Below are 57,671 nucleotides of genomic sequence, written 5' to 3'. Positions count from 1 at the left end.
CTTTAGACTTATCGGAAATAGACGGAATTTTATCAGTAGCCCCGTATTATAGCAAACCAACTCAAGAAGGGTTCTATCAACATTACAAAGCAATTTCTTTAGCGAGCCCTAAGCCAATTATTATGTATAATGTTCCTGGTAGAACAGCAAAAAATATGGAGCCAGCAACAACTTTACGATTAGCAAGAGATTTTGAAAACATTGTTGCAGTTAAAGAAGCAGGAAACAATCAACAACAATACTATGAGTTGTTAAAAGATAAGCCTGAAGACTTTTTAGTAATTTCAGGTGATGATGATTTGGCTGTTGGAGTAACTTTAGCAGGTGGAGCAGGAGTTATTTCTGTAATAGGGCAAGCATTACCAAAAGAGTTTTCAAAAATGATTCAGTTAGGGTTAGAAGGAAAAGCAAAAGAAGCTTACGAACTTCATTATAAATTAATGGATATAGTAAGCCTAATTTTTGAAGAAAACAATCCAGCAGGAATTAAAGCGGTGTTACAAAAATTAGGAATTTGTTTAGATGAAGTACGTTTACCACTAGTAACAGCTTCAGAAGAACTACAAACAAAAATATCAGACTTTATAGATAATCTATAAACTGTCTAAACAAAAATAAAGAATGCAAAAGGCTACAATTTCGTTATTGTAGTCTTTTTTTAGCATCTTTGTATAAAGAGTAATTTTTAAAGTAGAAAATATGTTATCAAAAGTAATAGAACAAGCATTAAATGATCAAATAAGAGTAGAAGCAGAGTCTTCTCAAATATATTTAGCTATGGCATGTTGGGCAGAAGTTCAAGGTTTTGAAGGTGTATCACAATTTATGTACGCACATTCAGATGAAGAGCGTATGCACATGTTAAAGTTAGTAAAATTCGTAAACGAACGAGGTGGACATGCTCATGTTTCTGATTTAAAAGAACCACCAGCAAAATTTGGGTCTTTTAAAGATATGTTTCAAACATTGTTTGATCATGAGGTAATGGTATCTAAATCGATAAATGATTTAGTACATATCACATTACAAGAAAAAGACTATGCAACACATAACTTTTTACAGTGGTATGTATCTGAGCAAATTGAGGAAGAAGCATTGGCACGTAACATTTTAGATAAAATTAATTTAATTGGAGACGATAAAGGAGGATTGTATTTATTTGATAATGATGTAAAGCAAATAGTAGCTCAATCTGCATCAGGAGCACAGGAATAAGATTAACAAACATTTAGGAGTTCTTTGGAAAAATTATAACAGATTTTGTAGTTTCTTGTAAATCTCATTTATGAGATAAAAAATCGTTTTAATAATCCATAATTAATCACTAATTTTGCCAGATGCAAAAAATGAAAAATCTAGCGTATATTGCTGTAATGCTTTTAGTACTTTCTTCATGTGGAGAGTATCAAAAAGTATTGAATAAAGGAACTGTAGAAGAACAATACAAAATGGCTGTAAAAATGTACGAAGCTCAAAAGTACAGTAAAGCTTTACGTTTGTTTGAAAAGATAACACCTTCATACAGAGGTAAACCTCAAATGGAGCGTATTCAATTTATGGTTTCTCAATCTAACTTTAATGAGAAAAACTACGGGTTAGCAGGATATTACTTTAATAGATTTACAGGAAATTATCCGAAAAGTTCAAAAAGAGAAGAGGCCGCTTTTTTATCAGCGTTAAGCTATTACAAAGCAGCGCCAAGTTTTAGTTTAGATCCAACTGATACAAACAAAGCTTTAGAGGCTTTTCAGAAGTTTATAGATAATTATCCAGACTCAGATAAATTAGAGGAGGCTAACAAGTATCATGCTGAATTAAGAGCAAAACTAGAAAAGAAATCTTTTGAGATAGCAAAAACATATTATAGAACTGCTGAATATGACTCTAGAAATTACAAAGCGGCAATTGTAGCTTTTGATAATTTATTAGAAGATTATTTAGGAACAAAGTATAAAGAAGAAGCTTTATATTATCGTTTAAAAGCAGCACACGATTTAGCTATAAGAAGTAGACAAAGGAGAAAAGCAGAAAGGATAAAAAATGCTATCAAGGCATACGAAAAATTAAAAAGAAATTTTCCTGAATCAAAATTCATGGAAGAATCAAACGAAATGTTAGCAACATTAAACAAAGAACAAGAACAATTAGCTAAAAGTTAAAAAATGGATTATAAAGAAACGAAAGCGCCGTTAAGTACCGTAACTTATAATAAAGAAGCTATCGAGGCTCCAACACATAATATTTATGAAGCTATTTCTATTATAGCAAAGAGAGCTACACAAATTAATTCTGATTTAAAGAAGGAATTAGTTGACAAGTTAGATGAGTTTGCTACCTATAACGATAGTTTAGAAGAAGTTTTTGAAAATAAAGAACAAATCGAAGTTTCTAAATTCTATGAGCGTTTACCTAAACCACATGCTATTGCAGTAGAAGAGTGGTTAAATGAGAAGGTATATTATAGAACTCCAGAGACAAAATAATATGTCTGTACTAAGCGGTAAAAAAGTTTTACTTGGTGTTACCGCCGGTATAGCGGCATATAAAACAGCGAACTTAGTTCGCTTATTTATAAAATCAGGCGCAGAAGTCAAAGTAGTTATGACTCCTGCGTCTAAAGATTTTATAACACCTCTTACACTTTCCACCTTATCAAAAAATACAGTTCATTCTACCTTTTATGATAAAGAAGATGAAAATGAATTGTGGAATAATCATGTAGATTTAGGTTTGTGGGCAGATTTAATGTTAATAGCCCCAGCTACAGCAAATACCTTGTCTAAAATGACAAATGGTACTTGCGATAATTTATTATTGGCAACCTATTTATCAGCAAAATGTCCAGTATATTTTGCACCTGCGATGGACTTAGATATGTACCAACATCCATCAACAAAAACTAGTTTAGAAAGTTTACAAAGTTTTGGAAATATATTAATTCCTGCTACTTCGGGTGAATTAGCAAGCGGATTGGTTGGAGAAGGTCGTATGGCTGAACCAGAAGACATTGTTGACTTTATAGAGAAAGATATTGTATCTAAACTACCGCTTCGAGGAAAAAAAATGCTAATTACTGCAGGTCCAACCTATGAAGCAATAGATCCTGTTCGTTTTATTGGAAATCATTCTTCAGGTAAAATGGGGTTTGAAATTGCAAAAACAGCGGCTAATTTAGGAGCTGAGGTGTTTTTAGTAGCAGGTCCTTCTCATCAACAAGTACATCATTCTTTTATTCATAGAATAGATGTGAAATCAGCTCAAGATATGTATGAAGCATGTCATAAGTACTTTGCTGAGGTTGATATAGCTGTGTTATCGGCGGCAGTTTCAGACTATCGACCAAAAAATGTAGCTACTCAAAAAATAAAAAAGAAAGAAGCAGCGTTAAGTATTGAGTTAGAACCAACTAAAGATATCTTAAAATCTCTAGGAGAAATTAAGAAAAAACAGTTGTTAGTTGGTTTTGCATTAGAAACGAACGATGAGATACAAAACGCAAAAAGTAAGCTTACACGCAAAAATTTAGATTTTATTGTATTAAATTCGTTACGTGATAAAGGTGCTGGTTTTGCAACCGACACCAATAAAATTACAATTATTGATGCTGATTTTAATGAAAAATCATTTGATTTAAAATCAAAAAAAGCAGTATCAAAAGATATCGTTAACGAAATAATACAAAAATTAAATGCGTAAGTTTTTCTTTATTTTTTTTCTTCTTTCTGTTACTTTTTCTTCTTATTCACAAGAGTTGAATGCTACTGTAATTATCAATTCAGATAAAGTACAAAGTAGTAACAAGCAAGTTTATCAAACGTTACAAAAAGCATTAACAGAGTTTATTAATGATAAACAATGGACAAATAAAAATTTTAAGCAACAAGAACGAATTAACTGCGCATTCAATATTATCATAAACGAGCAAAACGGGAATAATTTTTCAGGAAGTTTACAAGTGCAGTCAACACGACCTGTATATAACTCAACTTACGCTACACCTGTTTTAAATATTAATGATACAAATTTTAACTTTCGTTATAATGAGTTCGATCCGTTAATTTACAATCCAACTATTTACGAATCTAATTTAATCTCTACAATTGCTTTTTATGTGTATACAATATTAGGAGTTGATACAGATACCTTTGCTTTGAAGGGAGGAGAGACTTATTTAAAACAAGCGGAAAACATTATGTTGCTGGCGCAATCTAATGGAGAGTCTGGTTGGCAAAATCAAGTAGGAAAACAAAATCGTTTTGCTTTAATAGATAATTTATTGTCTTCTAAATTTAGTGCCTTACGAAGTATCTACTACAATTATCACCGTAACGGTTTCGATAATTTTGCTGATAATAAAAATTCAGCTAAAGAAGCAATTGAAAAAAGTGTTTTAGATTTAGACAAACTACACAATATTACTATTGGTAATTATATGATTCGCGTTTTCTTAGATGCTAAAGGAGATGAAATAGTAAATGTTTTTTCTGATGGTAGTGCATCGAGAAATCAATCACAAATGATAACAGTTTTAAATAAGATTGCACCTACTTATAAAGATAAGTGGAAGAAATTACAGTAGTATTAGACTTGTTATAGGCTTAAATGTAACGTTTATAAGCTGTTGAAAAATCAATAGACTTCCTTTGTTTTAGTTTGACTTAATTCATTCAAAATTCTTACTTTTATTTTTTACAAAAGAATAGAATTTGCTTACACATTTATCTATACATAATTATGCGTTAATCAATCAGTTAACGATTGATTTTACGAACGGTTTATCTATCATAACAGGTGAAACTGGAGCAGGGAAATCCATTTTATTAGGAGCTTTAGGGCTTGTAATGGGTAATCGTGCCGACTTAGCTGCTTTAAAAGACACAGAAAAAAAATGTGTTATTGAGGCTCAATTTTCTGTTGAAGGATATGCTTTACAAGAATTATTTGAAGAGTTAGATCTCGACTATGAACAAGAAACCATAATTCGAAGAGAAATTTTGCCTTCGGGCAAGTCGAGAGCTTTTGTTAATGATACACCAGTTACTTTATCGATATTAAATGCTTTAAAAACAAAGCTAATTGATATTCATTCGCAACATCAAACCATGCAGTTGTCAGATGTATCTTTTCAATTCTCTGTTATTGATGCCTTAGCAAAAAATCAAGCTAAAATAGCATCGTATAAAAGAGGCTTGCGTACGTATAACAAATTACGAAAAGAGCTGAAAGTACTTCAAGAAGAAACTGAGAAATCGAAAGAGCAGTACGAGTACAATTTACATTTGTTTAATGAGTTTGAAGAGGCTAATTTAAAAGAAGGAGAACAAGAAGTTTTAGAAGAAAAGTTAGATAAATTAAACAATATTGAAGAAATAAAGTTGAACTTATCTGAAGCTTTAGGTGTTTCGATTAATGAAGAAATAGGAATTCAAACATTGCTAAACTCTTTAGAGAGTAAACTGCAAAAAATTAGTTCTTTTTCTAAGCAATATGAAGAGTTAGCGAATCGAGTAACAAGCGTGAAAATTGAGTTAGATGATGTAGTTACTGAGTTAGAAAGTGCGAATGAAGAAGTTGAATTTAATCCGAATGAAATTGAAGAACTAAATGATAGGTTACAACTTATTTACAACCTTCAAAAGAAACATTCAGTATCAACTATAAGTGAATTACAAGAAATTCATACATCATTATCTGAAAAAGTAGCACAGGTTGAAGATGCAGGAGGAATAGTGGCTCAAAAAGAGGCAGAAATTAAAGAGGTAGCTAAGAAGTTAGATGACGTAGCAAAAATGATTACGACATCTAGAAATAAAGTAATTCCGAAGTTGAAAAAAGAGTTAGAATATCTTTTGTCGGAATTAGGAATGCCAAATGCTCGTTTTGCAATTGAATTACTAGCTTCTGAAGAATATTTATCTAACGGAAAAGACAATTTACAATTTTTATTCTCAGCAAACAAAGGAGGTAATTTTGGAGAATTGAAAAAGGTAGCATCAGGTGGAGAATTATCTCGCATCATGTTATCGATTAAAAAAATACTATCAGAAAACATACAACTACCAACCATTATTTTTGATGAGATTGATACCGGAGTTTCAGGGGAAGTATCTAATAAAATTGCAAAAATAATGCAAGATATGAGTGCTCATATGCAGGTAATAACTATAACACATTTACCTCAAATAGCTTCAAAAGGAGTGCAGCACTATAAAGTGTTTAAAGGAGAGGAAAAAGGAGTAACAACTTCTAATTTAAAGTTATTGTCAGAAGACGAGCGTATTAGAGAAATAGCAGAAATGTTAAGTGGAAAAGATGTTTCTGAAAGTGCTCTAATTCATGCAAAAGAATTATTAAATTAAGAAACTATGAGTGAAGAAAAAGCTGAAAATATTTTTTATGAAGCCGATGAGTTAATAAACCAAGGAAAAATGGTTGAAGCAAAAGAACTGTTTTTAGAGTTATTGAGTGAGTTTCCTGATTATGGAAGAGCACACAATCATTTAGGATGGTTATATAATATGAAATTTAACAATTATCCTAAAGCAAAAAAACACCTTGAACTAGCTTTAAAATATGCTCCAGATTACCATGCTGCCTATAGTAACTATTCATATTTGTTAATAGATATGAACCTTTATGATGAAATGATTACTTTTGGCAACGAAGTAATTAATTATTCTGTTGTAGATAAATCAACCATATACACTAATATGGCTAAAGCTTATGAGTTTAAAGGAGATAACATGAGAGCTTATGAGTATTATAAAAAAGCAACAACAGCTACCTTAAATAATAAGACATTAGATAGTTTGTATGCTTCGTTAAACAGAGTAAAAGGAAAAATGAGCTTTTTCCAAAAATTAAAATTAATAAACAACTAGAAAGATAAAACACTTTAATATGTATAATTTACTAAAAGGAAAAAAAGGAATTATTTTTGGAGCATTAGATGAAAATTCTATAGCGTGGAAAGTTGCTGAACGTGCTCACGAAGAAGGAGCAGAGTTTGTATTAACCAACGCACCAATTGCAATGCGTATGGGTGGTATTAAAGATTTAGCTGCGAAGACAGGATCAGAAATTATTCCAGCTGACGCGACTTCTATGGAAGATTTAAACAACTTGGTTGAAAAATCTATGGAAATTTTAGGAGGAAAAATCGATTTCGTTTTACACTCTATCGGTATGTCAGTTAATGTACGTAAAGGTCGTCATTATACAGATTCTAAATACGATTTTACAACGAAAGGATGGGATGTTTCAGCAGTATCTTTTCATAAAGTAATGAACGTTTTATATAATAAACAAGCCATGAACGAGTGGGGTAGTATTGTTGCATTAACGTATATGGCAGCACAACGTGTATTCCCAGATTATAACGATATGGCTGATAATAAAGCGTATTTAGAAAGTATTGCTCGTAGTTTTGGATATTTCTTTGGAAGAGATCATAAAGTACGTGTAAACACAATTTCTCAATCGCCAACGCCAACAACAGCAGGTCAAGGAGTAAAAGGATTTGACGGATTTATTTCGTATGCTGAAAAAATGTCTCCGTTAGGAAATGCTACAGCTTTAGAATGTGCTGATTATACAATCTCATTATTCTCAGATTTAACTAAGAAAGTAACGTTACAAAACTTATTCCACGATGGAGGTTTCTCTAATATGGGAGTAAGTGATGCGGTAATGGAAAGGTTTACTGAAGAGTAAATTAACTTGTGCCTTAAGCGTAGTCGGAAAGGTTCCGAAAGAATATATAATTAAATGCAAATCGTTAGATTTGCATTTTTTATTGATAGTTACAAATGAGCAATATTTTACACATAGAAAAGGAGTTAAAATCCTTAAGACAACAGCTTAAAGAACATGAGTTATATAATTCGTTAAATGATATAAATGATGTAAAATTATTTATGGAATCACATGTGTTCGCTGTGTGGGATTTTATGTCGTTATTAAAAGCATTACAACGAGAACTTACTTGTGTGAATTTACCTTGGTTACCTGCTGTAAATACTAAAACAGCTCGTTTTATTAATGAAATTGTGTTAGGTGAAGAAACTGATATTAATGAGTTAGGAGAGCCTAAAAGTCACTTTGAAATGTATATTGATGCGATGCGTCAAGCAGGAGGAAGTACTTCTCAAATTTCAAGTTTTATTTCAGATATTCTTGACAGTAAATCTGTTGAGCAAGCTCTGGAAAACTGTTCAATTATTGAAGAAGTGAAAGATTTTGTAAATTTTTCTTTTGAAGTTATTAAAACAAGACAACCACATATTATTGCATCTAGTTTTACCTATGGAAGAGAAGATGTGATTCCTGATATGTTTTTAGAAATTGTAAAAAATACGGAAGAGAAAGAAGGAAGTTCATACAGTAAACTTACGTATTATTTGAATAGACACATTGAGTTAGACGGTGATGAACATGGACCATTATCATTACAAATGATTGAAGAATTATGCGGTAATGATCAACAAAAATGGGATGATGTTTTGTTTTATGCTAAAGAATCTTTACAGAAAAGAATACAGCTTTGGGATGGTATAACTAAACAAATTAACAAAGCAGTTTTAGCATAGTGACTATAAGTTTTTCAATAATAATACCTGTTTATAATCGACCTCAAGAAATAGATGAGTTGTTAGGAAGCTTGACTAAACAAGAGTTGAAAGACGACTTTGAGGTACTTGTTATTGAAGATGGTTCAGAAAACTCATCAGAAGAAGTTGTAAATAAATACACTTCTCAGCTTAATCTAAAGTATTTTTCCAAGGGGAATAGTGGAGCAGGAGCAAGTCGTAATTATGGAATAAAAAGAGCATCGGGAAGTTATTTTATTATTTTGGATTCTGATGTTATTGTTCCACCACAATATCTTTCCGAAGTAAAAAAAGCATTAGAAGAAAGTTATACAGATGCTTTTGGAGGTCCAGATGCTGCGCATCCTAATTTTACTGCTTTACAAAAAGCAATTAATTATTCAATGACTTCGGTATTAACTACAGGAGGAATTCGTGGAAAAAAGAAATCGGTTGGTAAATTTCAACCCAGAAGCTTCAATCTAGGCTTGTCAAAAGTTGCTTTTGAAAAAACAAATGGTTTTTCAAAAATGAAAGCAGGAGAAGATATCGATTTAACTTTCCGCCTTTGGGAAAATGGCTTTGAAACACAATTAATAGAAAAGGCTTTTGTATATCATAAGCGTAGAAGTACTATTAAACAGTTTTTTAAACAAACATTTGCTTTTGGTACTGCAAGACCTATATTGAATAAAAAATATCCAGAAACGGCAAAATTAACGTATTGGTTTCCGAGTTTATTCATCATAGGGATTGATATTGCCATTATAGCAGCTTTTTTTGGTTACTGGCAATTATTAACTTTTTATGGATTTTATTTTACCTGTACCTTTTTAGATTCTCTATTTCAAAATAAAAATCTACAAGTAGCTTTGTTAAGTATTGTAACAACCATCACTCAGTTTTATGGTTATGGATTAGGTTTTCTCGAGTTCAGATTTCTGAAAAAATAAAAAGCTCCCAATTTCTTGAGAGCTTTTGCTAGTTATAATTTATTTAAAATTATTTTTCAGGGTTTAAAACACCTAAGATATATCCGTTAGTTAAATATTTCTTAGCAACCTTTTGAATATCTTTTATAGTTAAAGAGTTTACTCTATCTTCAAAAGAAGCTATATCTGAAACATCATTGTTTTGATAATCTACATTTTTAATAGTGTTTAACCAAAAACGATTCTTTTTAAGGTCTTCTTTGTAGTCAGCAATCATTCCTTTTTGAGCTTTCATTAAGTCTTCTTTAGTAGGTCCATTTTTAACAACAGAAGCAACTTCAGCAACAGAAATGTTTTTTAGTTTTTCAACATTTTCAGGAGCACAAGGGTATGAAATGGTAAAGTTATACCATCCGTAAGGCATTTTAGATATATTACCACGAGTTCTTGAAGAGTATACGCCACCTTCTTGTTCACGTAATTTTTCAGTTAATTTAATTCCAACAACTTCACCTAATATTTTAAAAGCTAAAGCATCTTTTTTGTTGTATTTAGCTTTTCCTTGATAGGTAATACGAACATTACTTTTAGGGTCTTTACCTTTAGTAACTGTTTTAGAATGAGAACCAGATAAAGGTCTGAAATCTGGAACCTTATATGTTTCATTAGAATTTTTCCCTGGTAAACCCGCAATGTATTTAGTTGCGTACTCAGCAAGTTTTTTTTCGTCAACATTACCAACAAAATAGAAGTTGAAATCACCAGCATCGGCAAAACGCTCTTGATACTTTTTATATGCTAAGTTGTAATCAGCTTTTTCATATTTTTCTGGAGAAGGGAAGCCTGTATAACGAGGATCTTTTCCGTAAACAAATTCACTCATTTCTTTTTGGAAAAAGAAATTAGGACTAGCTAAAAGGTTTCCTAAGAAACTTTTTTGCTTATTTACATAAGAGTTAAATGCTTTTTCATCTTTATTTAAAGAGGTAAAGTATAAATGCACCATTTGGAATAATTCTTCTAAGTCTTTAGGAGTTGCAGAACCTCTAAAACCTTCACTTAATCCAGAAATATAAGGAGAAACACGAACAATTTTACCTGACATCATTTTAGATAAATCTGTTTTAGAAAAACCATTAATTCCAGCTTCAGAAAGTCCTCTGTTAGCAAAAGAAGTAGCTTTTAATTCTTCATCAGAGTATAAAGAAGTTCCTCCAAAGCTAAAAGCTTCAAATAATACTTCATCGTTTTTAAAATCGGTTTTTTTGTAGGTAATTTTTGCTCCGTTACTTAAGGTCATAGTTTTTGTACCTAAATTTTTATTTTCAGTAACGTTTACTATAGATCCAGGTGTTGGTTGTTTTGTTATTAATGAAGCAGCAACAGCTTTGTCTTCATAAGGTTTTAACTTTTTTGTTTTAACATTATTTAAAGCATCAATAACTTGTTGTTCAGTAACAACTTTTTTAGGACCCGTAATAACAACTACACGATTATCATCATGTAAATAACTTTCAATAAGTTTGTTTACTTCTTCTAGTTTTACTGAAGGTAATAGTGTTTGATGAGCTTTGTACTCCCATTTAATACCAGGAATTGGCTCTTGTTCTAAGTAGTTGTTTACATATTCACCAACTATTCTTCTAGATTCTCTTTTATCTTTGTCTTTAAATGCTTTTTCCATTCGAGCAGATATGTTCATTTTTGCTCGATCTAATTCACCTTGTTGAAAACCGTATCTTTTAACACGTTCACTTTCATCCAATAAAGCTTGTAAACCTTTTAATTGTCCATCTGCACTTACACCTGCTCTTGATTGGTAAGCTTCTTTACCACGAGCCCAAGTTCCTCCGTGATAACTAAATCCGTAGACAAAAGGTGGGTTTTCGCTATTACGTAACTCATCTAAACGATTGTTAATCATCTGAGCAAATAAAGACTTTACAATTGAATTTCTGTAATCAGTAACGGTAACATCTGGTGTAGCTTCACCATAATCTTTATACATTAATTGCACACTAGAAAAAGGCGCTTCCTTATCTGCTTCAATAGCAATAAACGTTTCTTTGTGATTTTTTAATGGAGCAACTTCTCTTTTACGAGGGTTTTTAACAGTAGGAATCTTATTAAAGTGTGATTTTATTTTTTCTTCTAACACATCAACACTAACGTCACCCACAGCTACTACAGCCATTAAATCTGGACGATACCAGTCTTTATGAAAACGACGAATACTTTCGTGTTTAAAGTTTTCTAAATTTTCTTTAGTACCAATAGGTAATCTTTCAGCATATTTAGAACCATGCATTACTTTTGGTAAGTATTTTTCTAACATGCGGCTATCAGCTCCTCTACGAGAACGATATTCTTCTAAAACAACACCACGCTCTTCATCAATGTCTTTTCCTTCTAACAAAGCACCATGTGCCCAGTCTTCAAGAATTTGAAACCCTTTTTCAAGTTTTTCTTTATTATCACTAGGAATAGGTAAGATGTATACAGTTTCATCAAAACCAGTATAAGCATTCAAGTGGGCACCAAATTTAACTCCGATAGATTGTAGATAATCTACTAGTTCGTTCTTTTTAAAATTTTTGGTACCATTAAAGTTCATGTGTTCCATGAAGTGAGCTAAACCTAATTGATCATCATCTTCTAAAATTGAACCTGCATTTACAACTAATCTTAATTCTACTTTGTTAGCTGGTTTTGGGTTTTGTTTGATGTAGTAGGTCATCCCATTTGATAGTTTCCCTATCTTAACCGAAGGATCGGTTGGGATTTTCATAGCACTTACTTTTCCTTTTTTTGGTAGCTTTTGTTGTGTTTCTTTTAAAGCTTGGCTATACCCTGTAGATATAAAGAAGGCCAGAGATAGTCCTAATAATGTTTTTTTCATAGTATATGAATTTTAATTTGTAGGCAATTTACGGTGAATTATTAATAAACTAAAGAATTAGTTTTAAAAACTATTGATTATATTGCTATATTGATAATGAATACTAAAAATCTTATTTTTAAAGTTTGTTAATAGATTTATGTGATCAAAAACAAATAAGCTATTTTTTATTATTATAATGTGACTTAAATTGTTAATTTTACGTCTAATGTTTTAGTGAGAGTAAAAAAAAGTTTACTTTTGCGTATTCAAAAATTTGAAGCCCCCCACGAGAAATAAGTTGTATAAGAGCAACTTAATGTTTTTGTGTGGGGCTTTTTTGTATCCCACTGTATTGTTTATTAAGAATAAAAGTCTTGAAGAATTTCAAGGAATAAAATTGTATATATAAAATAAAATGTATTAATATGGGGGAGAGTTACATTTCAAATAACTTTATAACAAGAAAAGATATTAAATTCTTTTTAACCTTAATTTTTCTAAGTGTAATAGTGCACGTAAGGGCTCAAGTAGCAGTTACGCCTAATCCTACAGCTTTAGAAATAGCAACAGAGTTACAGTCTGCAGGAGTAGTAATAACAAACCCTGTTATCACTAGAGGCGCAACAAATCAAATAGCTCTTTTTACAAATGGAGATGGAGGAGCTAACTTAGAACTTGATAGAGGTATAGCTTTTACAACATCTAATGTTAATCAGGTTTTTGTTACAAATAATGAAACAGGGTTGTCTGTAAATGCTTCTGGAACAGATCATATAGATGCTGATTTAACAGCTATAGATTCTCAAGCAACTAGAGATGTAGTTGTTTTTGAATTTGATTTTAGAGCATTGCCAAATTATACAGGAGTTCTTTTAGAGTATCAATTTGGTTCAGAAGAATACCCAGATTATGTAGGGTCTCCTTTTAATGATGTTTTTGGTTTTTTCGTGACAGATCCATTTGGATTAGATCCAACAATACCAAATATGGCACCAGGTGCAAACTTAGCACAGGTACCCGGTACTACAAACCCAGTAGCAATTAATAACATAAATGCAGGTTTTAGAGGGTATTCAGGAGGTGGAGCAAACTATCCAGGTATTACTCCTGATTTGTCGCAAGGTGCATTATATATTAATAATGGACATGTTTTAGATAATGATGCTGACCCAAATAATGCTGGTCCTTTAAACAACAATCCTGGAGCCACTCCTATTGGTGTAGAGTTTAATGGTATTACTAGAAAACTAACAGCAAATATAAATTTGACACCAGGTATAACATACCATATGAAAATAGCTATTGCAGATGTGACCGATTCAAGTTTTGACTCAGGAGTATTTATTACCAGAGTTGGAGGTGTACCTATTATAGTTGCAGAAGATGATTTTGGAGAAATAGTAAGTACAAATGGGGGAGTAGCTGTAGCAAATGTGTTAACAAATGATACCGTAGCAGGTATAACTAATCCATCAGCATCAGGAGTAGAACTATCAGAAGTTAGTTCTGAAAACCCAGGAATAACATTAAACACAAATACAGGAGAAGTTTCTGTAGCACCTGGTGTGCCAGCTGGTGTATATGAATTAGTATATAGTTTATGTCAACCTTCAACAAATTGTGATACAGCTATAGTAACAGTAACAGTTTTAGCAGATAGTGATGGAGATAATGTTGCAGATAGAGATGATTTGGATGATGATAATGATGGTATTTTAGATACGGAGGAAAATAATTGTACAGGAACTATCAGTTATGAGTTTTATAATTCCTATCCATTATCAAATACAGTAGACGATATACCAACTACAGGGGCTTTAGCAACAGGAACAAGTACTAATTTTAATGTAGATCAACTGTGGGCGCTACATACCCCAGGGGATCATGAAACATTTAGTGTTAGATACAAAGGGTTGTTAAGAATAGATACAGATGGGGCTTATACGTTCTATACAACATCTGATGATGGGTCTAAACTGTTTATAAATGGTATAGAAGTCGTTGACAACGACGGACCACATGCAAGTCAAACACGAAGTGGTCAAATAACTCTTAAATCAGGAGTCCATGAACTCGAAGTGTTATTTTATGAAAGAACAGGAGCAGAAAATTTATCTGTAGAATATGAAGGCCCATCCATATCAAGAAGAAACTTACCATTCTCTAGATTAAGCTGTCTGTTAGATTCCGACAATGATGGAATTCCGAATCATTTAGATTTAGATAGTGATAATGATGGGTGCTTTGATGCAGTAGAAGCAAGTGAAAATGTTTCTTCTGGTCAGTTAGACGGAAATGGAAGAATAGATATAGCAGCTCAAGGAAGTATCGATAGCAATGGAGTTCCTAACCTTGTAAATGCTTCTGGAGCATCAGATATAGGAGGTGATCAAGGACAAGAGACCACAGGTAATGAAATTGTTGCTACTCAAATACAAATGGACACACAACCAAGTGATAGTACTATATGTTTAGGGAGCAATGTTACTTTTACAGCCGCAGCAAGCTCTTTAAGTACAACTACTTATACAGGAACCGCCCCAGGAACAAATCCGGATTACAGTGGTAGTACAAGTACTACAACTGGATTGGTATATCAATGGCTAGAGCAAGTAGGAGGTGTCGGAGCTTGGAATAGTATATCTAATGGAGGAATATATAGCAATGCAACTACCCCTGCATTAACCTTAACCAATCCACCAATAACAGCTTCCAATAATAAATATAGGTTGATAGTAACAAGTACACTTAACACCTGTCAGACTTTAGCTTCAGATGAAGCATCCCTTACAATTATCCCTACTTCGGTGGGAGGAAGCATTGCGGGAAGTACCAATGTGTGTACCGGAACCAATTCAACAACACTGACCCTAAGTGGACAAACAGGAAATATCATCCGTTGGGAAAGTTCTACCGATAACTTTACCACTGATACCGATATTGCCAATACCACCACGACCTTAACAGCAACCAACCTTACCACCACCACGCAATACCGTGCTATCGTACAAAGTGGTGCCTGTACTGAAGCAACTTCTGCTACAGCAACCATTACTGTAGGAGGAGTAGTTAACTTAACTATAAATGATATTACGGCAGACAACATTGTGAATGCCTCAGAAGCAGGAAGCACTATTCCAGTAACCGGAACCGTAGGCGGTGACTTCAATACAGGAGATACGGTAACTTTAACAGTCAACGGAAACACCTATACAGGTACAGTAGATGGTAGTGGAAACTACAGCATCAATGTACCAGGGTCAGACTTAGCCGCTGACACAGACACGACAGTAGAGGCTAGTTTCCTGTCATATGCAACTTGTTCCACCAACACGAATCATGTTTATAATGTAGACACGACCGCTCCAGTTCCTACCATAAGTGTAGACAACATCACGGCAGACAACATTGTCAATGCAACAGAAGCAGGAACAACCATTGCAGTCACCGGAACAGTAGGCGGAGATTTCAATACCGGCGACACGGTAACCTTAGTAATCAATGGAAACAACTATACCGGTACCGTAGATGCCAGTGGAAACTACAGCATCAATGTACCAGGGTCAGACTTAGCAGCTGACACAGACACGACAGTAGAAGCAAGTGTAGCGACAACAGACGGATCGGGGAATGCAGGAAGTGCAAACACGAATCATGTTTATAATGTAGACACGACTGCTCCAGTTCCTACCATAAGTGTAGACAACATCACGGCAGACAACATAGTCAATGCAACAGAAGCAGGAACAACCATTGCAGTCACCGGAACAGTAGGCGGAGATTTCAATACCGGCGACACGGTAACCTTAGTAATCAATGGAAACAACTATACCGGTACCGTAGATGCCAGTGGAAACTACAGCATCAATGTACCAGGGTCAGACTTAGCTGCTGACACAGACACGACAGTAGAAGCAAGTGTAGCGACAACAGACGGATCGGGGAATGCAGGAAGTGCAAACACGAATCATGTTTATAATGTAGACACGACCGCTCCAGTTCCTACCATAAGTGTAGACAACATCACGGCAGACAACATTGTCAATGCAACAGAAGCAGGAACAACCATTGCAGTCACCGGAACAGTAGGCGGAGATTTCAATACCGGCGACACGGTAACCTTAGTAATCAATGGAAACAACTATACCGGTACCGTAGATGCCAGTGGAAACTACAGCATCAATGTACCAGGGTCAGACTTAGCTGCTGACACAGATACGACTGTAGAAGCAAGTGTAGCGACAACAGACGGATCGGGGAATGCAGGAAGTGCAAACACGAATCATGTTTATAATGTAGACACGACCGCTCCAGTTCCTACCATAAGTGTAGACAACATCACGGCAGACAACATAGTCAATGCAACAGAAGCAGGAACAACCATTGCAGTCACCGGAACAGTAGGCGGAGATTTCAATACCGGCGACACGGTAACCTTAGTAATCAATGGAAACAACTATACCGGTACCGTAGATGCCAGTGGAAACTACAGCATCAATGTACCAGGGTCAGACTTAGCTGCTGACACAGACACGACAGTAGAAGCAAGTGTAGCGACAACAGACGGATCGGGGAATGCAGGAAGTGCAAACACGAATCATGTTTATAATGTAGACACGACCGCTCCAGTTCCTACCATAAGTGTAGACAACATCACGGCAGACAACATTGTCAATGCAACAGAAGCAGGAACAACCATTGCAGTCACCGGAACAGTAGGCGGAGATTTCAATACCGGCGACACGGTAACCTTAGTAATCAATGGAAACAACTATACCGGTACCGTAGATGCCAGTGGAAACTACAGCATCAATGTACCAGGGTCAGACTTAGCTGCTGACACAGACACGACAGTAGAAGCAAGTGTAGCGACAACAGACGGATCGGGGAATGCAGGAAGTGCAAACACGAATCATGTTTATAATGTAGACACGACCGCTCCAGTTCCTACCATAAGTGTAGACAACATCACGGCAGACAACATAGTCAATGCAACAGAAGCAGGAACAACCATTGCAGTCACCGGAACAGTAGGCGGAGATTTCAATACCGGCGACACGGTAACCTTAGTAATCAATGGAAACAACTATACCGGTACCGTAGATGCCAGTGGAAACTACAGCATCAATGTACCAGGGTCAGACTTAGCTGCTGACACAGACACGACAGTAGAAGCAAGTGTAGCGACAACAGACGGATCGGGGAATGCAGGAAGTGCAAACACGAATCATGTTTATAATGTAGACACGACCGCTCCAGTTCCTACCATAAGTGTAGACAACATCACGGCAGACAACATAGTCAATGCAACAGAAGCAGGAACAACCATTGCAGTCACCGGAACAGTAGGCGGAGATTTCAATACCGGCGACACGGTAACCTTAGTAATCAATGGAAACAACTATACCGGTACCGTAGATGCCAGTGGAAACTACAGCATCAATGTACCAGGGTCAGACTTAGCAGCTGACACAGACACGACAGTAGAAGCAAGTGTAGCGACAACAGACGGATCGGGGAATGCAGGAAGTGCAAACACGAATCATGTTTATAATGTAGACACGACCGCTCCAGTTCCTACCATAAGTGTAGACAACATCACGGCAGACAACATAGTCAATGCAACAGAAGCAGGAACAACCATTGCAGTCACCGGAACAGTAGGCGGAGATTTCAATACCGGCGACACGGTAACCTTAGTAATCAATGGAAACAACTATACCGGTACCGTAGATGCCAGTGGAAACTACAGCATCAATGTACCAGGGTCAGACTTAGCAGCTGACACAGACACGACAGTAGAAGCAAGTGTAGCGACAACAGACGGATCGGGGAATGCAGGAAGTGCAAACACGAATCATGTTTATAATGTAGACACGACTGCTCCAGTTCCTACCATAAGTGTAGACAACATCACGGCAGACAACATAGTCAATGCAACAGAAGCAGGAACAACCATTGCAGTCACCGGAACAGTAGGCGGAGATTTCAATACCGGCGACACGGTAACCTTAGTAATCAATGGAAACAACTATACCGGTACCGTAGATGCCAGTGGAAACTACAGCATCAATGTACCAGGGTCAGACTTAGCTGCTGACACAGACACGACAGTAGAAGCAAGTGTAGCGACAACAGACGGATCGGGGAATGCAGGAAGTGCAAACACGAATCATGTTTATAATGTAGACACGACCGCTCCAGTTCCTACCATAAGTGTAGACAACATCACGGCAGACAACATAGTCAATGCAACAGAAGCAGGAACAACCATTGCAGTCACCGGAACAGTAGGCGGAGATTTCAATACCGGCGACACGGTAACCTTAGTAATCAATGGAAACAACTATACCGGTACCGTAGATGCCAGTGGAAACTACAGCATCAATGTACCAGGGTCAGACTTAGCAGCTGACACAGACACGACAGTAGAAGCAAGTGTAGCGACAACAGACGGATCGGGGAATGCAGGAAGTGCAAACACGAATCATGTTTATAATGTAGACACGACCGCTCCAGTTCCTACCATAAGTGTAGACAACATCACGGCAGACAACATTGTCAATGCAACAGAAGCAGGAACAACCATTGCAGTCACCGGAACAGTAGGCGGAGATTTCAATACCGGCGACACGGTAACCTTAGTAATCAATGGAAACAACTATACCGGTACCGTAGATGCCAGTGGAAACTACAGCATCAATGTACCAGGGTCAGACTTAGCAGCTGACACAGACACGACAGTAGAAGCAAGTGTAGCGACAACAGACGGATCGGGGAATGCAGGAAGTGCAAACACGAATCATGTTTATAATGTAGACACGACCGCTCCAGTTCCTACCATAAGTGTAGACAACATCACGGCAGACAACATTGTCAATGCAACAGAAGCAGGAACAACCATTGCAGTCACCGGAACAGTAGGCGGAGATTTCAATACCGGCGACACGGTAACCTTAGTAATCAATGGAAACAACTATACCGGTACCGTAGATGCCAGTGGAAACTACAGCATCAATGTACCAGGGTCAGACTTAGCTGCTGACACAGATACGACTGTAGAAGCAAGTGTAGCGACAACAGACGGATCAGGGAATGCAGGAAGTGCAAACACGAATCATGTTTATAATGTAGACACGACCGCTCCAGTTCCTACCATAAGTGTAGACAACATCACGGCAGACAACATAGTCAATGCAACAGAAGCAGGAACAACCATTGCAGTCACCGGAACAGTAGGCGGAGATTTCAATACCGGCGACACGGTAACCTTAGTAATCAATGGAAACAACTATACCGGTACCGTAGATGCCAGTGGAAACTACAGCATCAATGTACCAGGGTCAGACTTAGCTGCTGACACAGATACGACTGTAGAAGCAAGTGTAGCGACAACAGACGGATCGGGGAATGCAGGAAGTGCAAACACGAATCATGTTTATAATGTAGACACGACCGCTCCAGTTCCTACCATAAGTGTAGACAACATCACGGCAGACAACATAGTCAATGCAACAGAAGCAGGAACAACCATTGCAGTCACCGGAACAGTAGGCGGAGATTTCAATACCGGCGACACGGTAACCTTAGTAATCAATGGAAACAACTATACCGGTACCGTAGATGCCAGTGGAAACTACAGCATCAATGTACCAGGGTCAGACTTAGCTGCTGACACAGACACGACAGTAGAAGCAAGTGTAGCGACAACAGACGGATCGGGGAATGCAGGAAGTGCAAACACGAATCATGTTTATAATGTAGACACGACCGCTCCAGTTCCTACCATAAGTGTAGACAACATCACGGCAGACAACATAGTCAATGCAACAGAAGCAGGAACAACCATTGCAGTCACCGGAACAGTAGGCGGAGATTTCAATACCGGCGACACGGTAACCTTAGTAATCAATGGAAACAACTATACCGGTACCGTAGATGCCAGTGGAAACTACAGCATCAATGTACCAGGGTCAGACTTAGCTGCTGACACAGACACGACAGTAGAAGCAAGTGTAGCGACAACAGACGGATCGGGGAATGCAGGAAGTGCAAACACGAATCATGTTTATAATGTAGACACGACCGCTCCAGTTCCTACCATAAGTGTAGACAACATCACGGCAGACAACATAGTCAATGCAACAGAAGCAGGAACAACCATTGCAGTCACCGGAACAGTAGGCGGAGATTTCAATACCGGCGACACGGTAACCTTAGTAATCAATGGAAACAACTATACCGGTACCGTAGATGCCAGTGGAAACTACAGCATCAATGTACCAGGGTCAGACTTAGCAGCTGACACAGACACGACAGTAGAAGCAAGTGTAGCGACAACAGACGGATCGGGGAATGCAGGAAGTGCAAACACGAATCATGTTTATAATGTAGACACGACCGCTCCAGTTCCTACCATAAGTGTAGACAACATCACGGCAGACAACATTGTCAATGCAACAGAAGCAGGAACAACCATTGCAGTCACCGGAACAGTAGGCGGAGATTTCAATACCGGCGACACGGTAACCTTAGTAATCAATGGAAACAACTATACCGGTACCGTAGATGCCAGTGGAAACTACAGCATCAATGTACCAGGGTCAGACTTAGCTGCTGACACAGACACGACAGTAGAAGCAAGTGTAGCGACAACAGACGGATCGGGGAATGCAGGAAGTGCAAACACGAATCATGTTTATAATGTAGACACGACTGCTCCAGTTCCTACCATAAGTGTAGACAACATCACGGCAGACAACATAGTCAATGCAACAGAAGCAGGAACAACCATTGCAGTCACCGGAACAGTAGGCGGAGATTTCAATACCGGCGACACGGTAACCTTAGTAATCAATGGAAACAACTATACCGGTACCGTAGATGCCAGTGGAAACTACAGCATCAATGTACCAGGGTCAGACTTAGCTGCTGACACAGACACGACAGTAGAAGCAAGTGTAGCGACAACAGACGGATCGGGGAATGCAGGAAGTGCAAACACGAATCATGTTTATAATGTAGACACGACCGCTCCAGTTCCTACCATAAGTGTAGACAACATCACGGCAGACAACATAGTCAATGCAACAGAAGCAGGAACAACCATTGCAGTCACCGGAACAGTAGGCGGAGATTTCAATACCGGCGACACGGTAACCTTAGTAATCAATGGAAACAACTATACCGGTACCGTAGATGCCAGTGGAAACTACAGCATCAATGTACCAGGGTCAGACTTAGCTGCTGACACAGACACGACAGTAGAAGCAAGTGTAGCGACAACAGACGGATCGGGGAATGCAGGAAGTGCAAACACGAATCATGTTTATAATGTAGACACGACCGCTCCAGTTCCTACCATAAGTGTAGACAACATCACGGCAGACAACATTGTCAATGCAACAGAAGCAGGAACAACCATTGCAGTCACCGGAACAGTAGGCGGAGATTTCAATACCGGCGACACGGTAACCTTAGTAATCAATGGAAACAACTATACCGGTACCGTAGATGCCAGTGGAAACTACAGCATCAATGTACCAGGGTCAGACTTAGCAGCTGACACAGACACGACAGTAGAAGCAAGTGTAGCGACAACAGACGGATCGGGGAATGCAGGAAGTGCAAACACGAATCATGTTTATAATGTAGACACGACTGCTCCAGTTCCTACCATAAGTGTAGACAACATCACGGCAGACAACATAGTCAATGCAACAGAAGCAGGAACAACCATTGCAGTCACCGGAACAGTAGGCGGAGATTTCAATACCGGCGACACGGTAACCTTAGTAATCAATGGAAACAACTATACCGGTACCGTAGATGCCAGTGGAAACTACAGCATCAATGTACCAGGGTCAGACTTAGCAGCTGACACAGACACGACAGTAGAAGCAAGTGTAGCGACAACAGACGGATCGGGGAATGCAGGAAGTGCAAACACGAATCATGTTTATAATGTAGACACGACCGCTCCAGTTCCTACCATAAGTGTAGACAACATCACGGCAGACAACATAGTCAATGCAACAGAAGCAGGAACAACCATTGCAGTCACCGGAACAGTAGGCGGAGATTTCAATACCGGCGACACGGTAACCTTAGTAATCAATGGAAACAACTATACCGGTACCGTAGATGCCAGTGGAAACTACAGCATCAATGTACCAGGGTCAGACTTAGCAGCTGACACAGACACGACAGTAGAAGCAAGTGTAGCGACAACAGACGGATCGGGGAATGCAGGAAGTGCAAACACGAATCATGTTTATAATGTAGACACGACTGCTCCAGTTCCTACCATAAGTGTAGACAACATCACGGCAGACAACATAGTCAATGCAACAGAAGCAGGAACAACCATTGCAGTCACCGGAACAGTAGGCGGAGATTTCAATACCGGCGACACGGTAACCTTAGTAATCAATGGAAACAACTATACCGGTACCGTAGATGCCAGTGGAAACTACAGCATCAATGTACCAGGGTCAGACTTAGCTGCTGACACAGACACGACAGTAGAAGCAAGTGTAGCGACAACAGACGGATCGGGGAATGCAGGAAGTGCAAACACGAATCATGTTTATAATGTAGACACGACCGCTCCAGTTCCTACCATAAGTGTAGACAACATCACGGCAGACAACATTGTCAATGCAACAGAAGCAGGAACAACCATTGCAGTCACCGGAACAGTAGGCGGAGATTTCAATACCGGCGACACGGTAACCTTAGTAATCAATGGAAACAACTATACCGGTACCGTAGATGCCAGTGGAAACTACAGCATCAATGTACCAGGGTCAGACTTAGCTGCTGACACAGATACGACTGTAGAAGCAAGTGTAGCGACAACAGACGGATCGGGGAATGCAGGAAGTGCAAACACGAATCATGTTTATAATGTAGACACGACCGCTCCAGTTCCTACCATAAGTGTAGACAACATCACGGCAGACAACATAGTCAATGCAACAGAAGCAGGAACAACCATTGCAGTCACCGGAACAGTAGGCGGAGATTTCAATACCGGCGACACGGTAACCTTAGTAATCAATGGAAACAACTATACCGGTACCGTAGATGCCAGTGGAAACTACAGCATCAATGTACCAGGGTCAGACTTAGCTGCTGACACAGACACGACAGTAGAAGCAAGTGTAGCGACAACAGACGGATCGGGGAATGCAGGAAGTGCAAACACGAATCATGTTTATAATGTAGACACGACCGCTCCAGTTCCTACCATAAGTGTAGACAACATCACGGCAGACAACATAGTCAATGCAACAGAAGCAGGAACAACCATTGCAGTCACCGGAACAGTAGGCGGAGATTTCAATACCGGCGACACGGTAACCTTAGTAATCAATGGAAACAACTATACCGGTACCGTAGATGCCAGTGGAAACTACAGCATCAATGTACCAGGGTCAGACTTAGCTGCTGACACAGACACGACAGTAGAAGCAAGTGTAGCGACAACAGACGGATCGGGGAATGCAGGAAGTGCAAACACGAATCATGTTTATAATGTAGACACGACCGCTCCAGTTCCTACCATAAGTGTAGACAACATCACGGCAGACAACATAGTCAATGCAACAGAAGCAGGAACAACCATTGCAGTCACCGGAACAGTAGGCGGAGATTTCAATACCGGCGACACGGTAACCTTAGTAATCAATGGAAACAACTATACCGGTACCGTAGATGCCAGTGGAAACTACAGCATCAATGTACCAGGGTCAGACTTAGCAGCTGACACAGACACGACAGTAGAAGCAAGTGTAGCGACAACAGACGGATCGGGGAATGCAGGAAGTGCAAACACGAATCATGTTTATAATGTAGACACGACTGCTCCAGTTCCTACCATAAGTGTAGACAACATCACGGCAGACAACATAGTCAATGCAACAGAAGCAGGAACAACCATTGCAGTCACCGGAACAGTAGGCGGAGATTTCAATACCGGCGACACGGTAACCTTAGTAATCAATGGAAACAACTATACCGGTACCGTAGATGCCAGTGGAAACTACAGCATCAATGTACCAGGGTCAGACTTAGCTGCTGACACAGACACGACAGTAGAAGCAAGTGTAGCGATAACAGACGGATCGGGGAATGCAGGAAGTGCAAACACGAATCATGTTTATAATGTAGACACGACCGCTCCAGTTCCTACCATAAGTGTAGACAACATCACGGCAGACAACATAGTCAATGCAACAGAAGCAGGAACAACCATTGCAGTCACCGGAACAGTAGGCGGAGATTTCAATACCGGCGACACGGTAACCTTAGTAATCAATGGAAACAACTATACCGGTACCGTAGATGCCAGTGGAAACTACAGCATCAATGTACCAGGGTCAGACTTAGCAGCTGACACAGACACGACAGTAGAAGCAAGTGTAGCGACAACAGACGGATCGGGGAATGCAGGAAGTGCAAACACGAATCATGTTTATAATGTAGACACGACCGCTCCAGTTCCTACCATAAGTGTAGACAACATCACGGCAGACAACATTGTCAATGCAACAGAAGCAGGAACAACCATTGCAGTCACCGGAACAGTAGGCGGAGATTTCAATACCGGCGACACGGTAACCTTAGTAATCAATGGAAACAACTATACCGGTACCGTAGATGCCAGTGGAAACTACAGCATCAATGTACCAGGGTCAGACTTAGCAGCTGACACAGACACGACAGTAGAAGCAAGTGTAGCGACAACAGACGGATCGGGGAATGCAGGAAGTGCAAACACGAATCATGTTTATAATGTAGACACGACCGCTCCAGTTCCTACCATAAGTGTAGACAACATCACGGCAGACAACATTGTCAATGCAACAGAAGCAGGAACAACCATTGCAGTCACCGGAACAGTAGGCGGAGATTTCAATACCGGCGACACGGTAACCTTAGTAATCAATGGAAACAACTATACCGGTACCGTAGATGCCAGTGGAAACTACAGCATCAATGTACCAGGGTCAGACTTAGCTGCTGACACAGATACGACTGTAGAAGCAAGTGTAGCGACAACAGACGGATCAGGGAATGCAGGAAGTGCAAACACGAATCATGTTTATAATGTAGACACGACCGCTCCAGTTCCTACCATAAGTGTAGACAACATCACGGCAGACAACATTGTCAATGCAACAGAAGCAGGAACAACCATTGCAGTCACCGGAACAGTAGGCGGAGATTTCAATACCGGCGACACGGTAACCTTAGTAATCAATGGAAACAACTATACCGGTACCGTAGATGCCAGTGGAAACTACAGCATCAATGTACCAGGGTCAGACTTAGCTGCTGACACAGATACGACTGTAGAAGCAAGTGTAGCGACAACAGACGGATCGGGGAATGCAGGAAGTGCAAACACGAATCATGTTTATAATGTAGACACGACCGCTCCAGTTCCTACCATAAGTGTAGACAACATCACGGCAGACAACATAGTCAATGCAACAGAAGCAGGAACAACCATTGCAGTCACCGGAACAGTAGGCGGAGATTTCAATACCGGCGACACGGTAACCTTAGTAATCAATGGAAACAACTATACCGGTACCGTAGATGCCAGTGGAAACTACAGCATCAATGTACCAGGGTCAGACTTAGCTGCTGACACAGACACGACAGTAGAAGCAAGTGTAGCGACAACAGACGGATCGGGGAATGCAGGAAGTGCAAACACGAATCATGTTTATAATGTAGACACGACCGCTCCAGTTCCTACCATAAGTGTAGACAACATCACGGCAGACAACATAGTCAATGCAACAGAAGCAGGAACAACCATTGCAGTCACCGGAACAGTAGGCGGAGATTTCAATACCGGCGACACGGTAACCTTAGTAATCAATGGAAACAACTATACCGGTACCGTAGATGCCAGTGGAAACTACAGCATCAATGTACCAGGGTCAGACTTAGCTGCTGACACAGACACGACAGTAGAAGCAAGTGTAGCGACAACAGACGGATCGGGGAATGCAGGAAGTGCAAACACGAATCATGTTTATAATGTAGACACGACCGCTCCAGTTCCTACCATAAGTGTAGACAACATCACGGCAGACAACATTGTCAATGCAACAGAAGCAGGAACAACCATTGCAGTCACCGGAACAGTAGGCGGAGATTTCAATACCGGCGACACGGTAACCTTAGTAATCAATGGAAACAACTATACCGGTACCGTAGATGCCAGTGGAAACTACAGCATCAATGTACCAGGGTCAGACTTAGCTGCTGACACAGATACGACTGTAGAAGCAAGTGTAAGTTCAATTGATAGTGATGGGAATAGAGGATCTGCTTTGAATACTCATAAATACTATTTACAAGACACGGATAATGATGGCATATCAGATGTTGTAGATGTAGATGATGATAATGATGGGATTCCAGATGTTGAAGAGGGAGATGGTTTAGTAGATACTGATGGTGATGGAATTCCAGATTCATTAGATCTAGATTCTGATAATGATGGTATTAATGATGTAATAGAAGGAGGAAATGGAGATTTAGATACCAACGAAGACGGTGTTATAGACTCTGGCGATTCAGGGTATACAGATGCTAATGGAGATGGACAAGCTGATGATTCTGTAGATAATGATGAAGAGCCAGATACGGATGGCGACGGTACTCCAGATTATCAAGATTTAGATAGTGATAATGACGGTATTAATGATGTTATTGAGGGAGGAAATGAAAGTTCCGATACTAATGGTGATGGAGTTATAGATTCTAATGATATGGGAGGTTCAGATTCTGATGAAGATGGAATTTCTGATAGTGTTGATGGAGATATAAATAATTTTGGTGAGGGAGGTAATGGAGATGATACTCCATTAGATACAGATGGAGATGGTGTTCCTAACTATCAAGATTTAGATAGCGATAATGATGGAGTAAATGATGTTGTAGAAGGAGGGAATTTAGATGAAGATGGAGATGGACAAGTAGAAAACCCTTTAGATGATTCAGACGGAGATGGAATTTCTGATAGTGTTGATGGTTTAGATGGTTTTGGAGATGCTAATAATCCAGATAATAACTCTAGCCCTACAGATCCAAACGATGGAGGTAACGGAGTGATAGATGGAGAAGATACAGATGGAGATGGAATACCTGACATTATAGATGGTTTTGATGGGTTTGGGGATGCAATCAATGATGACACTTGTGTGAAAGTAAACAACTTAATGAGTCCTAATGGAGATGAAGCAAACAGTTACTTACACATTGATTGTATTGAAAATTTCCCAAATAATACTCTTGAAATTTTTAATAGATGGGGTAATACAGTATATAAAACTGAAGGATATAACAATAGCAGTGTTGTGTTTAGAGGAATCTCTGAAGGTAGAGCTAATATAAATGTAGGCGATAAATTGCCAGTTGGAACATACTTCTATATTTTAGACCTTGGAAATGGAAGTAAAGTTAAAAAAGGCTGGATTTACATTAATAGATAATCTAGATTTATAAAAAAGACTGATGAATAAAAGTATTAATCAAATGAAATTATATTTAAGTTTAATCATAATATGTACAATGAGTATTTGTATAACCACAAATATTCATGCGCAACAAGATCCTCAGTACACACAGTATATGTACAATACAATGAATGTAAACCCTGCTTATGCAGGGTCTAGAGGGCATACAGTAATTACTGCATTAGGCAGAATGCAGTGGGTAGGTTTTGAAGGAGCTCCCAATACTCAAAACTTATCATACGATACTCCTTTAGGATATTCTGGGTTAGGATTAGGGGTTAACTTAATGAATGACCAAGTAGGACCATCTAGTGAAATATATTTAGACGCTAATGTATCTTACAATATACAAACAGGTGCAGAAGGTAATTTAGCCTTTGGTTTACGTTTAGGAGGAAGGTTATTAAATATAGATTGGTCAAAAGGAACTTATAAAGATGATGAAGTTGTTTTTCAAGATAATATTAATAAGTTCTTACCAACTGTTGGAGCAGGTATTTATTATCATCAACCACAATGGTATGTTGGATTATCGGTACCTAATATTTTAAGAATGGAACATTACGATGCTGAAACTCCAGGAGAAGTAGCAGTAGAAAGAATGCACTTTTTCTTAATCGCAGGATATGTTTTCGATATAAATGAAGACTTAAAGTTTAAACCAGCAGCTTTGTTAAAAGGAGTTTCAGGGGCACCTCTATCATTAGATATTTCAGCTAATTTACTATTTAATGAGAAGTTTAGAGTTGGAGCTTCTTGGAGATGGGATGATTCTGTAAGTGCACTTTTAGGTTTTCAAGCAACAGACTCTTTACTTATAGGGTATTCATATGATTTAACAACATCAAACTATAATGTAACAAATTCTGGGACACACGAAATTATGCTACAGTATGAAATCTTTAAGGATATTAGATATAGGTCACCGAGATTCTTTTAAAAAGAGAGAAATGAAATTAAAAAAGATACTAACATTAACAATATTGTTAATGCTTACTGCAGTTGGATTTAGCCAAAGTAGAAAAGTAGCAGATCGTTATTTTGAAGAATTCTCTTATGTCCAATCGGCCAAATTATATAAAGATTTAGTATTAATTAAAGGAGATAGCTCTCAACATGTGTTAACTAGGTTAGCTGAGTCTTACTATAATAATTCAAATACAGAAGAAGCAGAAATATGGTATCAAAAACTTATTTCAAATTTTAATGAAAAAGTAGAAGAAAAACATTTGTTTAAATATGCTCAAGCTTTGAGGAGTAATGGAAAGTATAAAAAATCAGATTCTATATTTTTAAGATTAACTCAAGCACAAAAAAATAGTTTAAATGAGGAACTTAAAAAAGAAAACTATTTATTAGACTACACTAATAAAGAAAAGAGAATAGGAGTAAGAAACTTGGCTATAAATACGCCTTATTCAGAATTTGGAGGGTTTTTATTGAATGGAAAAGCATATTTCTCATCATCTGTAGCTAACGACTCAAAAAAACAAAAAATATATAAGTGGAATAATCAACCATTTTTAAATATTTATAAAGCAGAAGAAAGTATACAAACATTAGAAGGTAGTAAGCAAGACACTATCTTAGTTTTAGGTAATGTTCAAAAGCTTGGAGAGCCAATAGCTTCTGAACTTCATGAGTCTACGCCTATCTTTACAAAAGATGGAAAAACTATTTATTTTACAAGAAATAATTCTGAAGGAAAGAAAGTAAAGAGAAGTAAGAACAACATATCTAATTTAAAAATTTATAAAGCCAGTTATATTAATGGTTATTGGGTTAACGTTAAAGAGCTACCATTTAATAAAGATGAATATTCAACAGGTCATCCAGCTTTAAGTCCAGATGAAAAAACATTATACTTTGTTTCTAATATGCCTGGAGGATATGGTCAGTCTGACATTTATAAAGTAGAAATAAAAGGAAATGATGAGTATGGAGAACCAGTAAATTTAGGAAGTGATATAAATACATCAGAGAAAGAAGTCTTTCCGTATGTAGGAAATGATAATGTATTATATTTTTCATCTAACGGGCATTTAGGTTTAGGACTGCTTGATATTTTTCAAGCAAAGATTAAAGAGGATGGTACATTTTTATCACCTGAAAACTTAGGGTATCCATTCAATAGTAAAAAAGACGACTTTTCATTTTTTATAAGTGAAAATGGAAAAAGAGGTTTCTTTTCGTCAAATAGAGAAAAAGGAAAAGGAGATGATGATATTTATAGCTTCTTTATCTATACGGACCCACCAGTATGTACACAAATTGTTAAAGGAGTAATAGAAAACAATAAAACAAATACTCCGGTAGATGCGGTTGTAGTAAAACTAATTAATAAAGAAAAAGAAGTTATAGCAGAAACAATTTCTGATAGTTCAGGTAACTATACTTTTAAAGATGTGCCATGTAATAATACCTATACAGTTACAGCAACTAAATTAGATCATAGATCAAATAGAAGTATAGTTCGAACTAATAATAAGAGAAATAAAGAAATTATAGCAAACTTAAAGTTAACACCATTAATAATAGGAAACCAAATAGTTATAAAACCTATTTATTTTGATTATGATAAGTATGATATTAGGGAGGATGCAGAGTATGAGTTAGAAAATATTGTAACAGTAATGACTAATCATCCTGAGTTAGTGATAAAAATAGAGTCACATACAGATAGTCGAGGTAGAAGAGATTACAATAGGTTTTTGTCAGATAAAAGAGCAAAATCTACGAGAGATTACATATTATCAAGAGGAATTGCAAGTAATAGGATTGAAAGTGCTATAGGTTATGGTGAAGACAACCCTTTAAATGATTGTGTAGACGGAAAAAAGTGTACTGAAGAAGAATATCAATTAAACAGACGTTCATATTTTTATATAGTAGAAGGGAGTGAATCTATAGAAATAAGACAGGAACAAGAAAAGAAAAGGATCAATAGAAGATTTACGACAAGAAAAAGTAATTTTTTAGAGTTTTTAAGCAAAAACTTAAAAAAAACTGATAGAAGCTTAAGACCAGAGGATAATAAATGTTTTAAAGAAAAAGATAGTGATTGTCAAAAGTTAAACAAAAACGTAAAATTAAACTATAAAAAATAAAATTTTATTTAAATAGTTGTAAAATCAATAAATAAAAAACTCCTTTATTTAAAGGAGTTTTTTATTTATACTGACATAATAATATATCGAAAATTAAGTTATAGAGTTACATTAACTTATTATCATTTATTATTAATTATGAAAAAATTATTTATTCCTTTAGCGGTATTGGCTTTAACAATGTCGTCTTGTGTATCAAAAAAGAAGTATGTAGAACTTGAACAAAAGTATAATGATACTAGAGGAAATTTACAAAAGACAACTCTAGAAAAAGAGCAATTAGAAGCTAAGTTTGCTAAAATAGAAAAGAGAGTTGATGATTACAATGAAAAAATTAACTCATTAAAGAGTGTAAACGAAACACTTCATGAAGAAAATAACATTAAGCTAGATATGGTTGGAAAATCAGCTGTAATCTCAAACTCTGTAAAAGAAAAAATGAGAGAAACGCTTAAAAATGTTGATCCAGCTGAGTTAGCTAATGTTAAAACGTTAAAAGACTCCATGAATGTAGCTATTGCTCACAACTTAAAAAAATCTATCAATACTTCAGAGTTAGAAAATGATGAAGATGTAAATATTGACATTGATCAAACAGTTGTGATGATTTCTGTTTCAGACAAAATGTTATTTAATACAGCTAGTTATAGAGTTAAAAAAAATGCACATAAATTAATAAAAAAATTAGCTGATGTGATTAACTCTGAACCAAGCATGGATGTTATGATAGAAGGTCATACAGACTCAAGACCTATTAGTAATGCAGTTGTACAAGATAACTGGGATTTAAGTGTTAAAAGAGCAACATCTATCGTTAGGCTTTTAGAGAAAAAATACAACGTTGATCCAAGTAGATTAATAGCTTCTGGTAGAGGTAGTTCTGTGCCACTTGTTGAAAATAACTCGGCTAGCAATAGAGCTAGAAATAGAAGAACTAGAATTGTAATTTTACCAAACTTAGATAAGTTTTTTGGTTTGTTAGCAACAGAAGAAAACATTAAGCTTTAATAAGAAAAAAAGACAAAAAAGTAAGCCAGCATTATTGCTGGCTTTTTTTATGCTCATTACTTTAATAACTTACCTAATTTAAGTTCTATTTTGATATTGTTTAGATAATCAGAGAAAGTATGAAAACCTTCATTTATGCTTTAAAACAGGTAAAAGAAAAAAGGTGTATATAAAGTAATTTTCTAATAAAGGATTAAAAGAGGAAAACTCTACCTTAATATGAGTAAAGGTATATAGGTGTTATAGTGAGATAAAAAATTAAAAGAGGAGAAGTATTCTAGTAAATTTAAAAATTTTAAAAGAAATAAAACTAAAAAAAGCTTCTAATTATATAATTAGAAGCTTTTTTAAACACTTTTAAGAGTTATTTTATACCTTATTCATGAAGTTTAAAGTTAACAGGAATGTAATATTCAACATTAGCTGTTTTCCCATTATGTTCTCCAGGAACGAATTTAGGTAACTTAGAAACCATTCTCTTAGCTTCTTGTTCTAATAAGTGACCATCTTTAGGTCCTTTCATTTTTATGTTAGTTACCTCTCCTTTTTTATCTATGATAAAGCGAACCCATACTCTACCTTCAATATTTTGTTCTGCAGCTGCTGCAGGGTAGTTAAAGTTTCTTTGAATATGACTAACCATTCTTTCATTGAAACAGGTTAATTTTTGCATATCAGGAACTTTTGTACAAGCTTTGAATTGAGGAATACTTTGTACCTCTACAAATTTTACAAAATCAGTAATAGTTTTTTCTTTTACTACATTAGAACTTTTTTTAGCTACGACTTTACTTGTTGTACTAGATGAAGAATTATTTGATGCTCCTGGAGCCTTGAAAGTGATAGGAACTCCGTACTTTACTTTAACAGTCCTACCATTATGTTTACCAGGAATAAAGTTTGGAAGGTTATTAATTATTCTTTCAGCTTCTTTTTCTAAAGACTCTCCACCTTTTGGCCCACGTAATAAGATATCTTCAACATTTCCTTGCTCATTGATTGTAAATTGAACTAAAACTCTTCCTTGTATACCAGCTTCAATGGCGTCTTGAGGGTAGTTGAAATTTTTAATAATATGTTTAGTCATGTTTGTTTCAAAACACTTTGCTTGCTTTATTAAAGGAACATTGTTACACTTACTAAACAATGGAATTTCTTCAACTAAATTAAAAGGTACTTTTTCAATAGTTGAAGAATTATCTTCTAACTCAAGTTTACCAATTAACAAAGACTTCTTTTTAATATCAGCTACTTTTTGTGAAGAATTAATACCTCCACCTATAGCAGAAACAGCCTCTTTGTTCTTACGAACAACACGTCTTCTGGTTGAGACTTCAATAGAAAGTTGTTTTTTTGCACCACTCTCGGTGTCTTCAATTGCACATTTTGTGATACTGTTTGGATCAGCGATTTGTTCATCTGGAGTAGTACATACTTCTTGTCCTACAGCCGCTAAAGAAAGTAGCATAGCAGCTACTACTAAGGGGAATTTTTTAATCATGTGTGCTCTATTTTTAAGTGTTTGGTTTAGTTATTAACACGTTAACTAACGCTGTAAATATAAGTAAAAAATAGAATATAGCAAATTATTTTATAATCTTGACCAAAAGATAGTTCCTTTAAAAAGAAAATATAAAGTTATGGAACTTTAAAAATTATAGGTAAAGCATATTTTACATTAACCGAGCTACCTTTATGACTTCCAGGAATAAATTTAGGGAGCAGTGAAATTAATCTTTCTGCTTCTTTTTTTAGAAGTGCACTGTTTTTAGGTCCTTTCTTTTTTATGTCAATTACTTTTCCTTGCTTATCAATAGTAAATTGAACTAAAATTTTACCTTCAATTTTTTTTCGCAAGGCCTCTTTTGGATAATCAAAATTTCTAACAATATGTTTAATCATTTCTTTTTCAAAACACTTAGATTGTTGTAGAATTGGAGTCTTTTTACACTCATTAAACAAAGGAATTTGTTCAACTAGATGAAAAGGAATTTTATCTAAAGAAGTTAAAATATCTTCTTTTAAGTTTAGTTTTTCTACAAGAGAATTTTTACTTTTTATTTCTTCTACTTTATTTGATTTTGCTGAAATAGTATTTGTTTTTCTAAGTTTACGATGTCTTTTTCTTGTCGAAATTTCTTTAGTTTTTTCAGTTTCTAGAGCTTCTTTTACATCTTCTATAGAGCACTTAGTAATACTAATGGTATTTAAATCTTGGATATTTTCATTTGGGGTTTCACATTTTTCTTGAGCATAAGAAAATGATATTGAAAATAAAAAAAAGGTAAAGATATGTTTCATTTGTGTGTGTTAAAGAGGAATTTTTAAGGAGCACGAAAATAAAATTATCTGAAAATCTAGATAAATGTTTTATATTAATTTAAGATTAAATTTATAGGAAAAGAGTATGTAACATCAACAGGAATTCCTTTTTCCTTACCTGATTCTAACTGAGGTAACTTGTTAATAATTCGGTTGATTTCGTTGGTAATAATATCACTTGGTTTAGAGCTTACTACTTGAATGTTTTTTGGTAATCCATATATATCTATTGTGAATTGAATCAAAATTCTGCCACGTATACCTTCTTCTGAAAAGACTTCAGGATAATAATTTTTAGAAAAATGTTTTTGCATATTGTCTTTAAAACATTTTTTTGCATTTTCGTTAGAACTATTTTTACACTTAGGAAATAAAGGAACTTGATCAACAACAGAAAATAAAATTTCTTTAGTTTGAGATTTTAAAGAATTTTGTATTGATAAGTCATTGTTTGTAGTAATAATAGAAACTTTTGAAGAAGCATTTAAGCTTGATTGATTTTTTTGAGTAATCTTTCTTACTTTTTTTATTCTGTTTCTAGCAGTTAGTGTTTGAGTTGTTTTTTTTCTAGGAATTTGATTTTCTTTACCAATTTTACATTTATCCATACTAATAATATTTAAATCAATAGTATTATCTTCAGGCGTAGTACATACTTCTTGAGCTTCGAGTGTAATTGAGATGAAAAGAAAAAATGTTAAAAAAAGGAAAGTTGTTTTCATAAGGCTTAAGAGCTTGTTTGATGACGTAAAAATCATTCTTTTTTACTCTTTTGTTCTTAAGTAATTATGATATATCTATTAAGTAATATGTTCTTTAATGTTATGAATATTAAGTAAATATTAAGTGAAATGAGATAATAAAAAAAGCCTTCATAATTTATGAAGGCTTTACTTACTTGTATAATAAATTGTAAGCTATTACTTTACATTCATTAACTCAACATCAAAAATTAAAGTAGCGTTTGGAGGAATTACACCACCAGCACCTTGTGCACCATATGCTAAGTCAGATGGAATTACTAAACGAGCTTTGTCGCCCACTTTTAACAACTGAATACCTTCATCCCAACCAGGAATTACCTGACCAACACCAATAGCAAAATCGATAGGTTGTTTGCGCTTATATGATGAATCAAATACAGTTCCATCTAATAACTGACCTTTATAGTGTACAGAAACCATAGCTCCTTTAGTAGCTTGTTTTCCGTCTCCATTTTGTAAGATCTTATAACGTAAACCGCTTGGAGTTTCGTCATATCCTGCTGCTACTTGATCTAATAACTCTTTTTGTTTAGCTTTTGCTTCAGCTTCACGTTTTTCACGAGCTCCTTCAAAAGTTCTAAAAGCTTCTACAGCATTAAAAGCTTCAGCATCACTACCAACACGAATAATTTCTACATCCATAGTATCGTCTTGAGCAATTGCATCAACAACGTCTTGTCCTTCAATAACACTACCAAAAACAGTGTGTTTACCGTCTAACCAAGGAGTAGCAACATGTGTAATAAAAAATTGAGAACCATTGGTTCCAGGACCTGCATTTGCCATAGATAATTTTCCTGGAGCATCGTGTTTTAATTCAGGGTGAATTTCGTCATCAAATTTATAACCAGGGTTTCCTGTTCCTGTTCCTTGAGGACATCCTCCTTGAATCATAAAATCAGCAATTACACGGTGGAATTTTAATCCGTTATAATAAGGAGTTCCTTGTGGTTTCGCTGAGTTTTCTAAATTTCCTTCTGCTAAAGCAACAAAGTTACCTACAGTTCCAGGAGTTTTTTCGTATTCTAAGTTTACTAAAATTTCACCTTTTGGAGTGGTGAACTTTGCATAAATTCCGTTATCCATTTTTCTCTTGTTTATTTATATATGTGTGATTCTAGTGTCCAAAATTTAAGGGAAAAAAGAATCTTTTTATTAAAATAGCTAAATCATTGTTTTTCTTAGCAATGACAAAGTTAATTTTTTACAGATAAAGTTGAAAGGTTAAAGCTTAAACCTATGTTAATATTGTTAGAGTTAACATTTCCAAAAGGAGAGTAATATCTACCTCCAGATGCAATTATAGAAACCTGATTTACGATATCATAACTCAATCCAAGAGTAGGACGAATAATGATTCCTTCGTCAGTATCTACACCAGCACCTCCACCAGCACCTGCCATAACTTCTATAAATCCACGCATTTTGTTGTTAAAAAAATATGGACTATATATACCACCACCGACTAATCCGTGAGCATATCCACCTGAACGACCGTCATATGCAAAACCAGCTTCTCCAGCAATATATAATGAATGATTTAAATCATAGTTAACTTTAAAGCCAATTAATTGTAAGTCAATTTCAGTAGCGTCGTAAATATCATCTGTTTTAGCAACATCAAAATAACTTTGATTTTGAACTTCAAAACGTAACCCTTTTGTAAGATAAGTACTGCTCTCTTCGGAAGATGTTCCGCCGTTAAATCCGAAGTACTTTAAACCAAATCCGAAAGTATAGGCTTCTAAATCACCAGCAATGGCACGATAATATCCACCATGACCACTAATAGCAATGTTTTTAAATAGTTTTAAGTCAATTCCTGCAGAAGGGTAGATCATTAACCCACCTTCAGGAGCTACACGACCACCAGCAGCACCAATACCTAATTTTCCGAAGATATTAACGTATTTTGATTGATATGGATGATACCCCGCACCAATAAATAAATCCATAAAGCCAGCGCGTAGCCCCCTGTAAATTGCATCGGTGTGAGCAAATAGAAAAGTATTTTCGTTCAAATATTTCTGATACTCAAATCCAAGTACATATAGTAATTCATTTAGGTCATCCCCATTATCTTTTTTCGAATTACCAATAGGTTTAAAGAAATCAAAACGAATTTGTTGTGCATTTTTAACCACTGGTTTACTCCAAAAACTATCAGGAGAAAGATTGTCTGCTACAAATTTTCGATGCGCTTTGTCATAATCAGTAAAACGTAAAATACTTGGTATCTCTACAAAGAAAGAAACGGAGTTACTTTTAATTTCTCCTGATAAAAAGTTAACGTGACTGTATTGTATTCCGAAGGAGTAATCATTCTTTTTGTACTGTAATCCGATATTGGGATTGATAAAACCGCCATCATTTACCAAGTAACGATATCCGCCGCCGCCGCCAAAATGGAAATTAGCATCAATATATAAGTTTTTGTATAGTTTTTTATTTATTCCTAATTCAGCACCTAACGTAAATAATCCTCCTTGGTCTCCTGTTACTGCAAAATGAAATCCAGCACCACCGTACAACCAGTCATTAATAGGGATTTGATAGTGCAAACCAGTTAAACCCATCGTTGGTTTTAAGTCAGGGAATTTATCCGAAGGCATTTCAACAGGAATAAAATTCAAACGAACTTTATTGTGTAATTCTTTTCCTTGTAAACTCGATAAACCCTCTTGACTATAAGTTAGAAAAGAGACAAAAGAGAATAAAAAAGAGGCGATATAGTTTTTTTTAGAACTCACTAGTGAAATGTAATTTTACCGTAGGATATTTACTTTGTGTCATTTGAATTGTAAACGGAGAATCAGCTAAAAATACTAGTTGACCTTGTTTGTCTTTAGCTAAGTAACGTTGTTTTACACGTTTAAATTCTTTGAATTCTTCATTTTTAGGATCTTCTGGTTCCACCCAACAAGCTTTGTGCACTGCAATATTTTCATACGAACATTTAGCTCCATATTCATGTTCTAAACGGTATTGAATTACTTCGTATTGAAGTGCTCCTACAGTTCCTACAATTTTGCGTCCGTTCATATCTAAGGTAAATAACTGAGCAACTCCTTCATCCATTAACTGGTCTAAACCTTTATAAAGTTGTTTAGCCTTCATTGGGTCAGCATTATTTACATAACGGAAATGTTCTGGAGAGAAACTAGGAATTCCTTTAAAATTTAATTGTTCTCCTTCTGTTAATGTATCTCCAATTTTAAAGTTTCCAGTATCGTGTAAACCAACAATGTCACCTGGGAAAGATTCTTCAACAATTTCTTTTTTCTCAGCAAAAAAGGCATTCGGACTAGAAAATTTTACTTTTTTACCGTTACGAACATGTAAGTAGGGTGTGTTTCTTTTAAAAGTTCCTGATACAATCTTTACAAAAGCTAAACGATCACGATGTTTAGGATCCATGTTTGCATGAATCTTAAAAACAAACCCTGTCAATTTTTCTTCTTTAGAATCAACCAAACGTTCCTCAGCTTTTTTTGGCTGTGGATTTGGAGCAATATCAATAAAGCAATCTAATAACTCTTTTACTCCAAAATTATTTAAAGCAGAACCAAAGAAAACAGGCTGTAAATCTCCATTAACATAAGCTTCTTGGTCAAAGTCTGGATATACTTCATTTACTAACTCCAATTCTTCACGAAGTGTATTTGCAGAATTTTCTCCTACAATTTTATCTAGCTCAGGGTTATCTATATCATCAAATTCAACACCTTCAGAAATAGTTTGTTTGTTGTCTCCGGAAAAGATATTTAATTTCTTTTCCCAAATATTATAAATTCCTTTAAAGTCATATCCCATTCCGATAGGGAAGCTTAACGGAGTTACTTTTAAACCTAGTTTTTGCTCAACTTCATCTAATAAATCAAAAGCATCTTTACCTTCACGGTCTAATTTATTGATAAAAACAATCATTGGAATTTTTCGCATGCGACAAACCTCTACTAATTTTTCGGTTTGTTCCTCAACCCCTTTTGCGACATCAATAACTACAATAACACTATCAACTGCAGTTAAGGTTCTAAAGGTGTCCTCAGCAAAATCCTTGTGACCAGGAGTATCAAGAATATTGATTTTTTTGTCTTTATAAATGAAAGCTAATACAGAGGTAGCAACAGAGATACCACGTTGACGCTCAATTTCCATAAAATCAGAAGTAGCTCCTTTTTTAATTTTATTATTTTTTACCGCACCAGCTTCTTGAATTGCTCCACCAAAAAGTAATAATTTTTCAGTTAAGGTGGTTTTACCTGCATCTGGGTGTGATATAATTCCGAATGTACGTCTCTTCTGTATTTCTTCTAAAAAACTCATCTATAAATTTTAAGGTTGCAAAGATACATTTTAAAGCGAACTGTTCAAAAGGTTTTAATTGTTGAACTGGTCGCAATTTTGTAAGTTTGCTTTTCGTAAATTTTCTAGATGAAAGAACAAGTAATTTTAGTTGATCAGCAAGATAATCCGATAGGATTAATGGAAAAAATTGAAGCACATGAAAAAGCTTTACTACACAGGGCTTTTTCGGTATTTGTTTTTAATGATAAAAATGAATTGATGTTACAACAACGTGCTGCTGAAAAATATCACTCCCCTTTGTTATGGACAAATACTTGTTGTTCACACCAAAGAGATGGAGAATCGAACATTGAAGCTGGGAAACGTAGATTACAGGAAGAAATGGGATTTTCATGTGAGTTAGAAGAAGTATTCTCTTTTATTTATAAAGCTCCGTTTGATAATGGCCTAACAGAGCATGAATACGATCATGTAATGATTGGTACATTTAACGACGAACCTATTGTAAACCCTGAAGAAGTGGCGTCATATAAATGGATGCCTTTAGAGGAGGTGAAAAATGATATAGATAATCATCCAGAAAAGTATACAGCTTGGTTTAAAATAATTTTTAAAGAATCGTACGATAAAATATCTAAGTATATTTAATTATGCCTAAAGTAACAGTTCACAGAAAAGCACATTTTAATGCAGCGCATAGGTTATTTAACCCTAAATGGTCTGATGAGAAAAATTACGAGGTTTTTGGTAAGTGTAGTAACCCTAATTACCACGGTCATAATTATGAGCTAATTGTTTCATTGACTGGTGAGATAGACCAAGAAACAGGATATGTATATGATTTAGGTAAGCTGAAAGATTTAATTAAGTCGAAGGTTGAAGATCTATTGGATCATAAAAACTTAAATATTGAAGTAAAGGAATTTAAAAATGTTAATCCTACAGTAGAAAACATATCAGTAGTAATTTATAATAAGTTACGTGTAAGTATTCCAGAAAAATTAGACTTAGCAATTACATTATATGAAACTTCAAGAAACTACGTAACTTATAGAGGTACATAATTTATGATAAACCAATTACTAAGATTTACTCCAATTTTAAAGCAAAAGGTTTGGGGAGGAAAAAAACTAAACCTACTACTTCATAAAAACTCAGACGGATCCAATATTGGAGAGAGTTGGGAAATTTCAGATGTTGATGGAGATGAATCGGTTGTTAGTAATGGTAACCTTAAAGGAAGAACATTAAGAAGTCTTTTAAAAGAGTATAAGAACGATTTAGTAGGTGAATATGTATATGAAACTTTTGGAGAGCAGTTTCCATTATTAATAAAATTTATTGATGCAAAAGAGGTTTTAAGTATTCAAGTACACCCTGATGATAAATTAGCAGAACTTCAAGAGTCTTTTGGGAAGACAGAGATGTGGTATGTAATGCAAGCCGATAATGAAGCTAACATTATTATAGGTTTTAAAGAAAACTCTAATAAAGAAGAATACGTATATCACCTAAATAACAAGACGCTCTTAAGTATTTTAAATGTAGATAAAGTGTCCAAAGGAGATGTTTATTTTGTGCCACCAGGAAGAGTACACGCTATTGGTGCTGGTTTACTGATTGCTGAAATTCAACAAACCTCAGACATAACTTACCGTATTTACGATTGGGATAGAAAAGATATAGACGGTAATTACCGAGAACTCCATACTGAAAAAGCATTAGAAGCTATTGATTTCTCAGCTAAAAGTTCCTATAAAACAACTTATAAGAAACAAAAAAATATAGCGAATAAAGTTGTTACATGCCCTTATTTTACAACAAATATATTACCAGTGGAGGGGAAAAAAGAAATAGATTTATCTAAAAAAGATTGCTTCGTAATTTATATGTGCGTAGAAGGAGAGGTAACATTCTTTTATAAAAGTCAACAAGAAGTTGTAAGAAAAGGAGAAACAATCTTGGTACCAGCATGTATTGATAAAGTGGAAATTTTATCAGAAAACCCTTCAGAACTATTAGAAACATATATAAAATAAGCTTAAGAGAAAAAAATCTCCTAAGCTTATAAACAAACCAAACTAACTTAACGATTGCTTAATTGATTGTAAAATCAATTTTTAGGAATAATTAAGACGCTTTTTTAATTGTATAGCCAAAAGTAGCTGTACATATAATATTTTGTTTCTTTTCTTCTTTTTTAGATACTGTTATATTGAAAATAATCTCAGTATCACTCAATTTTTTAATATTGTTTTTGATAACAAGTTTATCATTAAGGTATGCGTTGCTTAACAGATCAAACTCGATACTGTTAAAACTAAAATTAGAAGAGTCTGGATAAAAGCCTAAAGAAGTATTCGCGCTAGATTCAATTTTATCGTATAAAACTGAAGTTTTTAACACTTTGTTTTTGCTAACCTGCTTTTTGTTAACTATAAATTGATTTGGCTGACTGTTTGATGTGATATTTAATGTTTTCATGATAATTTTAAGGATTAAGTATTAGTAATTCCGGATCTCTGTAAAATGGATTTTGTACTGAGTACATTACAGTTGAGGCTACATGTTTTCTAATTGAGTTTCGATACTTAAAAGTGTTCATAATGTTTAAAATTTAAAATATTAGTAAATAAAAAAGGTGCTTTTTTAAAAAAGCACCTTTGGTTAAATTTATATTAAAATTGATTGTTTAAAATCGATGTTTAAATCTGTTTCTTTGGGTGCTTTTAGTTACATATACATAATGTTTATGCATGCGGGCAGTACACATAATCGAATTGATTGTGTTAAAAATAAACGTGTATGTACCTAAAAGCGTCTTCATAATGACTCAAAAGTAGTAAAAGTTTTTAATAATTGAACAAAACTAAAAAGTATTTAATGTTAAAGTTTTATAAAAGTGAGTATTATCAGTTTTTATGATGGCAGTTTAAATATGTATCTTTGATACGTAAACACTTATGATTATTTATGAAGATAATAGCAATGATACCTGCACGTTATAGTGCATCACGTTTTCCAGGGAAATTGATGAAAGATTTAGGAGGAAAACCTGTAATTGTAAGAACCTATGAAGCAGCTGTAAAAGCAAACCTTTTTGATGAGGTATATGTGGTAACCGATTCCGAAGTAATTTATAACTCTATAGAAAAAGTAGGAGGTAAGGTTTTAATGAGTAAAAAGGAACATGAATGTGGTTCTGATAGAATAGCAGAAGCAGTTGAAAATTTAGATGTAGATATTGTGGTAAACGTACAAGGAGATGAACCCTTTATTGATACAGTTTCGTTGTCAAAACTAATTAGTGTTTTTAAATCTGATATTCAAAAAGAAATAGATTTAGCATCACTAAAAGTAAAAATGACGAATAAAGAAGATATTCAAAACCCAAATAACGTTAAGGTAATTACTGATACAAATGATTTTGCTATTTATTTTTCAAGAAGTATAATTCCATATCATCGAGATAAAGAAGTTCCTGTAAACTATTATAAGCACAAAGGAGTTTATGCGTTCAGAAAAGAAGCGTTAATTGATTTTTATCATACCCCTATGACACCAATAGAGGCTGCTGAAAAAATTGAATGTATTCGTTATTTAGAAGTAGGAAAAAAAATAAAGATGATAGAAACTTCAGTGGAGAGTATTGGTATTGATACTCCTGAAGATTTAGAGAAAGCTATAAAACAACTAGAAAATGAATAATATTAAAATAATATCTTTTGATGCAGATGATACACTTTGGGTAAACGAGACTTACTTTCGTGATGCTGAAGATGATTTTGCTCGATTATTGTCCGATTATGAAACAGAGAATAAAATCCATCAAGAGTTGTTTAAAAAAGAAATAGAAAATCTTAAAATATACGGGTACGGAGTAAAAGGTTTTATGCTGTCAATGGTTGAATGTGCGCTAGAAATTTCTAACTATAAAATTAGTCCTAAAAAAATGGAAGAAATTCTTGAAATAGGAAAAGATATGTTAGAAAAACCAATAGAACTCCTAGATGGGGTAGAAGAGGTGTTGCAAGAATTACATGGAAAATATAAGTTAATTGTAGCAACCAAAGGAGATTTGTTAGATCAAGAACGTAAGTTGGCAAAATCAGGAATTTTAAAATATTTTCATCATACAGAAGTGATGAGTGAGAAGAAAAAAACTGATTATAAAAAATTAGTAAAACGCTTAGATATTAATCCTTCAGAGTTTTTAATGATAGGAAACTCATTAAAATCAGATGTGTTACCGTTAATTGAAATAGGAGCAACAGCGATTCATGTTCCGTTTCATACAACATGGGCACACGAAGAGGTTAAAGAAGAGCAAAAATCAGATGCTTACAAAACGGTATCTAGTATTACAGATGTATTAAAATTTTTATAAATGAAATACCTAGATATTGAAAGTTGGAATAGGAAAGAGCTTTTTAAACATTTTAGAACTTTAGAAGATCCAACTTTTGGATTAGTTGCAGATGTAGATGTGTCTATAATCTATCAATTAGCAAAAGAAAAGAATCAGTCCTTTTTTGTCCGATACTTACATGCTTGCATGAAAGCTATAAATGCAGTTGAGAATTTAAAATATAGATTAGAAGGTGATAAAATAGCTGTTTACGAAGTAATCAACGCTTCAGCAACTATTGCAAGGCCTGATAACACTTTTGGATTCTCGTATATAGATTATTCTGAAAAGTTTGAGGAATTCAATTGTAACTTTCAAAAGGAAAAAGAACGAATTTTAAATTCTAATGATTTGTTTCCGTCTAAGTACTCTTTAGGATGTATACATTGTTCGGCCATTCCTTGGGTAAGCTTTACAGGGCATAAAGAACCTTTTTCAGGAAATAAAAATGATAGCGTGCCTCAATTAGCTTTTGGTAAAATAAAGGAGCAAAATAAAAAAATGTTAATGCCTGTGGCTGTTAATGTAAATCATGCTTTGGTAGATGGATATCATGTAGGGCAGTTTTTTGAGAAATTTCAAGAAGAATTGAATAAAATCGATTAATTTTGCATCAAAATTTATAATTATGGCAAGCATAAAAAATTTAAAGAAAGATATTAACTATACGTTAGGAGACATTATTAGTATTTGTCAAATAACAAAAGAGTTAAACCCTGAAGCAGATAAAGCAAAGGCAGATGCTATTGTAGATGAGGTTATTGTAACTTTTGATGATTTAGTAGCTAAAGTTAACGCAAAAAACGTTGAAAATAAGAAAGCTCACTATAAATCAATTAATACAGAGTTAGAGACTAGAGCAAATGCTTTAATAGAAAAAGTGAATAGTTTATAGTATTATAAATTATACGACTAAAAATGCGAGACTTGAATAAGTCTCGCATTTTTTTTGGATAAACTTTAACACTCTACTTGGAATAAAAATTTGTAAATTACGTTCAGTATTTAATAACAGATAACCCCAATAAAAATGGCAAGAGCTATGTATGAGTACACGAAAACTGTGCTTCAAAAGGTTAGTTTTAACGCTGATTTATTTTGTAAAGAGCTTGAAAAAGCTTTAGGTAGATTACTACCTTATGAAATAGATGAACTAACTATTTGGCTAAAACAATTTACGGCTAATAAACCAGATTTATATGTTTGTTTAGCCTTAGTCGATAAGTAAAAAAAGGAAGCTTTTAAAGCTTCCTTTTTTTACTTATCGATGTTTCTTTTTTTCACCCTTTAGCTTTTTTATGAGCTTTCGATGAAATTCATGTTCAGCCACCTCCAAGGTGAGGATTTTTTTATCTGATAAAAAGGTAGAAAGTTTATCATAAAAATTAGTTTTAGTTTCATATTGTTCTTTTGAAACGGACTTAATTTTATTAACAATTTCTTTTGATTCTTTATCAGTTAAGCTATCAATTCCTCCACAACTAAGTATTTTCTTTTTAATACTGTAGCGTTCTGCTTTATGAAGTTCAATCATTTTTTTGTCATATACATTATATAGTGGCCAAAACTTATTGGCTTCTTCTTCTGTTAAGTTTAACTTTTCAGAAAGAAAAGCAACCTTAAAAGCTTTAACCTTTTCATAATTTCCTTTTCTTGTTTGCGCTTGAACAGAAAAAAAGGAAGTGAAAATTACGAATAATATAAATAATTTTTTTTTCATTATTGTTCTATTTCATTTATGAGTGTTGTTGTATCAACAGAATTTAAGTAGTCTTCTAGTGTTTCATCACTAATAGAGGCTAATATATCTTCATCTAGTTCAGACGTGTTTAATGTTGCTGCAAGCTCATTATTGTCAATATCACCGTATCCATTTTCATACCAAGATTCAATATCGGTAATGGTTATATCTTCGAAAGTAATTTTTTGAGTATTAAAATAATTAAAACCGATGAAAAGTAAAACTGAAGCTGCAGCGGCTAAAGGGATGTACTGTAAAATTCTTTTACGTAATGAAATTACTTTCGTTTCTGTAGTTTGTTCTGTAACTAATTTTGATAGAATTTGAGTTTCGATTGTGTCAAAATAATCATCAGGAGTATTGAACGTTTTCTTTTTTGGTAAACTATCTATAAAAATGGAAGTATTAATTTTTTCTTCAATTTCTTCAAAGTAGTTTTGAGGAATTGAAAAACCACAATTCTTACCAGCTTTTAGGCTTGAGAAATTTATAGTATGTTTATTTTTTTTATTCATTATACTTTAGTAAGACTATTCTTATAGTAAAAGGTTTAATTATAGTTCTTTATAAAATGTTCTATTTTTTTTGTTGCTATGTGATAAGAAGCTTTTAAAGCTCCAATAGATGTGTTAAGAATTTCAGAGATTTCCTCATATTTCATTTCATCGAAATACTTCATATTAAAAACTAATTGTTGTTTTTGAGGTAATGTAGCAATTGCTTTTTGTAAAATAAGTTGAATTTCATCACCTGAAAACCAATAATCGCTATCTAGAGTGGAAGTAATTTGTAGTTGATAATCAGAAATATGAATGTTTTTCTCTTTAGCTTTTTTATTGATGAAGGTAATAGCTTCATTGGTTGCTATTCGGTACATCCAAGAAAATAGTTTGCTATCTCTTTTAAATTGATTAATATTTTTGTAAACCTTTATAAAGGTGTTTTGTAAAACATCGTCAGCATCTTCATGAGAAATTACAATCTTTCGTATATGCCAATACAATCGCTCTTTATATTGCGATACTAGGTTTTTAAAAGCAACCTGTTTTGTGGTAGGTTGCTGCAATTGATCTATAAGTGTAATTTCGTCAATCAACTAAAAACTATTTAGCTGTTAGACTATAAAGATAGTTAAAGGTTTAAAAAGAGTAATAAAAAAATACTATTTAATTCTTTTTGTGCAACCAAATAAACGTTTTTCTTTGATAGTTTCAGAAACTCCTTTAGGAAGCATTTCTTCCCATCCATCTTCTCCGTTTTTAATCATTTTTAAAACTTTCCTAGAGAAAATATGTAAAATATCGGGATTAAAGTCTTTAATATCAATTAATCTACCGTTATTTTTGAAGAACTTATAAAGTTCTTTCATTCTAGGGTGTACTTTAAGGTTTTCACTAGTAATATATTCACCAGTTTCTTCATTTTTATAAGGATACATATAAACTTTTAAATCTCTGTAAAAAAGTTTTCCAAATGCTTCTAAAATACCTCCACTTAAATCACGGTAATATTTCTCGTTAAAAATTTGAATAAGATTATAAACCCCCATTGCAAGTCCCATACGTTCCTTAGTATATTCACTAAAATACTCTACAAGCTTAAAGTACTCTTGGTAGTTGGTGATCATAACATTCAAACCAAGAGAGCATAATAGTTCTGCTCTGTCTAAAAAGTCACGTTCATTAATTTCTCCTTCAGCACGAAGATTACTTAACGTAATTTCAAAAATAATTTTAGTTTTTTTAGGGTCTACCTTATTCTCGTCAAAAAACAATTGCTTAGCACTTTCAAACATGTCCATATTAACCTTTGTTACAGGTCTATAACTTCCTCTAAGGGCTAATATATTTTTTTTATAAAGTACTTGTGCAGGCAATAAGTTGTTTCCATCAGGACCAAACATTACAGCATTTGTCATTCCGTTTTTAACAAGTTGTAAGCTCATTAAACGGTTGTCAACATACATAAAACGAGGTCCAGAGAAATTAATCATATCAATTTCTAAACGATCTTTGTCAATATTATCGTAAAAAGATTTTAATAAATCTTTCGGATTATCATTTAAATAATAAGCACCATAAATTAAGTTTACACCTAAAACGCCTAATGTTTCTTGTTGTTGACGTGCATCTGTTTCTTTAAAACGTAGGTGTAAAACAATTTCGTTATAATCTTCTAGTGGATCTAATTGAAAACGAATTCCAACCCATCCATGACCTTTAAACTTTTTAGTAAAGTTAATAGTTGCCACTGTATTAGCATAGCTAAAGAACAATTTATCAGGATGCTTTTGACGATCAAGTCGCTCTTCAATTAAATCCATTTCGTGCTTTAGCATCTTTTTTAATCGAGGCTCTGTAACATAACGATTGTCTTTTTCAATTCCATAAATGGCATCAGAGAAGTCTTTATCATAAGCACTCATAGCTTTCGCTATTGTACCAGAGGCCCCACCAGCCCTAAAAAAATTACGAACAGTTTCTTGACCAGCTCCAATCTCTGCAAAAGTTCCATATATGTGTGCGTTTAAGTTAATCTTTAACGCTTTCATTTTGGTAGTTGGTACAGTGTTTATTTTTTGATCTCCTTTTAACGTAATTGCCATTTTGTTATTTTTTGTTACGTAGTACAAATGTACTGAAATTACAAACGAACAGACAATTTTTGTTGTATTTTTGTGATGAAAATGAAGAAAAAAAATCAAGTAAAAATAACTTTTTTAGGAACGGGAACTTCTACTGGAGTTCCAATGATTACCAGTAAACATCCTGTGGCATTATCTAAAAATCCGAAAGACAAAAGATTACGATCTTCGGTGTTAGTTTCATGGGGTGATATTAACTATGTGATTGATTGTGGTCCAGATTTTCGTCAGCAAATGATGCGTGAAGAGGTGGTTTCGATTAAAGGGATTTTATTTACCCATGAACATGCAGATCATATAGCTGGTTTAGATGAAATTCGTCCGTACTGCTTTCAAATAGGACCAGTACCTATATATTTAACAAAAAGAGTGCTAGGAGTTTTACAAAAGCGATATGATTATATATTTGCAACAGAAAATCGATACCCAAGTGCACCAAGTGTAGCTCCAACGATTATTTCACATAAAGAAAGTTTTGAGTTAGAGGGAGTAGAGGTTACTCCAATTGAAGTAATGCACGGTAATTTACCGATTCTCGGATATCGTTTTAATAACGTAGCATATATAACCGATATTAAAACTATTTCAGAAGGAGAGAAAGAAAAACTAAAAAACCTTGATGTTTTGATTGTGACAGGTTTACGAAGAGAACCTCATAAAACACATTTTAACTTAGAAGAATCGTTAAGTTTTATAGAGGAAATTAAACCTAAAAAAGCATATTTAACACATATTAGTGAGCTTTTAGGATTACATGATGAGGTTGAAAAAGAATTACCAGAGAATGTGTTTTTAGCTTATGACGGATTACAAGTTTAGTATTAAAAAAATTAATACTACAATCAATTTAAATTACCTGAAGTAATTGATGATTTTAAAATAGCTTCTTATTTTTACTCTAAATTTTATAGCATGAAAATTATAATATCACCAGCAAAATCGTTAGACTTTGAAAGCAAAGCTACTACTGATGTATATACGCAACCTAGGTTTTTAGAGCAATCTGAAAAACTGAATAAGAAGTTAAGAACATTGTCAAGAAAAAAATTAAGCGAGTTAATGAAGATTTCTGATGATTTAGCAAGTTTAAATTATGATAGAAATCAAGATTGGCAACCTCCTTTTTCTTTAGATAATGCAAAACAAGCAGTATTTGCATTTACAGGTGAAGTGTATAGAGGTATTGATGCCAGTTCTATATCAGAAGATAAGATTTCTATTTTACAAGAGAAATTAAGAATTTTATCAGGGTTATACGGTTTGTTAAAACCGTTGGATTTAATTCAACCTTATCGTTTAGAAATGGGAACTAAGTTAAAAGTAGGTAGAAGAGAAAACTTATATAAGTTTTGGGATACTACATTGGCTGAGTCGCTAAATGAAGAATTAGGAGATGGAGAGTTGTTAATTAATTTAGCAAGTACAGAATATTTTAAGGCGCTTCCTAAAAAAGCATTAAAAGTACCTATGATAACTCCCGTTTTTAAAGATTTTAAAAATGGACAGTATAAAACTATTATGACCTTTGCTAAAAAAGCTCGTGGATTAATGGTGCGTTACATTATAGATAATAACGTGGAGATTTTAGAAGAGTTAAAAGGTTTTGATGTGGAAGGATATGGTTTTTCTGAAGAAATGTCTACCGAAACTGAATTAGTATTTACAAGATAGATGAAACGAAAAAAAGTTGCTATTATTTTTCTTTTAGGTTGTCTACTAGTTGTTACTTCTATTTATGTTTCAAACAAAGTAATAATTAATAATGCAGAAGGAAAATTATTTAATTCTACAGAAAATATATCTAAAAATAAAGTAGGGCTGTTATTAGGTACGGTAAAGTATTTGTCTGATGGGAGAATAAATCTGTATTATCAATTTCGTTTGAATGCTGCTGTGGAGTTATACAAAGCTGAAAAAATTGATTTTATTTTAGTAAGTGGCGATAATGGCTCCGAAGGATATGATGAACCAACCGATTTTAAAAATGATTTGATTGAATCAGGAATTCCTGAGAGTAAAATTTATTTAGATTATGCTGGTTTTAGAACCTTAGATTCAGTAGTAAGGGTAAAAGAAGTTTTTGGTCAAACCTCAGTAACAATAATATCTCAACAATTTCATAATGAAAGAGCATTGTATTTGGCAAACCATTTTGATATTGAAGCAATAGGGTATAACGCCAGAGGAGTTTCAGGAAAAAAAGCTATGAAAGTTCAATTAAGAGAATATTTAGCAAGGGTAAAAGTATTTGTAGATATTCTCTTAAATGTTAATCCCAAGTTTTTAGGAGAACCTGTTGAAATAAAATAACTCTTAACAATCAGCTAAACGAACAGTAACAGCTAAACCACCTTCTGAAGTCTCTTTGTAGTTTCTATTCATGTCTTTAGCCGTTTCCCACATAGTATCTACTACTTTGTCTAAAGGAACTTTAGATTCTTTTGGATTGGTTTCTAAGGCTAATTCAGCAGCATTAATAGCTTTAATTGCCCCCATAGCGTTACGTTCAATACAAGGTACTTGTACCAATCCGCCAATAGGATCACAAGTAAGTCCTAAATGATGTTCCATGGCAATTTCAGCAGCAACTAAGCATTGTGACGGAGTTCCGCCTAACAATTCTGTTAATGCAGCAGCGGCCATGGCAGAGGATACACCAATTTCAGCTTGACAACCACCCATAGCAGCAGAAATTGTTGCATTTTTCTTAAAAATACTTCCTATTTCTCCAGCAACTAGCAAGAATTTTTTAACATGTTCAAAAGTAGCATCGTGGTTTTCTATTACTAAATAATACATTATTACAGCAGGAATAACTCCAGCACTTCCGTTGGTTGGAGCAGTAACAACTCTACCCAAAGAAGCATTCACTTCGTTAACAGATAAAGCTAAGCAGCTTACCCATTTTAAAATTTCACGGAATTTTACTTCTGTACTTCTAATAGCAGTAATCCATTCTTGTTGGTTCGTATATTCAGCTTCTTTAATAAGTCTTTGGTGTGTTTCAAATGCACGTCGTTTTACATTTAATCCGCCAGGTAAAATTCCTTGAGTGTGACAACCTATGTACATACATTCTAACATAGTGTTCCATATACGATGCAATTCTTTGTCGATGTCTTCAGCAGAATTAATTACAAGTTCATTTTGGTAAACAATGTCAGAAATATTTAACTCTTCCTTTTCGCAATAGGCTTCAAGCTCAGCAGCTCTGTTGATAGGGAACGGAAAGTTTTGTTTATTAATCTCAATATCTTCAGCAAGATTATCGTCTTCTTGCACAATGAACCCTCCACCAATAGAATAGTATGTTTCTGTAGAAATTTCTACACCGTTAGCATATCCTCTAAAAGTCATTCCATTAGCATGAAAAGGTAAAAACTCTTTATTGAATGTTACTGAGCCGTTGGCAAAAGCAATATTTCTTTCATTATTAAAAAATAAAAGTTCTTTGGTTTTAATATCATTGATAATAACATCAATTGTTTCAATTGGAATATATTCAGGATCAGCTCCACTTAAACCTAATAAAACAGCTAAATCTGTTGCGTGCCCTTTGCCTGTTAATGAAAGAGAACCATATAAGTCCACTTTTATTTCTTCAATTAAAAGAAATTCATTTGTATCTTTTAATTTTTGAATCCATTGTTGAGCCGCTCTCCAAGGGCCTAGGGTATGAGAACTAGAAGGTCCCACCCCAATTTTAAGCATGTCAAAAACACTAATAAATTGCGACATAAATATAAGTTGTTTGTTGGCGGCTAAAATAAAAAAATCCTGTATTTAAAACTTAAATACAGGATTTATATTTTTTAGAAAGAGAGGTTATTACATTCCGTAAACAGACTCTTTATCAAATTTCTTAACCAACATGTAGTATACAACCGCACGATACTTATTTCTTTCCGACTTTCCAATTCTTTCCATTACTTCTCCAATAGCTTTATCTAATTCAGGTCCATCAGCTAAACCTAATTTTTTCATTAAGAAGTTTTTCTTAACAGTTTCTAGTTCTTTAGGGTCACTTCCTGATACGGTTTCAGCATCTTTTTTATAAATAGAAGGGCCTAGTCCTTTTGTTACAGCAGTTAATAAATCAGTGTTAGAACGAATATCTCTATCGTCCATAAACTTTTTATAAAGCGCCACTTTTTCGTCAAATTTACTCATGATTTTTTGTTTAAAATTAGATATTAATTTTTATGTTCTTTCAAAGATAGAAAAATAATTAACTCTTTCAAATAACTTATTTTTAATAAAAACGAATGTTTTATATTGTTAATTAAATTGTTGAAAAGAAATAAACATACCAGTAAATAGGTATTATTCTTGCAGTAACTTTATATAAATTCAAATCTGTAGCCCATGTCAATATCAAAATTTGAATCTATGTTGAAAACCAACGAGGTATATTTTTTCGATGCTGTAGAGTTTGAGACAATTATAGAGCATTATTTAAATATAGGTAAGCAGTCGTTGGCAAAAAAAGCCGTACAGTTAGGTTTAGAGCAGCATCCGTCTTCAATTCAATTAAAATTAATGAAAGTAGAAATTTTAATTTTTGAAGATGAATTGCATGAAGCAATTAAGATGTTATCTAATATCGAAGCTGTAGAACCTCATAATGATGAAGTATTTATCCAAAAAGCAATTATCTTATCTAAAAAGAAACAGCACACAGCAGCAATTGCTATTTTAAAAGAATCTTTACAGTATATAGAAGATCCATCTGATGTTTGGTCTATGATAGGTATGGAGTACTTGTATCTTGATGATTTTGAAAATGCACGTTTGAATTTTGCAAAGTGTATTGAGGTAGATTATGAAGATTATTCATCGTTGTACAATATAGTTTATTGTTTTGATATGGAGGGTAGTCATGAAGACGCAATAAAATTTTTAAATTCGTATTTAGATAAAAATCCATATTGTGAAGTCGCATGGCATCAATTAGGAAGGCAATATTTTGAACTAGGAATGTTTAAAGAAGCATTAACAGCTTTTGATTATGCAGTATTGATTGATGATAGTTTTATAGGGGGGTATTTAGAAAAGGCAAAATCCTTAGAAGAATTAAAGCGCTATGAAGAAGCAATAGATAATTATTTGGTTACACTAGAATTAGATGACCCAACGGCTTATGCTTATATAAGGATTGGGGAGTGTTATGATAAACTTGAAAACACACAAACAGCAATACACTTTTATAAAAAGGCAGTACATGAAGACCCTCTTTTAGATAGAGGCTGGGTTTTACTAACAAATGCTTGTTATAATCAAGGAAATTATGAAAAAGCATTGTACTATATAAATAAAGCAATTCATATAGATGAATCAAATGTTTTATATTGGAGGCGTTATGGAGATATTAATTTAAAACTTAATTTTTACGAAGAATCAGTTAAAGCTTTTAAAACCTGCTTATCTTTAGGAGATAAAGAGATTGAAATTTACATTGCTTTAGTAGATATTTTATTGTTTTTAGGAGAATTCAATCAAGCACTTAAGACATTAATTCAAGCAAAAAAAACGTATAAAGAATTTGCAGAAATTGAGTATAGACTTTGCGGATTGTTTATGATTCTAGGAAAAGAAGAGTATGGAGTGGCTCATTTGAATAATGCTTTAGCCATCGATTTTGAATATCATACAATTGTTAAGGACTTATTTCCTTCTGTTTTTGAAAATAAAAGAATAAAAAAAATTATATCTAATTACGATAAAGCTGTTCAATAAAGGTTTTCATGTTTAACACTAGTAAGTACTAATTGTGTTAAGAAACAAACTTCCATATTTTTCTTAAAATTAAAATACAAATTAAGGAGATTGTTGAAAGTGTTGCAGCTAGAGTTGTTTCACCATAAATCCAATTTCCAGAGGCGAATAAGAAGCTGTAAATACCTATAGTTCCAGTTATAAACCCTAAAATTTTATATCCAACATTTTTAAATTTATTTTCGTTCTCAAAAATAAGACTATCAAATTTTTCTAAGGTTTTAGTATTGGTGGGGTTTGTTAAAAGAGTTACAATAACCCAACCTACAGTAGTAACCAAAACGCCAATGATTAATTGCCAATATCCCGCAATTTGAGTAAATGGAATCTCCATTTTTCCATTGATAAAAAAGAAAACAGCAATTATAAAAGATATGGCCATTGCAGCAATTTCACTATATGGGTTAATTCTACTCCAAAACCAACGTAAAATAAATAACAGTCCAGTTCCTGCACCAATTTGTAGCAGCAAATCGAAAACTCCTTTAGCTGATTGTAAATAGAAAGAAAAAAGAGCAGCACACAACATTAAAACTATAGTTGATATTCTTCCAACTACTACCTTTTGCTTTTCAGAAGCATTTTTATTGATAAACCTACTGTAAAAATCATTTACGATGTATGAACTTCCCCAATTTAATTGAGTAGAAATTGTACTCATAAAAGCAGCTATTAAAGAGGTTAATACAATTCCTAATAATCCAGCAGGTAAGTAGGTCATCATTGCAGCATAAGCCACATCGTGTCCTTGCATTTCAGTTGTTAAACTAGGAAATGCTTGATTCATACTATCCAAACTTGGAAAAATAATTAATGAAGCAAGTCCAACAATAATCCATGGCCAAGGTCGTAATGCATAATGGGCAAAATTGAAAAATAAAGTAGCCCAAGTAGCATTTTTTTCATCTTTAGCAGCTAACATACGTTGCGCAATATAACCACCACCACCAGGTTCAGCTCCAGGATACCAAGTACTCCACCATTGTACAGCAAAAGGAATTATAAATAAAGTAATTAATGCTTCTTTATCTGAGAAATCAGGAAACATTGCTAGTTTGTCACTTACGTTAGGATGTGTCAATAAATTTGAAAGTCCGTCAATTTCTGGTAAACCAACAATATATATAGTAGCCCAAATAGAACCAACCATAGCAATTAAAAACTGGACAAAATCAGTAAGTAAAACACCTTTTAATCCACCTAAAGAAGAGTAAATAACAATAACTATTGAAGAATAAAAAAGTGTTTCTTCTTGTGATATGCCTAATAAAATATTAGCAATTTTAGCTCCGGCTAAACAAACCCCTGCCATTGTAATTACGTTAAAAATTACACCTAAATAAATAGCTCTAAAGCCTCTTAAAAAGCTAGCCATCTTACCAGAGTAACGTAGCTCATAAAACTCTAAATCGGTAGTTATTCCTGATTTTCTCCATAGTTTAGCATAAAAAAATACGGTAAGCATCCCTGTAAGAAGCATTGCCCACCAAACCCAGTTACCAGAAACACCGTTTTCTCTAACTAATTCAGTAACCAATCCAGGAGTATCAGCAGCAAATGTAGTTGCAACCATAGAAACCCCTAACAACCACCATGGCATATTTCTTCCTGATAAAAAGAATTCGGAACTGTTCTTTCCTGCTGATTTTGAACTCCAAAGACCAATAAGCAATGAAAGAATAAAAAAACCGAAAATAATAATATAATCAAGAGAGGTTAATAACATAGTTTGTTTTATTTGTTGGCTAAAAGTAACCAAATAATATTAAACGTTAAACTTCAATTAAAAAGCAAAATGAATTTATTGTTTTTTATTAAAAAATGACTAAAATTGAGTAAATTTGATATTCGTTTTATGAGAAAAATTAAAAAAATAGCAGTGATGACTTCTGGAGGGGATGCTCCAGGAATGAATGCCGCGATACGATCTGTTGTAAGGACTTGTGCTTATTACCGAACGGATTGTATGGGAATTTACAGAGGATATCAAGGGTTGATTGAAGGAGATTTAATTCCGTTGACCGCTAGAAGTGTTAATAATATTATTCACAAGGGAGGTACCATTTTAAAATCGGCTCGTTCAAAAGATTTTAGAACTAAAGAAGGACGTCAAAAAGCCTATGAAAGTCTAAAAAAGAACAATGTAGATGCCTTAGTGGTGATTGGTGGAGATGGTTCTTTCACAGGAGGAGTGATTTTTAATCAAGAGTTCAATTTTCCTATAATAGGAATTCCTGGAACCATAGATAATGATATTTCAGGAACAAGTCATACACTTGGTTACGATACAGCTTTGAATACAGCTGTAGAAGCAATTGATAAAATTAGAGATACTGCATCTTCTCATAATCGACTTTTCTTTGTTGAGGTTATGGGGCGTGATGCAGGATTTATAGCATTAAACGCTGGTGTTGGAGCAGGAGCAGAAGAGATTTTAATTCCTGAAGAAGACTTAGGGTTAGAAAGAATGTTGGAATCTTTGAAGAAGAGTAGAAGGTCAGGGAAATCGTCAAGTATCGTAGTAGTTTCGGAAGGAGATAAAACTGGTAAAAATGTATTTGAATTAGCTGATTATGTGGAAGAAAACTTACCTGAATATGAAGTAAGGGTTTCTGTGTTAGGACATATGCAGCGAGGAGGTTCTCCATCATGTTTTGATAGAGTTTTAGCAAGTAGATTAGGAGTAAGTGCTGTAGAACTTTTACTTGATGGAAAGACAAACTTGATGGTAGGGTTAAAAGATAATAAAGTAATTTCTACCGATTTAGAAAAAGCAATCAAAGGTCAACATAATATTGATACCGAATTATTGCGCGTATCAGATATTATGACCACTTAAACAAGAATATAAAATTTTAAATAATGATAAAAATAGGAATTAACGGATTTGGAAGAATTGGTCGATTAGCATTCCGTTCTGCAATAAAAAGAGACAACATTCAAGTTGTGGCTATTAACGATTTGTTAGATGTAGATTATTTAGCCTATTTGTTGAAGTATGATTCTGTTCATGGACGATTTGAAGGAGATGTTGAAGTGAAAGATGGAAATTTAGTTGTAAATGGACAAACAATAAGAATCACTGCTGAAAGAAACCCTGAGAACCTTAAATGGAATGAAGCAGGAGCAGAATATGTAATCGAATCTACAGGTTTTTTTACTGATAAAGATAAAGCAGCAATGCATATTACAGGTGGAGCGAAGAAAGTAATTATTTCAGCACCTTCAAAAGATGCTAATATGTATGTGATGGGAGTAAATCATAAAGAGTTAACAGCTGATGAAACTATTTTTTCAAATGCTTCATGTACTACAAACTGTTTAGGACCATTAACAAAAGTTATCCACGATAATTTTGGATTGAAAGAGGGATTAATGACTACAGTTCATGCTGCGACATCAACACAAAATACCGTTGACGGACCTAATAAGAAATGGAGAAGAGGACGTTCGGTAGTAAATAATATTATTCCTACGTCAACAGGGGCGGCAAAAGCAGTAACGAAAGTTATTCCAGAGTTAGAAGGTAAATTAACGGGTATGGCAGTTAGAGTTCCTGTGGCAGATGTTTCTTTAGTAGATTTAACGTTTAGAACAGATAAAGCGACTTCGTTAAAAGAAATTTTAGCAACATTAAAAGAGGCTTCAGAA

44 protein-coding genes (2 of these 44 running past the window's edge) are annotated in these 57,671 nt (G+C 34.4%); 29 read left to right on the top strand and 15 right to left on the bottom strand.

Annotated elements, in window-relative coordinates:
• The 11 genes from dapA to AC3VJB_RS06485 all read left to right on the top strand — a co-directional run.
• On the top strand, nt 1-599 hold the 3' portion of the coding sequence (gene dapA / locus AC3VJB_RS06535) for a 4-hydroxy-tetrahydrodipicolinate synthase (RefSeq protein WP_047789182.1). Its footprint begins 277 nt before the window's first position; the window shows 599 of its 876 coding nt (coding positions 278-876); its start codon lies off the left edge, out of view; it ends in the stop codon at nt 597-599.
• Between the two features lie 100 nt (nt 600-699).
• Nucleotides 700-1,215 carry a ferritin gene (locus AC3VJB_RS06530; RefSeq protein ID WP_497652377.1) on the top strand — a complete coding sequence of 172 codons (516 nt, stop codon included), beginning with the start codon at nt 700-702 and terminating at the stop codon, nt 1,213-1,215.
• 131 nt (nt 1,216-1,346) lie between these two features.
• The gene (locus AC3VJB_RS06525; protein ID WP_231128391.1) at nt 1,347-2,159 is read left to right on the top strand and encodes an outer membrane protein assembly factor BamD; all 813 of its coding nucleotides are present in this window, start codon (nt 1,347-1,349) and stop codon (nt 2,157-2,159) included.
• A gap of 3 nt (nt 2,160-2,162) precedes the next feature.
• On the top strand, nt 2,163-2,483 hold the full coding sequence (locus tag AC3VJB_RS06520; protein ID WP_047789179.1) for a DNA-directed RNA polymerase subunit omega: 321 nt from the start codon (nt 2,163-2,165) through the stop codon (nt 2,481-2,483).
• 1 nt (nt 2,484) lies between these two features.
• Nucleotides 2,485-3,696, top strand: coding sequence for a bifunctional phosphopantothenoylcysteine decarboxylase/phosphopantothenate--cysteine ligase CoaBC (gene coaBC / locus AC3VJB_RS06515; protein WP_497666924.1), 1,212 nt, complete (start codon nt 2,485-2,487; stop codon nt 3,694-3,696).
• Nucleotides 3,689-4,579, top strand: a complete 891-nt coding sequence (porD, locus tag AC3VJB_RS06510; RefSeq protein WP_497666923.1) for a type IX secretion system protein PorD — start codon at nt 3,689-3,691, stop codon at nt 4,577-4,579. Before coaBC ends, porD begins: the two co-directional genes overlap by 8 nt.
• 127 nt (nt 4,580-4,706) lie before the next feature.
• Nucleotides 4,707-6,359, top strand: a complete 1,653-nt coding sequence (gene recN, locus AC3VJB_RS06505) for a DNA repair protein RecN (protein WP_497666922.1) — start codon at nt 4,707-4,709, stop codon at nt 6,357-6,359.
• 6 nt (nt 6,360-6,365) lie between these two features.
• On the top strand, nt 6,366-6,881 hold the full coding sequence (locus AC3VJB_RS06500) for a tetratricopeptide repeat protein (protein WP_047789175.1): 516 nt from the start codon (nt 6,366-6,368) through the stop codon (nt 6,879-6,881).
• Nucleotides 6,882-6,900: 19 nt separating this feature from the next.
• On the top strand, nt 6,901-7,713 hold the full coding sequence (locus tag AC3VJB_RS06495; RefSeq protein ID WP_047789174.1) for an enoyl-ACP reductase FabI: 813 nt from the start codon (nt 6,901-6,903) through the stop codon (nt 7,711-7,713).
• A 95-nt stretch (nt 7,714-7,808) separates the two neighbouring features.
• Nucleotides 7,809-8,588, top strand: a complete 780-nt coding sequence (locus tag AC3VJB_RS06490; RefSeq protein ID WP_047789173.1) for a DUF3050 domain-containing protein — start codon at nt 7,809-7,811, stop codon at nt 8,586-8,588.
• Between the two features lie 5 nt (nt 8,589-8,593).
• Nucleotides 8,594-9,541, top strand: a complete 948-nt coding sequence (locus AC3VJB_RS06485; RefSeq protein WP_047789369.1) for a glycosyltransferase family 2 protein — start codon at nt 8,594-8,596, stop codon at nt 9,539-9,541.
• Between the two features lie 49 nt (nt 9,542-9,590).
• Here the strand turns inward: AC3VJB_RS06485 and AC3VJB_RS06480 are convergent, their stop codons facing one another.
• Nucleotides 9,591-12,419: a M16 family metallopeptidase gene (locus tag AC3VJB_RS06480; RefSeq protein ID WP_437825011.1), complete on the bottom strand. Its 2,829-nt coding sequence runs from the start codon at nt 12,417-12,419 to the stop codon at nt 9,591-9,593.
• Nucleotides 12,420-12,826: 407 nt separating this feature from the next.
• On the opposite strand from AC3VJB_RS06480, the gene AC3VJB_RS06475 reads away from it, so the two are divergent.
• From AC3VJB_RS06475 to AC3VJB_RS06460, 4 genes are all read left to right on the top strand, one after another.
• Nucleotides 12,827-27,919, top strand: a complete 15,093-nt coding sequence (locus AC3VJB_RS06475; RefSeq protein WP_497666921.1) for an Ig-like domain-containing protein — start codon at nt 12,827-12,829, stop codon at nt 27,917-27,919.
• A 43-nt stretch (nt 27,920-27,962) separates the two neighbouring features.
• On the top strand, nt 27,963-28,883 hold the full coding sequence (locus AC3VJB_RS06470; RefSeq protein WP_159614753.1) for a PorP/SprF family type IX secretion system membrane protein: 921 nt from the start codon (nt 27,963-27,965) through the stop codon (nt 28,881-28,883).
• Between the two features lie 10 nt (nt 28,884-28,893).
• Entirely contained in the window at nt 28,894-31,050 is a 2,157-nt protein-coding gene (locus AC3VJB_RS06465; RefSeq protein ID WP_173361051.1) for an OmpA family protein, read from the top strand.
• Between the two features lie 138 nt (nt 31,051-31,188).
• Nucleotides 31,189-32,058 carry an OmpA family protein gene (locus AC3VJB_RS06460; protein ID WP_047789147.1) on the top strand — a complete coding sequence of 290 codons (870 nt, stop codon included), beginning with the start codon at nt 31,189-31,191 and terminating at the stop codon, nt 32,056-32,058.
• Between the two features lie 376 nt (nt 32,059-32,434).
• Here the strand turns inward: AC3VJB_RS06460 and AC3VJB_RS06455 are convergent, their stop codons facing one another.
• From AC3VJB_RS06455 to AC3VJB_RS06430, 6 genes are all read right to left on the bottom strand, one after another.
• A complete protein-coding gene (locus AC3VJB_RS06455) occupies nt 32,435-33,559 on the bottom strand; it encodes an energy transducer TonB (protein ID WP_053056675.1) in 1,125 nt (374 codons plus the stop codon).
• Nucleotides 33,560-33,696: 137 nt separating this feature from the next.
• Nucleotides 33,697-34,359 carry an energy transducer TonB gene (locus AC3VJB_RS06450; protein WP_047789146.1) on the bottom strand — a complete coding sequence of 221 codons (663 nt, stop codon included), beginning with the start codon at nt 34,357-34,359 and terminating at the stop codon, nt 33,697-33,699.
• A gap of 74 nt (nt 34,360-34,433) precedes the next feature.
• On the bottom strand, nt 34,434-35,102 hold the full coding sequence (locus AC3VJB_RS06445) for an energy transducer TonB (protein WP_437825006.1): 669 nt from the start codon (nt 35,100-35,102) through the stop codon (nt 34,434-34,436).
• Nucleotides 35,103-35,300: 198 nt separating this feature from the next.
• The gene (locus AC3VJB_RS06440; protein WP_173361048.1) at nt 35,301-36,230 is read right to left on the bottom strand and encodes a peptidylprolyl isomerase; all 930 of its coding nucleotides are present in this window, start codon (nt 36,228-36,230) and stop codon (nt 35,301-35,303) included.
• Nucleotides 36,231-36,340: 110 nt separating this feature from the next.
• Nucleotides 36,341-37,894, bottom strand: coding sequence for a hypothetical protein (locus AC3VJB_RS06435; protein WP_497666920.1), 1,554 nt, complete (start codon nt 37,892-37,894; stop codon nt 36,341-36,343).
• A complete protein-coding gene (locus AC3VJB_RS06430) occupies nt 37,884-39,470 on the bottom strand; it encodes a peptide chain release factor 3 (protein ID WP_349265550.1) in 1,587 nt (528 codons plus the stop codon). The genes AC3VJB_RS06435 and AC3VJB_RS06430 overlap by 11 nt, the downstream gene beginning before the upstream one ends.
• A gap of 108 nt (nt 39,471-39,578) precedes the next feature.
• Here AC3VJB_RS06430 and idi point away from each other — a divergent pair, with 108 nt between their 5' ends.
• From idi to AC3VJB_RS06415, 3 genes are read left to right on the top strand one after another with little or no spacing between them, the layout of a single operon-like run.
• Entirely contained in the window at nt 39,579-40,100 is a 522-nt protein-coding gene (gene idi / locus AC3VJB_RS06425; RefSeq protein WP_464836299.1) for an isopentenyl-diphosphate Delta-isomerase, read from the top strand.
• 2 nt (nt 40,101-40,102) lie between these two features.
• Entirely contained in the window at nt 40,103-40,516 is a 414-nt protein-coding gene (locus AC3VJB_RS06420) for a 6-pyruvoyl trahydropterin synthase family protein (RefSeq protein WP_047789142.1), read from the top strand.
• A gap of 3 nt (nt 40,517-40,519) precedes the next feature.
• Nucleotides 40,520-41,491, top strand: coding sequence for a type I phosphomannose isomerase catalytic subunit (locus tag AC3VJB_RS06415; RefSeq protein WP_437825001.1), 972 nt, complete (start codon nt 40,520-40,522; stop codon nt 41,489-41,491).
• A 91-nt stretch (nt 41,492-41,582) separates the two neighbouring features.
• Here the strand turns inward: AC3VJB_RS06415 and AC3VJB_RS06410 are convergent, their stop codons facing one another.
• Entirely contained in the window at nt 41,583-41,936 is a 354-nt protein-coding gene (locus AC3VJB_RS06410; protein ID WP_047789140.1) for a hypothetical protein, read from the bottom strand.
• Nucleotides 41,937-42,425: 489 nt separating this feature from the next.
• On the opposite strand from AC3VJB_RS06410, the gene kdsB reads away from it, so the two are divergent.
• The 5 genes from kdsB to AC3VJB_RS06385 all read left to right on the top strand — a co-directional run bounded on the left by kdsB (nt 42,426) and on the right by AC3VJB_RS06385 (nt 45,088).
• Nucleotides 42,426-43,160 carry a 3-deoxy-manno-octulosonate cytidylyltransferase gene (kdsB, locus tag AC3VJB_RS06405; RefSeq protein WP_047789139.1) on the top strand — a complete coding sequence of 245 codons (735 nt, stop codon included), beginning with the start codon at nt 42,426-42,428 and terminating at the stop codon, nt 43,158-43,160.
• Nucleotides 43,153-43,839 (top strand): HAD family hydrolase, encoded by a 687-nt coding sequence (locus AC3VJB_RS06400; RefSeq protein ID WP_047789138.1) that lies wholly within the window; start codon nt 43,153-43,155, stop codon nt 43,837-43,839. The genes kdsB and AC3VJB_RS06400 overlap by 8 nt, the downstream gene beginning before the upstream one ends.
• On the top strand, nt 43,840-44,466 hold the full coding sequence (locus AC3VJB_RS06395) for a CatA-like O-acetyltransferase (protein WP_047789137.1): 627 nt from the start codon (nt 43,840-43,842) through the stop codon (nt 44,464-44,466).
• Nucleotides 44,467-44,488: 22 nt separating this feature from the next.
• A complete protein-coding gene (locus tag AC3VJB_RS06390; RefSeq protein ID WP_047789136.1) occupies nt 44,489-44,755 on the top strand; it encodes a hypothetical protein in 267 nt (88 codons plus the stop codon).
• A 135-nt stretch (nt 44,756-44,890) separates the two neighbouring features.
• Complete coding sequence (locus AC3VJB_RS06385; protein WP_047789135.1) at nt 44,891-45,088, top strand: hypothetical protein; 198 nt, start codon at nt 44,891-44,893, stop codon at nt 45,086-45,088.
• 33 nt (nt 45,089-45,121) lie between these two features.
• Here AC3VJB_RS06385 and AC3VJB_RS06380 read toward each other — a convergent pair whose 3' ends face one another.
• From AC3VJB_RS06380 to AC3VJB_RS06365, 4 genes are all read right to left on the bottom strand, one after another.
• Nucleotides 45,122-45,580: a hypothetical protein gene (locus AC3VJB_RS06380; RefSeq protein ID WP_047789134.1), complete on the bottom strand. Its 459-nt coding sequence runs from the start codon at nt 45,578-45,580 to the stop codon at nt 45,122-45,124.
• Nucleotides 45,580-46,116, bottom strand: coding sequence for a hypothetical protein (locus tag AC3VJB_RS06375; protein WP_047789133.1), 537 nt, complete (start codon nt 46,114-46,116; stop codon nt 45,580-45,582). The genes AC3VJB_RS06380 and AC3VJB_RS06375 overlap by 1 nt, the downstream gene beginning before the upstream one ends.
• Before the next feature lie 35 nt (nt 46,117-46,151).
• A complete protein-coding gene (locus tag AC3VJB_RS06370) occupies nt 46,152-46,697 on the bottom strand; it encodes an RNA polymerase sigma factor (RefSeq protein WP_047789132.1) in 546 nt (181 codons plus the stop codon).
• A gap of 66 nt (nt 46,698-46,763) precedes the next feature.
• Nucleotides 46,764-48,206, bottom strand: coding sequence for a hypothetical protein (locus tag AC3VJB_RS06365; protein ID WP_047789131.1), 1,443 nt, complete (start codon nt 48,204-48,206; stop codon nt 46,764-46,766).
• A 75-nt stretch (nt 48,207-48,281) separates the two neighbouring features.
• Between AC3VJB_RS06365 and AC3VJB_RS06360 the strand changes: the two genes are divergently transcribed.
• The 3 genes from AC3VJB_RS06360 (at nt 48,282) to AC3VJB_RS06350 (ending at nt 50,555) form a co-directional block, all read left to right on the top strand.
• Nucleotides 48,282-49,064, top strand: coding sequence for an MBL fold metallo-hydrolase (locus AC3VJB_RS06360; protein WP_497666919.1), 783 nt, complete (start codon nt 48,282-48,284; stop codon nt 49,062-49,064).
• A gap of 93 nt (nt 49,065-49,157) precedes the next feature.
• Nucleotides 49,158-49,916: a peroxide stress protein YaaA gene (gene yaaA, locus AC3VJB_RS06355; RefSeq protein WP_167713577.1), complete on the top strand. Its 759-nt coding sequence runs from the start codon at nt 49,158-49,160 to the stop codon at nt 49,914-49,916.
• The gene (locus AC3VJB_RS06350) at nt 49,917-50,555 is read left to right on the top strand and encodes a SanA/YdcF family protein (RefSeq protein ID WP_159491513.1); all 639 of its coding nucleotides are present in this window, start codon (nt 49,917-49,919) and stop codon (nt 50,553-50,555) included. It abuts the gene before it with no gap.
• Nucleotides 50,556-50,558: 3 nt separating this feature from the next.
• Here the strand turns inward: AC3VJB_RS06350 and AC3VJB_RS06345 are convergent, their stop codons facing one another.
• Together AC3VJB_RS06345 and AC3VJB_RS06340 are read right to left on the bottom strand one after the other, a co-directional pair.
• The gene (locus tag AC3VJB_RS06345; protein ID WP_159491511.1) at nt 50,559-51,983 is read right to left on the bottom strand and encodes an L-serine ammonia-lyase; all 1,425 of its coding nucleotides are present in this window, start codon (nt 51,981-51,983) and stop codon (nt 50,559-50,561) included.
• 90 nt (nt 51,984-52,073) lie between these two features.
• Nucleotides 52,074-52,415 (bottom strand): DUF2853 family protein, encoded by a 342-nt coding sequence (locus AC3VJB_RS06340; protein ID WP_047789126.1) that lies wholly within the window; start codon nt 52,413-52,415, stop codon nt 52,074-52,076.
• Nucleotides 52,416-52,610: 195 nt separating this feature from the next.
• On the opposite strand from AC3VJB_RS06340, the gene AC3VJB_RS06335 reads away from it, so the two are divergent.
• Nucleotides 52,611-53,981: a tetratricopeptide repeat protein gene (locus AC3VJB_RS06335; RefSeq protein WP_437824994.1), complete on the top strand. Its 1,371-nt coding sequence runs from the start codon at nt 52,611-52,613 to the stop codon at nt 53,979-53,981.
• A 37-nt stretch (nt 53,982-54,018) separates the two neighbouring features.
• Here AC3VJB_RS06335 and AC3VJB_RS06330 read toward each other — a convergent pair whose 3' ends face one another.
• The gene (locus AC3VJB_RS06330; RefSeq protein WP_073183855.1) at nt 54,019-55,746 is read right to left on the bottom strand and encodes a sodium:solute symporter family protein; all 1,728 of its coding nucleotides are present in this window, start codon (nt 55,744-55,746) and stop codon (nt 54,019-54,021) included.
• A gap of 129 nt (nt 55,747-55,875) precedes the next feature.
• On the opposite strand from AC3VJB_RS06330, the gene pfkA reads away from it, so the two are divergent.
• The gene (pfkA, locus tag AC3VJB_RS06325) at nt 55,876-56,859 is read left to right on the top strand and encodes a 6-phosphofructokinase (protein ID WP_047789124.1); all 984 of its coding nucleotides are present in this window, start codon (nt 55,876-55,878) and stop codon (nt 56,857-56,859) included.
• 23 nt (nt 56,860-56,882) lie between these two features.
• Nucleotides 56,883-57,671 carry the 5' portion of a type I glyceraldehyde-3-phosphate dehydrogenase gene (gene gap / locus AC3VJB_RS06320; RefSeq protein WP_047789123.1) on the top strand. The gene runs 204 nt beyond the window's last position, so only the first 789 of its 993 coding nucleotides appear in the window; the start codon lies at nt 56,883-56,885; the stop codon falls past the right edge of the window.

The sequence above is a fragment of the Tenacibaculum sp. TB-53 genome (assembly GCF_059716285.2).
Note: the sequence above shows the minus strand (reverse complement) of the source record. Positions and strands in the feature narration are given on the sequence as shown.

What these genes read in the sequence shown, in the direction of transcription:
- AC3VJB_RS06455 (WP_053056675.1), bottom strand. Translation starts at nt 33,559, where the DNA reads ATGATTAAAAAATTCCCCTTAGTAGTAGCTGCTATGCTACTTTCTTTA.
- AC3VJB_RS06335 (WP_437824994.1), top strand. Translation starts at nt 52,611, where the DNA reads ATGTCAATATCAAAATTTGAATCTATGTTGAAAACCAACGAGGTATAT.
- AC3VJB_RS06475 (WP_497666921.1), top strand. Translation starts at nt 12,827, where the DNA reads ATGGGGGAGAGTTACATTTCAAATAACTTTATAACAAGAAAAGATATT.
- AC3VJB_RS06400 (WP_047789138.1), top strand. Translation starts at nt 43,153, where the DNA reads ATGAATAATATTAAAATAATATCTTTTGATGCAGATGATACACTTTGG.
- AC3VJB_RS06495 (WP_047789174.1), top strand. Translation starts at nt 6,901, where the DNA reads ATGTATAATTTACTAAAAGGAAAAAAAGGAATTATTTTTGGAGCATTA.
- AC3VJB_RS06520 (WP_047789179.1), top strand. Translation starts at nt 2,163, where the DNA reads ATGGATTATAAAGAAACGAAAGCGCCGTTAAGTACCGTAACTTATAAT.
- AC3VJB_RS06375 (WP_047789133.1), bottom strand. Translation starts at nt 46,116, where the DNA reads ATGAATAAAAAAAATAAACATACTATAAATTTCTCAAGCCTAAAAGCT.
- AC3VJB_RS06415 (WP_437825001.1), top strand. Translation starts at nt 40,520, where the DNA reads ATGATAAACCAATTACTAAGATTTACTCCAATTTTAAAGCAAAAGGTT.
- AC3VJB_RS06390 (WP_047789136.1), top strand. Translation starts at nt 44,489, where the DNA reads ATGGCAAGCATAAAAAATTTAAAGAAAGATATTAACTATACGTTAGGA.
- coaBC (WP_497666924.1), top strand. Translation starts at nt 2,485, where the DNA reads ATGTCTGTACTAAGCGGTAAAAAAGTTTTACTTGGTGTTACCGCCGGT.
- AC3VJB_RS06465 (WP_173361051.1), top strand. Translation starts at nt 28,894, where the DNA reads ATGAAATTAAAAAAGATACTAACATTAACAATATTGTTAATGCTTACT.
- AC3VJB_RS06525 (WP_231128391.1), top strand. Translation starts at nt 1,347, where the DNA reads ATGAAAAATCTAGCGTATATTGCTGTAATGCTTTTAGTACTTTCTTCA.
- AC3VJB_RS06500 (WP_047789175.1), top strand. Translation starts at nt 6,366, where the DNA reads ATGAGTGAAGAAAAAGCTGAAAATATTTTTTATGAAGCCGATGAGTTA.
- AC3VJB_RS06350 (WP_159491513.1), top strand. Translation starts at nt 49,917, where the DNA reads ATGAAACGAAAAAAAGTTGCTATTATTTTTCTTTTAGGTTGTCTACTA.
- AC3VJB_RS06360 (WP_497666919.1), top strand. Translation starts at nt 48,282, where the DNA reads ATGAAAATGAAGAAAAAAAATCAAGTAAAAATAACTTTTTTAGGAACG.
- AC3VJB_RS06410 (WP_047789140.1), bottom strand. Translation starts at nt 41,936, where the DNA reads ATGAAAACATTAAATATCACATCAAACAGTCAGCCAAATCAATTTATA.
- pfkA (WP_047789124.1), top strand. Translation starts at nt 55,876, where the DNA reads ATGAGAAAAATTAAAAAAATAGCAGTGATGACTTCTGGAGGGGATGCT.
- AC3VJB_RS06530 (WP_497652377.1), top strand. Translation starts at nt 700, where the DNA reads ATGTTATCAAAAGTAATAGAACAAGCATTAAATGATCAAATAAGAGTA.
- AC3VJB_RS06340 (WP_047789126.1), bottom strand. Translation starts at nt 52,415, where the DNA reads ATGAGTAAATTTGACGAAAAAGTGGCGCTTTATAAAAAGTTTATGGAC.
- AC3VJB_RS06430 (WP_349265550.1), bottom strand. Translation starts at nt 39,470, where the DNA reads ATGAGTTTTTTAGAAGAAATACAGAAGAGACGTACATTCGGAATTATA.
- yaaA (WP_167713577.1), top strand. Translation starts at nt 49,158, where the DNA reads ATGAAAATTATAATATCACCAGCAAAATCGTTAGACTTTGAAAGCAAA.
- AC3VJB_RS06385 (WP_047789135.1), top strand. Translation starts at nt 44,891, where the DNA reads ATGGCAAGAGCTATGTATGAGTACACGAAAACTGTGCTTCAAAAGGTT.
- AC3VJB_RS06460 (WP_047789147.1), top strand. Translation starts at nt 31,189, where the DNA reads ATGAAAAAATTATTTATTCCTTTAGCGGTATTGGCTTTAACAATGTCG.
- AC3VJB_RS06440 (WP_173361048.1), bottom strand. Translation starts at nt 36,230, where the DNA reads ATGGATAACGGAATTTATGCAAAGTTCACCACTCCAAAAGGTGAAATT.
- AC3VJB_RS06330 (WP_073183855.1), bottom strand. Translation starts at nt 55,746, where the DNA reads ATGTTATTAACCTCTCTTGATTATATTATTATTTTCGGTTTTTTTATT.
- kdsB (WP_047789139.1), top strand. Translation starts at nt 42,426, where the DNA reads ATGAAGATAATAGCAATGATACCTGCACGTTATAGTGCATCACGTTTT.
- AC3VJB_RS06420 (WP_047789142.1), top strand. Translation starts at nt 40,103, where the DNA reads ATGCCTAAAGTAACAGTTCACAGAAAAGCACATTTTAATGCAGCGCAT.
- AC3VJB_RS06380 (WP_047789134.1), bottom strand. Translation starts at nt 45,580, where the DNA reads ATGAAAAAAAAATTATTTATATTATTCGTAATTTTCACTTCCTTTTTT.
- AC3VJB_RS06445 (WP_437825006.1), bottom strand. Translation starts at nt 35,102, where the DNA reads ATGAAAACAACTTTCCTTTTTTTAACATTTTTTCTTTTCATCTCAATT.
- AC3VJB_RS06345 (WP_159491511.1), bottom strand. Translation starts at nt 51,983, where the DNA reads ATGTCGCAATTTATTAGTGTTTTTGACATGCTTAAAATTGGGGTGGGA.
- AC3VJB_RS06470 (WP_159614753.1), top strand. Translation starts at nt 27,963, where the DNA reads ATGAAATTATATTTAAGTTTAATCATAATATGTACAATGAGTATTTGT.
- AC3VJB_RS06490 (WP_047789173.1), top strand. Translation starts at nt 7,809, where the DNA reads ATGAGCAATATTTTACACATAGAAAAGGAGTTAAAATCCTTAAGACAA.
- AC3VJB_RS06365 (WP_047789131.1), bottom strand. Translation starts at nt 48,206, where the DNA reads ATGGCAATTACGTTAAAAGGAGATCAAAAAATAAACACTGTACCAACT.
- AC3VJB_RS06395 (WP_047789137.1), top strand. Translation starts at nt 43,840, where the DNA reads ATGAAATACCTAGATATTGAAAGTTGGAATAGGAAAGAGCTTTTTAAA.
- AC3VJB_RS06480 (WP_437825011.1), bottom strand. Translation starts at nt 12,419, where the DNA reads ATGAAAAAAACATTATTAGGACTATCTCTGGCCTTCTTTATATCTACA.
- idi (WP_464836299.1), top strand. Translation starts at nt 39,579, where the DNA reads ATGAAAGAACAAGTAATTTTAGTTGATCAGCAAGATAATCCGATAGGA.
- porD (WP_497666923.1), top strand. Translation starts at nt 3,689, where the DNA reads ATGCGTAAGTTTTTCTTTATTTTTTTTCTTCTTTCTGTTACTTTTTCT.
- AC3VJB_RS06450 (WP_047789146.1), bottom strand. Translation starts at nt 34,359, where the DNA reads ATGAAACATATCTTTACCTTTTTTTTATTTTCAATATCATTTTCTTAT.